Source organism: Nonomuraea sp. NPDC050383 (assembly GCF_044459125.1).
In the GTDB taxonomy this organism is placed as follows: Bacteria; Actinomycetota; Actinomycetes; order Streptosporangiales; family Streptosporangiaceae; genus Nonomuraea.
Genome location: NZ_JBITIP010000020.1, coordinates 57,116 through 113,700 on the forward strand (window position 1 = coordinate 57,116; position 56,585 = coordinate 113,700).

Annotated in this window: 53 protein-coding genes (2 of these 53 running past the window's edge); 25 read left to right on the top strand and 28 right to left on the bottom strand. The window is 72.4% G+C overall.

Annotated elements, in window-relative coordinates:
- The 4 genes from ACIBG4_RS35185 to ACIBG4_RS35200 form a co-directional block, all read left to right on the top strand.
- Window positions 1-381, top strand: partial view of an AfsR/SARP family transcriptional regulator gene (locus ACIBG4_RS35185; RefSeq protein WP_397205993.1) — the end only. The gene continues 2,907 nt to the left of window position 1, outside the view; only the last 381 of its 3,288 coding nucleotides appear in the window; its start codon lies off the left edge, out of view; it ends in the stop codon at window positions 379-381.
- 113 nt (window positions 382-494) lie between these two features.
- Window positions 495-2,159, top strand: a complete 1,665-nt coding sequence (gene ettA, locus ACIBG4_RS35190; RefSeq protein WP_397205995.1) for an energy-dependent translational throttle protein EttA — start codon at window positions 495-497, stop codon at window positions 2,157-2,159.
- Window positions 2,160-2,531: 372 nt separating this feature from the next.
- Complete coding sequence (locus tag ACIBG4_RS35195) at window positions 2,532-2,966, top strand: thioesterase family protein (RefSeq protein ID WP_310712217.1); 435 nt, start codon at window positions 2,532-2,534, stop codon at window positions 2,964-2,966.
- Window positions 2,967-2,970: 4 nt separating this feature from the next.
- The gene (locus tag ACIBG4_RS35200; RefSeq protein ID WP_397205997.1) at window positions 2,971-4,173 is read left to right on the top strand and encodes an MFS transporter; all 1,203 of its coding nucleotides are present in this window, start codon (window positions 2,971-2,973) and stop codon (window positions 4,171-4,173) included.
- Here the strand turns inward: ACIBG4_RS35200 and ACIBG4_RS35205 are convergent.
- The 4 genes from ACIBG4_RS35205 to ACIBG4_RS35220 form a co-directional block, all read right to left on the bottom strand.
- Complete coding sequence (locus ACIBG4_RS35205; protein WP_397205999.1) at window positions 4,166-5,689, bottom strand: alpha-amylase family glycosyl hydrolase; 1,524 nt, start codon at window positions 5,687-5,689, stop codon at window positions 4,166-4,168. The two genes, ACIBG4_RS35200 and ACIBG4_RS35205, sit on opposite strands and share 8 nt — an antisense overlap.
- Window positions 5,690-5,705: 16 nt before the next feature.
- Window positions 5,706-6,086, bottom strand: coding sequence for a globin (locus tag ACIBG4_RS35210; protein ID WP_310712221.1), 381 nt, complete (start codon window positions 6,084-6,086; stop codon window positions 5,706-5,708).
- Between the two features lie 9 nt (window positions 6,087-6,095).
- The gene (locus tag ACIBG4_RS35215; RefSeq protein ID WP_397206001.1) at window positions 6,096-7,046 is read right to left on the bottom strand and encodes a mechanosensitive ion channel family protein; all 951 of its coding nucleotides are present in this window, start codon (window positions 7,044-7,046) and stop codon (window positions 6,096-6,098) included.
- A gap of 443 nt (window positions 7,047-7,489) precedes the next feature.
- Window positions 7,490-7,774: a hypothetical protein gene (locus tag ACIBG4_RS35220; RefSeq protein ID WP_310712224.1), complete on the bottom strand. Its 285-nt coding sequence runs from the start codon at window positions 7,772-7,774 to the stop codon at window positions 7,490-7,492.
- Between the two features lie 273 nt (window positions 7,775-8,047).
- Between ACIBG4_RS35220 and ACIBG4_RS35225 the strand changes: the two genes are divergently transcribed.
- The 7 genes from ACIBG4_RS35225 to ACIBG4_RS35255 all read left to right on the top strand — a co-directional run bounded on the left by ACIBG4_RS35225 (window position 8,048) and on the right by ACIBG4_RS35255 (window position 15,848).
- Entirely contained in the window at window positions 8,048-9,607 is a 1,560-nt protein-coding gene (locus ACIBG4_RS35225) for an XRE family transcriptional regulator (RefSeq protein ID WP_397206003.1), read from the top strand.
- Window positions 9,604-10,092 carry a GNAT family N-acetyltransferase gene (locus ACIBG4_RS35230; protein ID WP_310712227.1) on the top strand — a complete coding sequence of 163 codons (489 nt, stop codon included), beginning with the start codon at window positions 9,604-9,606 and terminating at the stop codon, window positions 10,090-10,092. The genes ACIBG4_RS35225 and ACIBG4_RS35230 overlap by 4 nt, the downstream gene beginning before the upstream one ends.
- Window positions 10,093-10,298: 206 nt before the next feature.
- Window positions 10,299-11,633 (top strand): DMT family transporter, encoded by a 1,335-nt coding sequence (locus ACIBG4_RS35235; protein ID WP_397206005.1) that lies wholly within the window; start codon window positions 10,299-10,301, stop codon window positions 11,631-11,633.
- A gap of 276 nt (window positions 11,634-11,909) precedes the next feature.
- Entirely contained in the window at window positions 11,910-13,538 is a 1,629-nt protein-coding gene (locus ACIBG4_RS35240; protein ID WP_397206007.1) for a tetratricopeptide repeat protein, read from the top strand.
- Between the two features lie 188 nt (window positions 13,539-13,726).
- Window positions 13,727-14,500 (top strand): hypothetical protein, encoded by a 774-nt coding sequence (locus ACIBG4_RS35245; protein ID WP_397206009.1) that lies wholly within the window; start codon window positions 13,727-13,729, stop codon window positions 14,498-14,500.
- A 284-nt stretch (window positions 14,501-14,784) separates the two neighbouring features.
- The gene (locus tag ACIBG4_RS35250) at window positions 14,785-15,525 is read left to right on the top strand and encodes an MBL fold metallo-hydrolase (protein WP_397206011.1); all 741 of its coding nucleotides are present in this window, start codon (window positions 14,785-14,787) and stop codon (window positions 15,523-15,525) included.
- A 23-nt stretch (window positions 15,526-15,548) separates the two neighbouring features.
- Window positions 15,549-15,848: a GNAT family N-acetyltransferase gene (locus ACIBG4_RS35255; protein WP_397206013.1), complete on the top strand. Its 300-nt coding sequence runs from the start codon at window positions 15,549-15,551 to the stop codon at window positions 15,846-15,848.
- 61 nt (window positions 15,849-15,909) lie between these two features.
- Here ACIBG4_RS35255 and ACIBG4_RS35260 read toward each other — a convergent pair whose 3' ends face one another.
- On the bottom strand, window positions 15,910-16,482 hold the full coding sequence (locus tag ACIBG4_RS35260) for a TetR/AcrR family transcriptional regulator (RefSeq protein ID WP_310712234.1): 573 nt from the start codon (window positions 16,480-16,482) through the stop codon (window positions 15,910-15,912).
- A 75-nt stretch (window positions 16,483-16,557) separates the two neighbouring features.
- Here ACIBG4_RS35260 and ACIBG4_RS35265 point away from each other — a divergent pair, with 75 nt between their 5' ends.
- Entirely contained in the window at window positions 16,558-17,946 is a 1,389-nt protein-coding gene (locus ACIBG4_RS35265) for an MFS transporter (protein WP_397206015.1), read from the top strand.
- 55 nt (window positions 17,947-18,001) lie between these two features.
- Here the strand turns inward: ACIBG4_RS35265 and ACIBG4_RS35270 are convergent, their stop codons facing one another.
- Window positions 18,002-18,397 carry an ArsR/SmtB family transcription factor gene (locus ACIBG4_RS35270; RefSeq protein WP_397206017.1) on the bottom strand — a complete coding sequence of 132 codons (396 nt, stop codon included), beginning with the start codon at window positions 18,395-18,397 and terminating at the stop codon, window positions 18,002-18,004.
- 33 nt (window positions 18,398-18,430) lie between these two features.
- On the opposite strand from ACIBG4_RS35270, the gene ACIBG4_RS35275 reads away from it, so the two are divergent.
- Window positions 18,431-19,351: a TIGR03620 family F420-dependent LLM class oxidoreductase gene (locus ACIBG4_RS35275; RefSeq protein ID WP_397206019.1), complete on the top strand. Its 921-nt coding sequence runs from the start codon at window positions 18,431-18,433 to the stop codon at window positions 19,349-19,351.
- Window positions 19,352-19,425: 74 nt separating this feature from the next.
- Here the strand turns inward: ACIBG4_RS35275 and ACIBG4_RS35280 are convergent, their stop codons facing one another.
- A complete protein-coding gene (locus ACIBG4_RS35280; protein ID WP_310712237.1) occupies window positions 19,426-20,058 on the bottom strand; it encodes a DUF47 family protein in 633 nt (210 codons plus the stop codon).
- Between the two features lie 142 nt (window positions 20,059-20,200).
- The gene (locus ACIBG4_RS35285) at window positions 20,201-21,133 is read right to left on the bottom strand and encodes an anion permease (protein WP_397206021.1); all 933 of its coding nucleotides are present in this window, start codon (window positions 21,131-21,133) and stop codon (window positions 20,201-20,203) included.
- Window positions 21,134-21,470: 337 nt separating this feature from the next.
- On the opposite strand from ACIBG4_RS35285, the gene purU reads away from it, so the two are divergent.
- Window positions 21,471-22,322 (top strand): formyltetrahydrofolate deformylase, encoded by an 852-nt coding sequence (purU, locus tag ACIBG4_RS35290; RefSeq protein WP_397206023.1) that lies wholly within the window; start codon window positions 21,471-21,473, stop codon window positions 22,320-22,322.
- 183 nt (window positions 22,323-22,505) lie between these two features.
- Here the strand turns inward: purU and ACIBG4_RS35295 are convergent, their stop codons facing one another.
- The 4 genes from ACIBG4_RS35295 to ACIBG4_RS35310 form a co-directional block, all read right to left on the bottom strand.
- Window positions 22,506-23,888, bottom strand: coding sequence for an alpha/beta fold hydrolase (locus ACIBG4_RS35295; protein WP_397206025.1), 1,383 nt, complete (start codon window positions 23,886-23,888; stop codon window positions 22,506-22,508).
- Between the two features lie 162 nt (window positions 23,889-24,050).
- A complete protein-coding gene (locus ACIBG4_RS35300) occupies window positions 24,051-24,401 on the bottom strand; it encodes a VOC family protein (protein ID WP_397206027.1) in 351 nt (116 codons plus the stop codon).
- A gap of 4 nt (window positions 24,402-24,405) precedes the next feature.
- Window positions 24,406-25,197 carry a helix-turn-helix domain-containing protein gene (locus tag ACIBG4_RS35305; RefSeq protein WP_397206029.1) on the bottom strand — a complete coding sequence of 264 codons (792 nt, stop codon included), beginning with the start codon at window positions 25,195-25,197 and terminating at the stop codon, window positions 24,406-24,408.
- A 345-nt stretch (window positions 25,198-25,542) separates the two neighbouring features.
- The gene (locus ACIBG4_RS35310; RefSeq protein WP_397206031.1) at window positions 25,543-27,597 is read right to left on the bottom strand and encodes a prolyl oligopeptidase family protein; all 2,055 of its coding nucleotides are present in this window, start codon (window positions 27,595-27,597) and stop codon (window positions 25,543-25,545) included.
- A 282-nt stretch (window positions 27,598-27,879) separates the two neighbouring features.
- Between ACIBG4_RS35310 and ACIBG4_RS35315 the strand changes: the two genes are divergently transcribed.
- The 3 genes from ACIBG4_RS35315 (at window position 27,880) to ACIBG4_RS35325 (ending at window position 29,535) form a co-directional block, all read left to right on the top strand.
- Window positions 27,880-28,386: an HNH endonuclease gene (locus tag ACIBG4_RS35315; RefSeq protein WP_310712302.1), complete on the top strand. Its 507-nt coding sequence runs from the start codon at window positions 27,880-27,882 to the stop codon at window positions 28,384-28,386.
- Window positions 28,387-28,487: 101 nt separating this feature from the next.
- Window positions 28,488-29,294: a GNAT family N-acetyltransferase gene (locus ACIBG4_RS35320; protein ID WP_397206033.1), complete on the top strand. Its 807-nt coding sequence runs from the start codon at window positions 28,488-28,490 to the stop codon at window positions 29,292-29,294.
- A gap of 22 nt (window positions 29,295-29,316) precedes the next feature.
- Window positions 29,317-29,535, top strand: a complete 219-nt coding sequence (locus ACIBG4_RS35325) for a zinc ribbon domain-containing protein (protein ID WP_357624212.1) — start codon at window positions 29,317-29,319, stop codon at window positions 29,533-29,535.
- A gap of 13 nt (window positions 29,536-29,548) precedes the next feature.
- Here ACIBG4_RS35325 and ACIBG4_RS35330 read toward each other — a convergent pair whose 3' ends face one another.
- From ACIBG4_RS35330 to ilvD, 4 genes are all read right to left on the bottom strand, one after another.
- The gene (locus tag ACIBG4_RS35330) at window positions 29,549-31,138 is read right to left on the bottom strand and encodes a hydantoinase B/oxoprolinase family protein (RefSeq protein WP_397206035.1); all 1,590 of its coding nucleotides are present in this window, start codon (window positions 31,136-31,138) and stop codon (window positions 29,549-29,551) included.
- On the bottom strand, window positions 31,135-33,159 hold the full coding sequence (locus ACIBG4_RS35335; protein ID WP_397206037.1) for a hydantoinase/oxoprolinase family protein: 2,025 nt from the start codon (window positions 33,157-33,159) through the stop codon (window positions 31,135-31,137). The genes ACIBG4_RS35330 and ACIBG4_RS35335 overlap by 4 nt, the downstream gene beginning before the upstream one ends.
- A gap of 97 nt (window positions 33,160-33,256) precedes the next feature.
- Complete coding sequence (locus tag ACIBG4_RS35340; protein WP_355441424.1) at window positions 33,257-33,751, bottom strand: WYL domain-containing protein; 495 nt, start codon at window positions 33,749-33,751, stop codon at window positions 33,257-33,259.
- A 124-nt stretch (window positions 33,752-33,875) separates the two neighbouring features.
- The gene (ilvD, locus tag ACIBG4_RS35345; RefSeq protein ID WP_310712251.1) at window positions 33,876-35,714 is read right to left on the bottom strand and encodes a dihydroxy-acid dehydratase; all 1,839 of its coding nucleotides are present in this window, start codon (window positions 35,712-35,714) and stop codon (window positions 33,876-33,878) included.
- Between the two features lie 191 nt (window positions 35,715-35,905).
- Here ilvD and ACIBG4_RS35350 point away from each other — a divergent pair, with 191 nt between their 5' ends.
- From ACIBG4_RS35350 to ACIBG4_RS35360, 3 genes are read left to right on the top strand one after another with little or no spacing between them, the layout of a single operon-like run.
- Window positions 35,906-36,469 carry an ATP-binding cassette domain-containing protein gene (locus ACIBG4_RS35350; RefSeq protein ID WP_397206040.1) on the top strand — a complete coding sequence of 188 codons (564 nt, stop codon included), beginning with the start codon at window positions 35,906-35,908 and terminating at the stop codon, window positions 36,467-36,469.
- Window positions 36,470-36,477: 8 nt separating this feature from the next.
- The gene (locus ACIBG4_RS35355) at window positions 36,478-38,535 is read left to right on the top strand and encodes a YhgE/Pip family protein (protein ID WP_397206042.1); all 2,058 of its coding nucleotides are present in this window, start codon (window positions 36,478-36,480) and stop codon (window positions 38,533-38,535) included.
- Window positions 38,532-39,098: a TetR/AcrR family transcriptional regulator gene (locus ACIBG4_RS35360; protein ID WP_355441413.1), complete on the top strand. Its 567-nt coding sequence runs from the start codon at window positions 38,532-38,534 to the stop codon at window positions 39,096-39,098. The genes ACIBG4_RS35355 and ACIBG4_RS35360 overlap by 4 nt, the downstream gene beginning before the upstream one ends.
- A gap of 25 nt (window positions 39,099-39,123) precedes the next feature.
- Here the strand turns inward: ACIBG4_RS35360 and ACIBG4_RS35365 are convergent, their stop codons facing one another.
- From ACIBG4_RS35365 to pepN, 4 genes are all read right to left on the bottom strand, one after another.
- Complete coding sequence (locus ACIBG4_RS35365; RefSeq protein ID WP_397206044.1) at window positions 39,124-39,981, bottom strand: nuclease-related domain-containing protein; 858 nt, start codon at window positions 39,979-39,981, stop codon at window positions 39,124-39,126.
- Between the two features lie 194 nt (window positions 39,982-40,175).
- Entirely contained in the window at window positions 40,176-41,141 is a 966-nt protein-coding gene (locus ACIBG4_RS35370) for a hypothetical protein (protein WP_310712259.1), read from the bottom strand.
- A 126-nt stretch (window positions 41,142-41,267) separates the two neighbouring features.
- Window positions 41,268-42,557, bottom strand: a complete 1,290-nt coding sequence (locus ACIBG4_RS35375; RefSeq protein ID WP_397206048.1) for a serine/threonine-protein kinase — start codon at window positions 42,555-42,557, stop codon at window positions 41,268-41,270.
- Window positions 42,558-42,677: 120 nt separating this feature from the next.
- Window positions 42,678-45,248 (bottom strand): aminopeptidase N, encoded by a 2,571-nt coding sequence (pepN, locus tag ACIBG4_RS35380; RefSeq protein ID WP_397206050.1) that lies wholly within the window; start codon window positions 45,246-45,248, stop codon window positions 42,678-42,680.
- Window positions 45,249-45,335: 87 nt separating this feature from the next.
- Between pepN and ACIBG4_RS35385 the strand changes: the two genes are divergently transcribed.
- A complete protein-coding gene (locus ACIBG4_RS35385; RefSeq protein WP_397206052.1) occupies window positions 45,336-45,956 on the top strand; it encodes a disulfide bond formation protein DsbA in 621 nt (206 codons plus the stop codon).
- Window positions 45,957-46,093: 137 nt separating this feature from the next.
- Complete coding sequence (locus tag ACIBG4_RS35390; protein WP_397206054.1) at window positions 46,094-47,497, top strand: aldehyde dehydrogenase family protein; 1,404 nt, start codon at window positions 46,094-46,096, stop codon at window positions 47,495-47,497.
- On the opposite strand, the gene ACIBG4_RS35395 is transcribed toward ACIBG4_RS35390, so the two are convergent.
- A complete protein-coding gene (locus ACIBG4_RS35395) occupies window positions 47,498-48,226 on the bottom strand; it encodes an SDR family oxidoreductase (protein ID WP_397206056.1) in 729 nt (242 codons plus the stop codon). It abuts the gene before it with no gap.
- 9 nt (window positions 48,227-48,235) lie between these two features.
- Complete coding sequence (gene def, locus ACIBG4_RS35400) at window positions 48,236-48,721, bottom strand: peptide deformylase (RefSeq protein ID WP_397206058.1); 486 nt, start codon at window positions 48,719-48,721, stop codon at window positions 48,236-48,238.
- Between the two features lie 105 nt (window positions 48,722-48,826).
- Between def and ACIBG4_RS35405 the strand changes: the two genes are divergently transcribed.
- Window positions 48,827-49,294 carry a ribose-5-phosphate isomerase gene (locus ACIBG4_RS35405; RefSeq protein ID WP_310712269.1) on the top strand — a complete coding sequence of 156 codons (468 nt, stop codon included), beginning with the start codon at window positions 48,827-48,829 and terminating at the stop codon, window positions 49,292-49,294.
- Between the two features lie 5 nt (window positions 49,295-49,299).
- Here ACIBG4_RS35405 and ACIBG4_RS35410 read toward each other — a convergent pair whose 3' ends face one another.
- Together ACIBG4_RS35410 and ACIBG4_RS35415 are read right to left on the bottom strand one after the other, a co-directional pair.
- Window positions 49,300-49,446: a hypothetical protein gene (locus ACIBG4_RS35410; protein ID WP_310712270.1), complete on the bottom strand. Its 147-nt coding sequence runs from the start codon at window positions 49,444-49,446 to the stop codon at window positions 49,300-49,302.
- Between the two features lie 14 nt (window positions 49,447-49,460).
- Entirely contained in the window at window positions 49,461-50,693 is a 1,233-nt protein-coding gene (locus tag ACIBG4_RS35415) for a GNAT family N-acetyltransferase (protein WP_397206061.1), read from the bottom strand.
- A 118-nt stretch (window positions 50,694-50,811) separates the two neighbouring features.
- On the opposite strand from ACIBG4_RS35415, the gene ACIBG4_RS35420 reads away from it, so the two are divergent.
- Window positions 50,812-51,924: a PP2C family protein-serine/threonine phosphatase gene (locus tag ACIBG4_RS35420; protein WP_310712272.1), complete on the top strand. Its 1,113-nt coding sequence runs from the start codon at window positions 50,812-50,814 to the stop codon at window positions 51,922-51,924.
- A gap of 192 nt (window positions 51,925-52,116) precedes the next feature.
- On the opposite strand, the gene ACIBG4_RS35425 is transcribed toward ACIBG4_RS35420, so the two are convergent.
- Window positions 52,117-52,722 (bottom strand): response regulator transcription factor, encoded by a 606-nt coding sequence (locus tag ACIBG4_RS35425; RefSeq protein ID WP_310712273.1) that lies wholly within the window; start codon window positions 52,720-52,722, stop codon window positions 52,117-52,119.
- A gap of 173 nt (window positions 52,723-52,895) precedes the next feature.
- Between ACIBG4_RS35425 and ACIBG4_RS35430 the strand changes: the two genes are divergently transcribed.
- Window positions 52,896-54,200, top strand: a complete 1,305-nt coding sequence (locus tag ACIBG4_RS35430; RefSeq protein ID WP_397206064.1) for a M50 family metallopeptidase — start codon at window positions 52,896-52,898, stop codon at window positions 54,198-54,200.
- Here the strand turns inward: ACIBG4_RS35430 and ACIBG4_RS35435 are convergent.
- The 3 genes from ACIBG4_RS35435 to ACIBG4_RS35445 all read right to left on the bottom strand — a co-directional run.
- Window positions 54,161-55,399, bottom strand: coding sequence for a S8 family peptidase (locus ACIBG4_RS35435; protein ID WP_397206066.1), 1,239 nt, complete (start codon window positions 55,397-55,399; stop codon window positions 54,161-54,163). The genes ACIBG4_RS35430 and ACIBG4_RS35435 overlap by 40 nt on opposite strands.
- On the bottom strand, window positions 55,396-56,103 hold the full coding sequence (locus ACIBG4_RS35440; protein WP_397206068.1) for a hypothetical protein: 708 nt from the start codon (window positions 56,101-56,103) through the stop codon (window positions 55,396-55,398). Before ACIBG4_RS35440 ends, ACIBG4_RS35435 begins: the two co-directional genes overlap by 4 nt.
- Before the next feature lie 303 nt (window positions 56,104-56,406).
- A protein-coding gene (locus ACIBG4_RS35445; RefSeq protein WP_397206070.1) for a TetR/AcrR family transcriptional regulator crosses the window boundary here: on the bottom strand, window positions 56,407-56,585 show its 3' end. 478 nt of this gene lie beyond the right edge of the window; only the last 179 of its 657 coding nucleotides appear in the window; its start codon lies beyond the right edge, outside the window; it ends in the stop codon at window positions 56,407-56,409.

Here is a 56,585-nt window from a genome sequence, read left to right on the forward strand (position 1 = left end):
GGCTTCATCGCCGAGCTCCGCGGCGAAGCGGCCCAGGCCGTCGCCCACCACCTGCACGCTCTCGACGTCGCCCGCTCTCTCGCCGAGCCCCGTGCCCTCGCCCTGTCGCTGGAGGGCCTCGCGGGCGCGCTGTCCCGGCAGGAGCACACCGCGGCCTGCGCCGCGGTCCTGCTCGGCGCGGCTGACGCCGCCCGCCGCAGCGTGGGCGCACCGCTCCCACCCGCCGAACGCGGTGACGTCGACCGCATCACGGCGGCCGCGCGGGCCGTCCTGGGCGAGGAGGCTTTTGCGGAGAGATTCACGCACGGCACCCGGCTGACCGCCGACGAGGCCGTACGGATGGTGATCGACGGACCGTGCTCGTCCTGGGCGAGCTGTTGACGCAAGCCCGGCGGCGGCCTCCGGCGCCACAACCCCGTACCTCGGCCGTCTCTCCGGCTGTCTTCGGTGCCCGACCGGCGGAAGCCCGGTCGAGAGCCCCTAAGCTAGATGTCATGCCGGAGTACATCTACACGCTGCAGCGCGTGCGCAAGGCGCACGGCGACAAGGTTGTCCTTGACGACGTCACGCTGTCGTTCCTGCCCGGAGCCAAGATCGGTGTCCTGGGCCCGAACGGCACCGGTAAGTCGACGCTGCTCCGGATGATGGCCGGCCTGGAGCAGCCGTCCAACGGTGAGGCGCGGCTCATGCCGGGCTTCTCGGTCGGCATGCTCCAGCAGGAGCCCCCGCTGAACGAGGAGAAGACCGTCCTCGGCAACGTCCAGGAGGGCGTCGCCGAGACGATGGCGATGCTCGAGCGCTACAACGCGATCGCCGAGCAGATGGCCACCGACTACAGCGATGCGCTGCTGGACGAGATGGGCAAGCTGCAGGAGCAGCTGGAGCACCGCAACGCGTGGGACCTCGACAGCCAGCTCGAGCAGGCGATGGACGCGCTGCGCTGCCCGCCGCCGGACGCCGACGTGACCACGCTGTCCGGTGGTGAGCGCCGCCGCGTCGCGCTGTGCAAGCTGCTGCTGGAGGCCCCCGACCTGCTGCTGCTCGACGAGCCCACCAACCACCTCGACGCCGAGAGCGTGCAGTGGCTGGAGCAGCACCTGGAGAAGTACGCCGGCACCGTGCTGTCCGTCACCCACGACCGCTACTTCCTCGACAACGTGGCCGGCTGGATCCTCGAGCTCGACCGTGGCCGCGCCTACGCCTACGAGGGCAACTACTCCACCTACCTGGAGGCCAAGGCGCAGCGGCTCAAGGTCGAGGGCCAGAAGGACGTCAAGCGCAAGAAGCGCCTCGAGGACGAGCTGGAGTGGGTCCGCTCCAACCCGAAGGCCCGCCAGACCAAGTCCAAGGCCCGTCTCCAGCGCTACGAGGAGATGGCGGCCGAGGCCGACAAGCACCGCAAGCTCGACTTCGACGAGATCCAGATCCCGCCGGGCCCGCGCCTGGGCACCACCGTGATCAGGGCCGAGGACCTCACCAAGGGCTTCGAGGACCGGCTGCTCATGGAGAAGCTCTCGTTCGACCTGCCGCGCAACGGCATCGTCGGCGTCATCGGCCCCAACGGCGTCGGCAAGACCACGCTGTTCCGCATGATCACCGGCAGCGAGACGCCCGACAACGGCTCTCTCGTCGTGGGCGACACGGTCAAGATCTCCTACGCCGACCAGAGCAGGGGCGGCATCGACCCCAACAAGAACGTCTGGGAGGTCGTCTCCGACGGGCTCGACCACATCAAGGTCGGCAACGTCGAGATGCCGTCGCGCGCCTACATCGCCGCGTTCGGGTTCAAGGGCCCCGACCAGCAGAAGAAGGCCGGCGTCCTGTCGGGTGGCGAGCGCAACCGGCTCAACCTGGCGCTCACCCTCAAGCAGGGCGGCAACGTCCTGCTCCTCGACGAGCCCACCAACGACCTCGACACCGAGACTCTCTCGTCGCTGGAGAACGCGCTGCTCGACTTCCCGGGTTGCGCGGTCATCACCTCGCACGACCGGTGGTTCCTCGACCGCATCGCCACGCACATCCTGGCGTGGGAAGAGGGCTCCAACTGGTTCTGGTTCGAGGGCAACTTCGCCGACTACGAGAAGAACAAGGTCGAGCGGCTGGGCGCCGACGCGGCCCGCCCGCACCGGGTGACCTACCGCAAGCTCCACCGCGACTGATCCGGCGTCCACGGCTCAGGGCCCGGGCCTCACGGCTCAGGGCCCAGGCCGAGGGCCCAGGCTGAGGGCGCGGTCACGGGTCGGGACTCGCACGCGCCCCGCCTGCCGGGTCCAGCGGCACAGATACCTCGCGAGGTGCGCCAGGGTCTCCGGTCGCGCGGCTGCTCACCCGCTTCGTCCAGAACAGCCTCCGGCCGGTCGGCCCCGGACACCGACCGTGCCGCCGGTCCGTGCCGCCGGTCCGTGCCGCCGGTCCGTGCCGCCGGTCCGTGCCGCCGGTCCGTGCCGCCGGTCCCCGACCGGGCCGCCGGTCGGGCCGGGTGAGAAGGGCCGCGTGAGATGGGCCGCGTGGGGGCGGGTACGGTGGCGGGCGTGGTGCACGAATCGCTCGAAACCCTGACCCGGCGGCACGTCTTCCCCCGCATGGTGCGGTTCGCGGACATCGACTCGCTCGGCCACGTGAACAACGTCCGGTTCTTCGACTACCTGGAGGACGCCCGGCTCGGCATGTTCCACATCGACCCGTACCGGTCGGGTGACGCGCCGTTCAAGGGGCTGGTCATCGCCCGGCACGAGATCGACTACCGGCGGCCGTTGACGTTCAGGGCCGAGCCGGTGCGGGTGGAGACGTGGGTGACGGAGATCAAGCCGGTGCGGTTCACGCTGGCCTACGAGATCCGTGACGACGACGAGGTGTTCGTGACCGCGTCCTCGGTGGTCGTGGGCTACGACGTGGAGGCCGGCGCGCCCCGCAGGCTGACGCCGCAGGAGGTCGCCTACCTCGAACGCTTCAAGATCCCTGCCTAGCGGCGTGTCCCCTCCGAAGCGGGACCTGAGGCGCTGGGTGATGCTCGCCCTCGGCGTCAACGCGCATGCCAGCGTCACCCTGGGCCTGTTCGGGCTCCCCCTCGTCATGCCGGATCTGCAACGCTTCTTCGAGCTGCCCCTACCGCTGGCCGGCATCGTGGCGAACGCGCCGGGCATCGGCGTGCTGTTCGCCCTCGTCCCCTGGGGCGTGCTGGCCGACCGGCACGGCGAGCGGCTGGTGCTCGGCCTGGGCGTGGGACTGGCAGCGGTGTTCTTCGCCGCCGTCACGCTGGTCACCGGAGTCTGGGCGGTCGTCGGCCTGCTGGCGCTGGCGGGCGCCGCCGGGTCGGCCGCGATGGTGGGCGGCGGCCGGATCGTGCTGCGCTGGTTCCGCCCGCCGGAGCGCGGCGTCGCCATGGGCCTGCGGCAGGTGTCCTACACGCTCGGCATGGCCGTCGCCGCCTTCGTCCTGCCGCCCGTGTCGCGCGCGCACGGCATCCCGGGCGTGCTGGCGGTGTGCGCCGCCGTGAGCCTGCTGGCCGCCGTGCTGGCCGCCCTGTTCCTGGCCGAGCCGCCGCGCGACGGCCCCGGCTCGGGTCCCGCGCCGGCCGGCTCGCCGTACCGGCAGCCCGCCCTCTGGCGGGTCCACGCGACGAGCGCGCTGCAGGCGGTGCCGCAGATCGTGGTCAGCACGTACGGCGTGGCGTGCCTCGTCCACGTGTACGGCTGGGACGGCGTGCAGGCGGGACGGCTGTTCGGCGTGGCCGCGATCGGCGGCGCGGCGGTGCGCATCGCGGTGGGCCGCTGGTCCGATCGGACGGGCCTGCGGATGGCGCCGCTGCGCCTGCTGACGTTCGGCAGCCTGGCCGTGCTCGTCCTGCTGCTCGCGGGCACCTTCACCGGGTCGTGGCCCGGCCCGGTGATGCTGGCGCTGGCCGCGGTGATCACGGTGGCGGGCAACGGGCTGGCGTACCTCGCGGCCGGTGAGCTCGCCGGGCCCGGCGCGGCCGGGCGGGTGCTGGGCACCCACAACACCATCCAGAACGTCGTCGCGCTGGCCGTGACCCCGCTGGCCGGCCTGCTGATCACCGGGGCGGGCTACTGGGCGGGGTTCGCGGCGGGGCTGGTGTGCGCGCTGCTCTCGGTGCCGGTCATCCCGGTCCGGGGGGAACGCGGCGCGCACACCCTCTCCCCTGAAGTCAGGTGACGGGTGTGCCCAGCAGCCAGGCCGCCGTGTCCGGAGGAAGGACGTCACCCGCCAGGGAGCCGCTGGACAGCAGGACGCGCTCGTGCGGCGGCAGCCGTACGGCCTCCGTGCCGCAGTTGAGCACGCACACCAGCCGCCCCCGGCCGAAGAACAGCGCGTCCTCCGGGGAGTCCAGCCACTGGATGGTGTGCGGCATCTCCTCCACCAGCTCCCGGCGGCAGGCCAGCGCGGCCCGGTAGAACTCCAGGGTCGAGGCCGGGTCGCCGGCCTGGGCCTCCACGCTCAGCGCCCCGAACTCCGCCGGTTGCGGCAGCCACGGCCGTGTCTCGCCCGGGGAGAACCCGTGGGAGGGTCCCGTCACCGTCCACGGCAGCGGCACCCGGCAGCCGTCGCGCCCGGGCAGCTTTCCCTCCGACTGGAAGAAGACCGGGTCCTGCCGCGCCTCCGGGGGAAGATCCTTCACCTCGGGGAGTCCAAGTTCCTCCCCCTGGTAGAGATATGCCGACCCGGGAAGCGCCAACATGGCGAGCAATGCCGCTTTCGCCCTGAGGAGTCCGGTTCCGGGGTCGGCGGTCTCGTAGCGGGTGCGGTGCCGTACGACGTCGTGGTTGGACAGCACCCAGGTCGCGAACGGCACAGTCGCCAGCGTGTCGTCGATCACCTTCCGGAACGCCGTCGCCGACCACGGAGCCTGGAGCCAGGCGAAGTTGAAGCTCTGGTGCAGCTCGTCCGGCCGGACGTAGCGGGCCAGGTCCTCCGGGTCGTCCGTCCACACCTCGCCCACTGCCATGCGCTCGCCCGGGTAGCCGTCGAGCAGCTTGCGCCACGATCGGTACACGTCGTGCACCTCCGGCTGCCCCCACACCGGCGAGCGCGAGGTGAACGACTGGTCGTCCACCCCCGGAAGGTCCGGCAGCCCCTCCGCCTTGTACAGGCCCATCGCCACGTCGATGCGGAACCCGTCGACGCCCCGGTCCAGCCAGAACCTCAGGACGTCCAGGAACTCCTCGTGGACCTCCGGCTCGCGCCAGTTGAAGTCGGGCTGCTCCGGGGCGAACAGGTGGAGATACCACTGTCCGTCGGCCACCTGGGTCCACGCCGGCCCGCCGAAGGTGGACTGCCAGTTGTTCGGCCGGTCGCGGAAGACGTAGCGCTCACGCCGCTCGCCGCGCAGCGCCGCCTGGAACCACGGGTGTTGCGAGGAGCTGTGGTTGGGCACGATGTCGACGAGCACCCGCAGCCCGTGCTCGTGCGCGTCGGCCACCAGCACCTCGAAGTCCGCCAGCGACCCGAACAGCGGATCGACGCCCCGGTAGTCGGCCACGTCGTAGCCGCCGTCGGCCATGGGGGAGGGGTAGAAGGGCGTCAGCCAGATGGCGTCGACGCCCAGGCGCCGGAGGTACGGCAGGCGCTCCCGGATGCCGGCGAGGTCGCCGACGCCGTCACCCGAGGCGTCGGCGAAGCTGCGTACATAGATCTCGTAGACGACCGCGTCACGCCACCAAGGGATAGTCATGGGGCGGTCATGCCCGTTATGTGGGTGAGTTCACCAAGCTGTGCGCAGCGTAAACCAGGTAGTCCCAGAGGCGCTTCTCCTGCTCCTCCGGAAGCTCCAGCGAGTCGACGCCGTCGCGCATGTGCTTGAGCCAGGCGTCACGCTCGGCCTCGCCGATCACGAACGGCACGTGCCGCATGCGCAGACGCGGATGGCCGCGCTCCTGGCTGTAGGTGTTGGGGCCGCCCCAGTACTGGATCAGGAACCCCCGCAACCGCTCCTCCGCACCCGTCAGATCCTCTTCGGGGTAGAGGGGACGGAGCAGCGGGTCCTGGGCCACCCCCTCGTAGAAGCGATGCACCAGCCGCCGGAAAATCTCCTCGCCCCCGACGGCGTCGTAGAAGGAGGTCTCAGTCACGCTGCAAGCCTACGCGCCGGGCACCAGTGCGATGCCGGCGGTGTCCATCGCGTTCTTCACCTTGAGCCGCATCTCGCGGGCGACCTGCGCCTGCTTGGAGGGGAGCGTCTTGGCCGAGATGCGGAAGACGAGCATGCTGTCGGACAGCTGCTCCACGCCGAACACGTCGGGCCGCTCCACGATCACCGTCTCCCGGAACTCGGGGTCGTCCCACATCTCCTTGGCGATCCGCTCCAGCACGTCGCGCACCGCCGTCACGTCGCTGTCGTAGCCCACCGGGACGTCCACGTAGGCCCGCGACCAGCCCTGCGACTCGTTGCCGACCCGGGTGATGGTGCCGTTGCGCACGTACCAGACCCGGCCGTCGGCGTCGCGCAGCCGCGTGATGCGCAGCGTGACAGCCTCGACCGTGCCGACGGCGGCGCCCGCGTCGATCACGTCACCCACGCCGTACTGGTCCTCCAGCAGCATGAACATGCCGGCGATGAAGTCCTTGACCAGCTCCTGCGCGCCGAAGCCGATCGCCACGCCGAGGATGCCGACGCTGGTCAGCAGCGGCGCGATGGGGATGGTCAGCCGGTCGAGCACGGTGAGGGCGGCCGTGCCGAGGATGACGATCGAGGCGACGTGCCTCAGCACTGAACCCATGGTCTCGGCCCGCTGCTTGCGCCGCTCATGGAGCAGGACGTCGATGCTCTCCGAGCCGACGCCGTTCCGGCGGAACCGGGTCATGATCGAGCCGCCGGTCGCCGCCCGGGTGACCACGCGGGTGATGAGCCGGTGCGCGACGTTGCGGATGACGAACGCCAGGATGAGGATCAGCACGATCGTGATCAGGCTGGCGACCAGGGGCGCCCAGACCGCTCCGTCCAGCAACCCGACCATCCAGGAGCAGAGGAAGGTGTCACTGCTGCAGGTCGCCGCCATCTGCTGCCCCAGGCTGTCGAGGCTCGGCAGCACGGACGTCGGTGAGGGCGATGGCGTTGGGGTCGCCAGGAACACTGGGGGGATCCCCTTTCGAGAAGCGGTTCGGCCGGCGGATTGGACCGATTTCGATCCACAAGATACCGCCGACCGAACCGGCCGCCGTCACATCGCGCCGGGGAAGACGGGGTCGTCAGGCCCGGGGCCGCGGAGGGCGAGGCCTGACGCTCCGGTGACGGACGGCCCGGCAGGGACGAGCACCCGGAAGCAGGTCCCGTGCCGTTTCTCCGGAAGGCGTACCTTCCGGACACCCTCCGGTGTGACCCGGAGGGAGTCGGTGTGAAAACCGTGGAGCCGGCGGGACGGCCAAGGCTCCCGCGAACGGGAGACCTCCGCACCGGCCGCCCCGCCGGCTCCGTGAAGCCGCGATGGATGCGGTGAACCGCGGTGGCTGCGCTCCACGCGGGTCACCGCCTGTGTCATTCGCCCACCGCGGCGAGCACCCGAGCGACCTTCGTCGCCGCACCAGCCGGGTCGTCCGCCGCGTGCATCCGCTCTCCCCAGGACCAGCAGTACCACCAGTCCGGCAACTCGGAGACCGCCGTCGGCCGACAGGTGACGTTCTCGGACAGGCTGGTCGCGTTCGGGTTGATCACCCGGACGAACAGCCGGCCGGTCTGGGTGCGGACCACTCGTGCGAGCAAACCGCGAGCGCCGAGCTCCGCTACCAGACGCTCCAGGTGCTCGAAATCGTCGTCCCCCACCTTTCGTCCCTCCCTCGCTTTGTTGCTGGTGGGCCAAAGATGACTCAAGTCGGCGCGTTACGCAACGAGCACATCCCGATCACAGGGAGTCGCTATTCCCTCGTGGGTTGTAAGAAACAGTCCGCCGGAGGACGATCCTTAACCGTAAACTTCAAGAGGACGTTTTCTTCCCGTCCACAATGGTCCATAGTCTTCGGTAGGCGGAGTGCAACCCAGAGACTACGCTGAGTCGTCGGTCGTGGATCGTTCGGGACGTGTGTGAGAGGGGCCGGGATGTCCGGCAGGCAGCACAGGGAAACGGAGATAGCGCGGCGGACCAGAGCCAGGGGTCTCGCCGCCGGCCGCACCCCTGCCCAGATCGCCGAGGAGATCCATGAAGCCTGCGCGTCGCAGTTCGGCACGACGAAGATCAAGAGCCATCGTCTGTCGCACGGCATCGCCCTCGCCGACGTCATCGAGCAGGTGCGCGCCCTGTTCGAGTGCGACGCCAAGCCGCCGCCGGGCATCGGCGAGACCCTCCTGTCGGCGTACGAGAGCGGCCTGAAACGCCCCGGCCCCGAGTACCTCCACTACCTGTGCACCGTCTACCGCGTCGAGCCCTCGGCCCTCGGCTACGACGGCCCCTGCATCTGCGGCCACGGCCACCGGGCGCCCGGCGGCCCCGCCTTCGACGTCTCGGAGCGCGTCCCGGCCTCGGTGGAGGCGCGTGAGCAGCGGCCCGACCCGCCCGGTGAGGAGGAGTCGCCGCACGAGAGCCAGGAGGACGAGAACATCCTCCGTCGCGCCCTGCTCCACCTGCTCGGCGACAAGCCCTCCATGAAGCCCGAGGGACCGGTGCTCGGCGCCATCGACGGCATCAGGCGCCGCATGGACGAGACACTCGTCTGCGCCACGGTCTCGCCGGCCATGCTCGACCAGTGGGAAGAGGTCACGCAGGCCTTCGGCCGGCAGTACACGACCACCGCCCCGCTGCGCCTGCTGTGCGACGTGGTGCTGGAGCTGGGCGCGGTCCGCAACGCCATGAAGCATCGCCAGCCGATCGACCTGCAGGAGCGCCTGTGCCGCATGGTCGCGCAACTGGCCGGGCTGAGCGGCATGATCATGATCAACCTGGGTGACCACCGCCTGGCGCGCTCGTTCTTCCGCACCGGCCGCATCGCCGCCGACGAGACCGGCGACCGCGCGCTGCGCGCCTGGGTGACGGCCCGCGAGTCGCTCGTCCCGCTCTACTACGGCGACGCCCGCGAGGCGCTCAACCTCGCCAAGAAGAGCCGTGACCTGGCCGGTGCCACGCCGTGCGCCGCGCAGGCCATGGCCCCGGTCGTGGAGGCCCGCGCGCTGGCCATGCTCTCGGGCACCGACAGCAAGAAGGAGATCGTCGACCAGGCCAAGCGCGCGCTGGCCCGGGCCCGCAACGCCTTCAGCCACATCAAGGGCGACGAGCGCGAGGACATGGCGTTCGGCTACACCGAGCGTCAGCTCTACTTCTACCAGGGCGACGTGCTCACCAAGCTCGGCCAGACGCTGGAGGCCGAGGTGGTGCTGGAGCAGGCCCTCGACAAGTACCAGGACCACATCCTCGACCAGACGCTGATCAGGCTCGACCGGGCGCAGTGCCGCCTGATCGAGGGCGACGTCACCGAGGCGCTGGAGGTCGGCACCGAGGCCCTGCGCCTGCTCGGCCCGGAGTACCGCACCGACTTCATCATGCGCCCGGCGCTCGCCTTCGAGCAGGCGGTCATGCAGCGCGACCCCGGCCATCCGGGCCTGGTCGCCTACCGCGAACAGTTGCGCCCCGAGCCGGTCGCGGGCGAAGGAAAGGCCGGTGCATGAACCTGAAGATCCGTCGTTACCGCTGGTCCGACCTGGACACGATCCTGGCGCTGCACCAGATCTGCCTGGCCCAGGTCGGCCTGTTCCCCGGTGACGGGGTCTACTACGACGACGACTTCCCCCGCATCCAGGAGCTCTACCTGGTGTGCGGCGGCGACTTCCTGGTGGGCGAGACGGGCGGCCGGGTCGTCGCCATGGGCGGGCTGCGGCCCATCGACTCGGGCAAGGCCGAGATCTGCCGGCTGCGCGTCCACCCGGAGCTCCAGCGCCGCGGCTACGGTGCCGCGATGCTCACCGCCCTGGAGAAGCGGGCGGTCGAGCTGGGCTTCCACAGCGTCCGAGGCGACACCACCCTGCGGCAGGAGGCCGCCCTCGCGCTGTACGCGCGGCACGGGTGGCGCGAGATCTCCCGATCGCGCGTCGGCGACCTCATCGTGGTGTACGGCGAGAAGCGGCTCGTGCCCGCCGCCGTCCTCGACGCCTGATCCCCGGAAGCCCTCACCCCGCCTTGCCCCGTCTGCACCTGAGTCCTGTGGGCAAAGGGTGACGGGAGAAAAGGGGGATTCGATCACTCCTGCGGATATGGATGTACGAACCCCCGGGTGAGCCTCTTCCCTCCCGGTGGTAGAGGAGTATCCCCGACTGCTGCGAGTACATCCGCGGCTGCGTTTCGTAGTGAGATGCTTCCGCCATGACAGGCGTGGCCGCTCCCCGACCCCTCCTGGGAGCCGTGCTTCTGTTGTTCGTCAGCGCCGCATGGGGGTCGGCGTTCCCGCTGATGAAGGATCTCATTCTCCGGATGCCGGTAGAGGATCTGCTGGCCGAGCGTTACACGATCGCAGCAGTCACGCTCCTGGCCCTGCGCCCGGGCGCGCTACGGGGGCTGTCGTGGCGTACGTGGGGAAACGGGCTGGTCCTGGGCCTCATGTTCGGGGTCGGCCAGGTGGGGCAGGCTTTCGCGCTGGACAGCCTGCCCTCGGCCGTGTCGGGGTTCGCCGTCGGGTGCAGCGTGGTCCTCACGCCCATCCTGGCGCTGGTGCTGTTCAGGACGAGGATGCCGGGGCGGGTGTGGGCTGGGGTCGCGCTGGCGCTGGCGGGCATGACGGTGTTCACGCTGCTGCGCGGCGTCGGCGACCAGCCGATCTCGCTGCCGGCGCTCAGCGTGACGCTCGTCGCCGCGGCCCTGTACGCGGGGCACACGCTCCTCCTGGCGCACTTCTCGCGCACCCGCGAGGGCTTCAACGCCTACGCCCTGACCGTCATCCAGCTGGGCACCATCGGGCTCATGACAGGCGGCTACGCCGTGCATGACGGGCTGAGCCTCCCGGTGAGCCTTGCCGACTGGGGGGTGCTCGCCCATCTGGCGGTGGTGTCGTGCGCTCTGGGGTTCCTCGCCCGGTCGTACGGCCAGGCGCACGTGGCGGCCGTGCCCAGCGCGGTCCTCATGTCGTCGCAGCCGCTGTGGGTGGCGGCCATCGCGGTGATCTGGTTCCACGAGCCGGTGGACTGGAGCATGATCCTCGGTGGTGGGCTCATGGGCGCGGCGATGCTCCTGGCCGTACCGTCGCGTACGACGGCGCCCCTGCCTGCTGAGGTGTCCCCTCCCATGGCGCCCCTTCCGGTGGCGCCACCGCCGGTGGAGGAGCCGGCGGACGGTGCGCCGCGGCGCGTACAGCTGCTCGCCGTGTCCCGCCAGGCCTCGAAGAGGCTGGCCGACCTCAAGGTCAAACGGGAGGAGCCGGGTCAGCCGCGGGAGGCGCCCGTGCCGCAGGGGCCGTCCGTCGCGGGGGCGGCGTGCGGCGACAGCCCGGCGTGCCGGCTGCAGCTTCACCAGATCAAGGGCAGCGGCCAGCCGAGCCTCGACCGGCTGATCCAGCGGGCGACAGTCATCGTCCGCGCCCGCAACCTGCCCGGTCCCGGCTGCTGCCGGTCCGTCACGCTGTCGGGAGGTTGCCTGTGCGCGCTGATCGAGGAAGCCGAGCAGAACGGAGAGGTGACAAAGGTGTGCTGGTTTCAGCACGGCTGACCATCTGATAATCATCGAATAAACACGCCAGTCAGCTATTACTAGCTAACTTATGCGTCCTAAAACTTGATAATCGGTGCTGTGCCCGAATAATGGTGTATTAGTCCCAATGGAGGGGTAGAACACCATGAAGCGCATCATCGTGCATAAGCCGGGCTCAGCGCAGCTCACCGGAACCTCGAGCGTCATCCACAAGGGGTGACCGGGGGAGTTTCCCACCAGCGGGTACCGAGTGATCCGCCTGTCGAGCCGGGGGCCCTACGGCTGTTGATGCCGATGATCGACGGACACCGCCGGCCCCACGGCCCGTACACCGTCGCCTCCGCTCTGCTCCACCACCTCGTGCCGGAGGTGCTGGAACGTTCCCCAGAGCTGGTCGCCGCCCACGACATCGAGATCAGGGCGGCGGCCCCGGGCCTGCGTGACCTGGTCCCGGCCGGACGCGCGACGATCGACGCGAGCCTGCCCGACGACGAGCGCATCCTCGTGCCCGCGCCCCGCCGCACCCTGCGGCTGGCCAACGGGCTCACGGAGTTCGTCCGCGAGGCCGTGGCCCCGGGGCGCACCCTGATGGTGTGCAACGGCGCCGAGACCGACCCCACGGACGCCGAGCTGCTCGACGTCATGACCCGCCGCATCCCGCCCGAGGTGCTCACCGTCGTCGTGTACGAAGGCGGCCCCGCACCCGCCGACGACCCGCGCGGCCCCGGTGCGCTGTGGGACCTCGTGGACCGGTGCGTGCACGAGGGGTTCCTGCACGCCGTGGCCGAGGCCGGCCGGCGCGGGCTGGAGACGGCCGAGCCGGGCGGCGAGCTGTGGTGGCGCTTCGCGCAGCGCACCGCGACCGCGCTCGGCGGGCTCGGCCGCATCGATGAGGCGCGCGAGGTGTGGGCGTGGGCGCGCAGGTGCAGCCAGGATCCGGCGGTCCACGCCGCCTGCGCGTACGGGCTGGCGATGCTCGACGCCCGCGACCCCGACCCGGAGCGGCGCGACCTCGCCCGGGCCCGTGAGTGGGTCAACGAGGCCATCGCCATCTCCACCCTGCTGCGCGACCCGTTCGAGAGAGCCTTCAAGCTCGGCTTCGACCGCAACGGGCTGGCGCTGGTGGAGCTGCGGGAGGGACGGCCCGAGGCGGCGCTCGCGCTGGTGGAGTCGGCCATGGAGCTGGCCGGCGAGCTGGGGGAGCGGCATCCGCTGCATCGCATGGTGCTGCACGCCAACCGGGGCCGCCTGCTCGCGGCGCTCGGCCGTACCAAGGAGGCGCTGGACGACTACACCGCCGCCATCGCCCTCGACCCCGGCTTCCCCGACCACTACCTGGACCGGGGCAACCTGCTGGCCAAACTCGGCCTCCCGGACGAGGCGCTGGCCGACTACGAGAGCGCCATCCGGGCCGGGCCGCCGATGCCGGAGGCGTACTACAACCGCGCCGAGCTGCGGATCGCCCGCGACGACACGGACGGCGCCCTGGCCGACCTGGGTCACGTGCTGGAGCTCGATCCCGGCTACCTGGACGCGTACATCAACCGGGCAGGGCTGCTGGCCGCCCTCGAACGCGACGAGGAGGCGTGGGCGGACGTACGCGCCGGGCTGGCGCTGGCGCCCGGCGACGTGCACCTGCTCGTGGTGCTCGGGCAACTGGAGACGACCGCGGGACGGCTGGGGGACGCCCACGCGACGCTGGACGCCGCCGTCGCCGCGGCGCCGGGGCTCGCGGCGGCGTGGGGGAACCGGGGGGTGCTGCGGTTCGCGGAGGGGGACATCGAGGGAGCGGTGGACGACCTGTCCCGGGCGATCACCCTCGATCCCCAACCGGACCTGTACGCCAACCGCGCGGTGGCGCTGCGCTCGCTCGGTCGTACGGCGGAGGCCAGGACGGACGAGCAACGCGCGTCGATCCCGTGACCGCCACCATCACGCCGGAGGACTTCGGACCGCGGCGGGTTGAGACTACGGGGGCTGGGACCGCGGGGGCTGGGACTGCGGCGGGCTGAGACTGCGGGCGTTGGGGACTCCGGGGCTGGGACTGCGGTTGGACGCTCCGGGCCCCGGCCCGCTCGGGACCATGACCGGATAGGACTACGGTTGGACGCGTGGGCTTCGACGAGCTGCTCCGTGAACTCCAGCCGGGCGCCGGCGCGCAGGCCGCCGGCATCAGACGCGGCTACGGCGGGCCGCCTCCCCGCTCCGTGGCCCTCACCGCGGGCCCGGACCGGCTGCGCTGCGCGTCCCTGCTGAAACCCCTGTACGCGTGGGCGGCGGCCGGGCTGATCGGCGACCACGAGCGCTGGCGCCGCCACGCCGAGCCGGCCGTGGTCGTCTCCTCCAACTCCGACACCCTCGCCCTGTGGCTGTCCGTCGGCCCGCGCGCCGTCCTGGACGCGATCCACCGCCGCACAGGTGTCCGTTGGGCGCCGCCGAACGCGGATCCGTCGCGGTTCGGGTCCGTGGAGGTGTCGGCCGCCGAGGTCGCCGCCGCGTACGCGGAGCTGGCCCAGGCCGCTCTGGCGGGCGACCCGGTCGCGGGCGCGATCCTGGAGTGGATGCGCCTGGTGGGCGGCGAGCAGACGTTCGGCGCCCGGGAGGCGCTCGCGGCGCCGGAGGCGGCCGTCAAGTGCGGCTGGTACGGCGGGCTGGAGGAGACGTGCCTGCGCACCCACGCCGTGGCTGTCCTGACCCCGGGCGGCAACCGGGTGGTGGTCGTGGTGGGCCTGACCGCGCAGCCGTACACCGACGAGCTGGAACGCGACATCTACCAGGCCCGGGTGGCGGAGGGGCTGCCGGTGGAGGCGGAGCACGAGAAGGCGGGCGGCGCGCTGCTGCGCGGCCTGCTGCACACGACCCTCACCGAGCTCGGCGAAACCTGACCTTCCCGCCACCCGCGGCCTCTCGCGGGCGACTCCTCACGAACGGTCCCTCGCGGGCGACTCCTCACGAACGGTCCCTCGCGGGCGGCTCCTCGCGGGTGGCCACTCACCGGCAGCTCCCCTGTACGGCTGTGAGGGGACGGGCGGACGTCAGCTGGCGTGGCCGACGGGTCGGCGGGTAGCCGGATCGGCCGGGTGCCTGGGCAGTCCAGTGGCCCGGCCGGTCGGAGGTACGCGAGGATGTGCCCGTTCGAGGAAGATTTGGGTGGGTTCGGGAGGCATGTGTGAGGCTTACCGTGCTGGGCGGATGTGGGGCGTGGCCGGCGGCGGGCCAGGCGTGCAGCGGCTACCTGGTGGAGTACGACGGCTTCAGGGTGCTGATCGACCCCGGTTACGCGACCCTGCCCAGGCTGCTGGAGTCGGTGGCGGCCGAGGAGGTGGACGCGGTGCTGGTCAGCCACGGTCACCCCGACCACTGCTCCGACCTCAACCCGCTGCTGCGGGCCCGCGCCCTGGGCGACGCCCCACCGGCCGCGCTTCCTGTCCACGCGCCGCCCGGCGCGCTCGACGCCGTGCTGGCCCTGGACAACCCGCGCATGCTGGCCTCCAGTCACGTGCTGTACGAGCTGGCGCCGGGGGCGGCGGTGGAGCTCGGGCCCTTCCGGGTGGACACCTGGTCGCTGCCCCACCACGTCCCCAACGCCGGGCTGCGACTCACCGCGGGCGGCCGGACGCTGGCCTACACCGGCGACACCGGGCCCGCCGCCGAGCTGACCGAGCTGGCGCGGGACGCCGATCTGCTGCTGGCCGAAGCCACCTATCCGGAACGAGTGCCGGACGAGGACGCCCCGTACCTGTCGAGCGCCCTGGACGCGGGCCGTACGGCGTCACGGGCGGGAGCGGGTCGGCTGGTGCTCACCCACCTGTGGCCCGGCACCCGTCCGGAGCCGGCGCTGGAGGCGGCGGCCAAGGAGTACACCGGCGATCTCATGGTGGCCTCCGGCGGCCTCACGATCTCCTTCTGACCGCCACCTTCGCTCTGCCGAAGGTGTCACATCGTCACTCGTGGGCCGAAGACTTTGTCGCGGGCTTCGTCACCATGGCCACCCGGCGGCACTTCACCGGCCAGGTGGACGCCTACATCGGCGAACTCGTCGTCCGCGCCGGGGCGGAGCGCATCGGCGTCGGGCGTGCCCTGATGAATGCTGCCGAGTCCTGGGCACGCGCGCACGGTCTGCGGCGCGTCACGCTGGAGACCGGTGCGGCCGACGTCCGAGCCCGAAGCTTCCACCAAGGGCTGGGGTATGCGGAGGAGGAGGTGCGGCTGAGCAGGCCGGTATCTGATTGATGATCAGACGGCGTCAGCGGTCTCCCGCGATGCCGGCTTTGATCCTGATGCTCGGCAGGTCTCAGCCGCGTGCGGCGTAGCGCTCGATGGCGCTGATGAACATGTCCTCGGCCAGGGCGTAGAGCTGGTCGATCTCCTGCGTGGCGGCGGTGAAGCGGCCCCCCGCCTCGGAGGCGGCCAAACCCATGCCGACCGTGTCCAGCAGGCGTTGGAGCGGGCTGACGATCTCCTCCGGCACGCCGGCGTCCCGCAGCATCGCCTGGACGGCGTTGCGCGGGCGCCGGGCCTCGGGCGTGACCGTCGGGCGTGTGAACAGCAGCAGGAACAGCTCCGGGTGGCGCCGTGCCACCTCGCGGACGCCCGCGCCGAACGCGCGCAGCCGGTCCTGCCACGGCAACGCGGGATCGTCGTCCGGCATCTCCTGCAGGAGCCGTTCCACCAGGCCGTCCAGAAGCCCCTGCTTGTCGCCGACGTAGCGATAGAGCGCCATCGGGGTGACGCCGAGCCGGTCGGCGACCGCGCGCATGCTGACCGCGGGCAGGCCGCGCTCTTCGGCGAGTTCGAGGGTGGCGTCGAGCACCTCGTCACGGGTCAGCCCGCGGGTGCCGCGACCGCGCTGGGCCGGGGTCTTCACGGATCACAGTCTAACCGTTAATATACGGCGTATATCTACGCTGTATATTAACGAGCTTCACCGAGGAGGCCGGAGTTGCCCAGCACCGTCGTCCGCCGTCCCGGCCGGACCCTCGCCATGGCGGCGACCGCCGGCTACCTGCTCGTTCTGGACCTCACCGGGGTGAACGTCGCGCTGCCCGCCATGCAGGACGATCTCGGCGCGGGGCTGGGCGAGGTGCAGTGGGTCGTCGACGCCTACGCCCTGACGCTGGCCGTCCTGCTCCTGACCGCCGGCGCGCTGGCCGACCGGGTGGGCCGCCGCCGCCTCTTCCTGACCGGCCTCGGCGCGTTCACGGCCGCGTCCCTGGCGTGCGCCCTGGCACCTGGAGCGTTGGCGCTGGACCTCTTCCGGGCCGCGCAAGGCTGCGGGGCGGCGATCCTGTTCGGGACGGCCTCGCCTCTGCTGGCGGCCGCCTACTCACCGGGCCGCCGGCGCGACCGCGCCCTCGGCATGTTCGCGGCGGCCTCAGGGGCGGCCATCGCCACGGGGCCGCTGCTCGGCGGCGCGCTCACCGAGGTGTTCGGCTGGCGTGCGATCTTCTTCCTCAACGTGCCGGTCGGCGTGCTCGCCCTCGTCATCGCCCCACGGGTGCTGGCCGAGTCCCGCGATGCCCGGCCCCGCCCCCTCGATCCGGTCGCGACGGTGTGCCTGACCGCCGGGCTCGGGGGAGTCATGTGGGCGCTGATCGAGGGACCGCGCATCGGCTGGACGGCGCCCGGGACGATGATCTGTTTCGCCGTGGCCGCGGCGGCCACGGCCGTCCTGGCACTGCGCCGCGTCCCGGACCCCATGATCGACCTGTCGCTGCTGCGGGACCGGCTGTATGCGGCGAACACCATCGCCGCGCTGGCCTTCCACGCCGCCGGCGCCGGGGCCCTGGCCTACTTCTCGCTGTACGTCCAGGGGCCGATGGGCGCCCGCCCCGCCCAGGCGGGACTGTGGTTCCTCACCTTCAGCGTTCCGGCCCTGGCCGCGCCGGTGCTGCTCGGACGGATCATGCACCGGCTCCCCTCCGCCCGGCTGGTCGCGGCCGGACCGGCGCTGGCCGCCCTCTCCTCGCTCCTGCTGGCCGCCACCTACGAGTTGCACTCCTGGCCCGCGATGGTCCCCGGATTCGTGGTCGGCGGGACGAGCATCGGGATCGGCAACCTCGTCACCGGCCGAACGGCGCTGGCGTCGGCGCCCGCCGAACGCGCAGGCGTGGCCGCGGGCATCGCCAACACGGCCAAGCAGATCGGCATCGCCGCGGGCGTCGCCGTCCTCGGTGTCCCGTACCAGCTGGACGGCCTGGGCGCGATGCTCCTCACGGCGGCGGCCATCGGCGTCCTCGGCGCGATTCCGGCGCTCCACCTCATGGTCTCGCGCCGGCGGCGCCAGGCCACCCTGATGGTCGGTCGACAGCCCCCCGCCGGTGGCGTCTGACGGGTCACCCGCCTCCCAGGCTCCTCTCCAGGCCGCCGCCTCCCCCTCTGAGACGTCAGCCGTCCCCCTTCCCACCGCCGGTCTCGGGCGGCTCCTCGGCCAGGACGAGAGTGAGCAGGCCGGGGAAGCGGCCCTCGAACTCGTCGCGGCGCAGCCGGTTGAGGCGGCGCGCGCCCTCGTCGCGCTGCTCCAGCAGCCCGACGTTGCGCAGCACCGCGAAGTGGTGGCTGAGCGTCGACTTGGCCACGGGCAGATGGGTGAACGTGCCGCACGGACGGGTCCAGTCGGGCACCTCGGCCAGCTCGCGCACGATCCGGCGGCGAACCGGGTCGCCGAGCGCGTCGAGGGCCGCCTGGAGCGACACCTCCGCGGGTGAGGTGTGGGTCAGGCTTCTCGACCTGCTGGACGCTGGAATGTTCGACGACTGTCGAACATTGATGTAGTGTTCCATCTCGATCGAACATCCTAGTCCCCCGGAGGGCTCATGGACACCGGACACGTCGGCGTGTGGCACCCGCTGATCAACAAGGCGCCCGCCGGCGAGGTTCGCGCCGTCGCGGCGGAGATCGAACGACTCGGCTACGGGTCCGTCTGGCTCAACGAGGCGCCCGGGAGCAAGGAGCCACTGGCCAACGCCGGTGTCCTGCTGGCGGCCACCACGCGCCTGGCCGTGGGCACCGGCATCGCGAGCCTCTGGGCGCGCGACGCCACGGCCATGGCCGCCGGAGCCGCCACGCTGGGCGACGCCTTCCCCGGCCGCTTCCTGCTGGGCGTCGGGGTCAGCCACAGCACGGTCGCCGGACGACGGGGCCACGACTACGGCAAGCCCTTGACGACGATGCGCACCTACCTCGACGGCATGGACGAGGCCGCCCGCGACCTGCCCCCGGCCGGCGCGCCACGCGTCCTGGCCGCGCTGCGTCCCCGCATGCTGGAGCTCGCCCGTGACCGCGCCGACGGGGCGCACACCTACTTCGTGCCCCCGGAGCACACGGCCGCGGCCCGCGGGATTCTCGGCCCCGACCGGCTGCTCATCCCGGAGCAGGCCGTCGTCCTGGAGACCGACCCGGTTCGCGCCCGCGAGATCGCCCGCGCCCACATGGCCTACTACCTGAAGCTGCCCAACTACACCAACAACCTGCGCGAGCTCGGCTACACCGACGACGACCTCGCGGGAGGGGGCAGCGACCGGCTCGCCGACGCGATCGTGGCCTGGGGCGACGCCGCCGCCATCGCCGCCCGGGTCCGCGCCCATCTCGACGCGGGCGCCGACCACGTCGCCATCCAGCCCCTCGCCGCCGGCGCCCCCGACCTGGCCGACGTGCTCACGCAACTTCGCCGGCTCGCCCCGGCCCTGGGCATCGAGCCGGCAGCCAGCGCGCAGCCAACGGCGGTCGGGGTCTAGGCGGTCGCCGGAGCCCGAGCGAGGATCAGGGCTGACCGGCCGTTGGTCTCATCGGTGGTCGAGAGATTCCGGCGTCAGCGCTTCATGGCGCCGTCCGCGATGGCGTCCGCGGCCTCGCCGATCGCCATGCCGACGATCTCCAGTCGTCGCACGAGTTCACGCTGCTTGAGGGCGTCCGCGGTGATCTCACCGGAGAAGATGCGGGAGATCTCGTACTGGTACATCCGCCGGATCTGCCCGCCCATCTTCTTGGCCTCCAGGGCGTCGTGCACCACGGCCGAAGGGCGGGAGGCGAGGTCGCGCACCGCGTTCTCCAGCGCGTCGATCCCGGCGATCACCTGGTCGAGGAGGGGGCTGAAGCGGATCTGGTCCGGTACCCGGTACAGGTGCGACTCCCGTACGAAGTCGCGCAGCGAGTCCAGCACGTCGTCGATGGAGCGGGAGAGCCGGAACAGGTCCTCCCGGTCGATGGGGGTGACCAGGGCGGTGCGCAGTTCGTCGACCAGGCGGCGGCGCTCTTCGTCGCCGAGGTGCTCGATCGTGCGCATCTGCTCGTGCGCCCCGGTACGGCCGACCTCGCCGCCGATCATGGCCATGGCCAGCCAGGCGCCCTGCTTGGTCGCTTCCAACTGGCCGAGCAGGGCCTCCGTCAGCGCGCTGTCCATCCGGCCGGTCATGAGATCGCGGATGCGCCGAAGTCGCTTCATCACACTCCTTCCACGGCTCGCGCCGCATCAAGGCTTGTCAGGGGTTATGCCCGCGTGGGGATGGATGATCTGGTTGCGGATGGGCGGTGCAGATTCTTCGGGGCCCGGAGCACTGGAGTGCGATGTGAGAGCCGGCGCATGGTCAGGTCGAGGAGAGGATGAAGGCGACGCCGGCGGCCAGGAGGGCGCTGGCTGGAAGGGTGAGCAGCCAGGCGACGACGATCTTGACGGCGGCGTACCAGCGCACCCGGCCCCCGCCCGTGGCCACGCCGGCTCCGATGAGGCCGCCGGCCACCGACTGCGTCATGCTCACCGGCATGCCGAGCAGCGCGCAGGCGATCACGGCCGTGCCCGAGGCGAGCTCCGCCGAGACGCCGTGCAGCGGCCGGGAGGCGATGATCTCCTGGCCGAGCGTGCGGCCCGCCCGGGGCAGGCCGTACAGCGCGCCGAGTCCGAACAGGACCGCGACCAGCGACGTGTACGGCAGCGGCGCGCCCGAGAAGCCGAGTGCGATCATGAACACGGCGAGCATCTTCTGGCCGTCGTTGGCGGCGTAGGCGACGGTCTGGAGCAGGAACCCCGCCCAGTGCCAGCGCCCCAGCCCCCGCGTGCTGGACCAGCGCACCAGCAGCAGCGCGACCCCCCACGCCACCAGCCCGCCCACGAACGGCGCCGCCAGGCCGAAGGCCAGCACCAGCGCGACCGCCCCGGCCGAGACGGGCAGCCCCCAGCCGAGCCCGGCCCCGGTGAGGCCGCCGACGATGGCCAGGGTGAGGCTCGTCGGACGGCCCCTCGCGCTCAGCACGGTGACGACGGTGAGGGCGGAGAGCACGGCGACCGTCATCGCGGTCCGCCCGCCGGGTTCGTCGAACGTGGCCAGCCGGTGCACGAACGTCCGCGCCACCGCCTGGGTCGCCAGCGGCACCAGCGCCACCATGACGACGAGGGCCAGGATCCCGGTGGCGGGCCTCACCGTCGGCAGCTTGAGTCCCGTGGCGAGGAGGGCGCCTCCGTCGTTCATGCCGGTGACGAGCGCGAACAGGCAGGCCACTGCGACCAGTACGGCGAAGTCCAACGGTGAGCGTGCCTCCGTTCCGGCCGGCGCGCGCGACCGGCGTCGCAGGGCGCATACCCGTGATCGGCTCGACGATGGGGGAGCTTCCATTCTGCTGGAGAACGGGGTTCGATGGGACTACCCGGGCGGAGACCCTCTCCAGGGGCCTCTGCCCCGGGTCGGCGTGGCAGGTACGCTCGTTGGACGCACGCATCGAGCCGAGGGCCGAGTCCCAGATGCCGAACGGCCGGGTGGGCCGGCCGCCGGGCGGTAACCTGCCCAGGCCGGCAGCCGGGCAGGAATTCGCCCGGGTCGGCAGCGACCGCGCCTACCATTCCACGTCCGCGAAAGTAATGACATGAGCCCAGCCGAGTACGTCCTGACCCTGTCGTGCCCCGACCGGCCAGGGGTGGTGGCCGCCGTCTCCGGGCTGCTCGCCGGGCAGGGCTGCAACATCACCGAGAGCCAGCAGTTCGGCGACCGGGCCGCGCGCCGCTTCTTCATGCGCGTCCAGTTCACCTCCCCGCTGGCCGAGGACGAGGTCCGGGCCGCTTTCGCCGCGCTGGCGCCGGAGTTCGGCATGGAGTTCGAGCTGCGCGACATGGCCAGGAAGCCGCGCGTGCTCATCATGGTGAGCAAGTTCGACCACTGCCTGAACGACCTGCTCTACCGGGTTCGCAAGAAGACCTTGGACATCGAGGTCGTCGCCGTCGCCTCCAACCACCCCGACCTGCGCCCGCTCACCCAGTCGTACGGAGTCGACTACCACCACCTGCCGATCACGCCGGAGACCAAGCCCCGGCAGGAGGCCGAGGTGCTGGCCCTGGTGGAGCACTACCAGGTGGACCTCGTGGTGCTGGCCCGCTACATGCAGGTGCTGTCGGAGGACCTCTGCGCCAAGCTGGCGGGCAAGGCCATCAACATCCACCACTCGTTCCTGCCGTCGTTCAAGGGTGCCAAGCCGTACCACCAGGCGCACGCCCGGGGCGTGAAGCTGATCGGCGCGACCGCGCACTACGTCACGTCGCACCTGGACGAGGGGCCGATCATCGAGCAGGAGGTGGCCCGCGTCAACCACAGCCACTCGCCCGAGGACCTCGCCGCCATCGGGCGCGACGTGGAGTGCGTGGCGCTGGCCAGGGCCGTCCGCTGGCACGCCGAGCAGCGCGTCCTCCTCGACGGCCACAAGACCATCGTCTTCCCCCGCTGAGCCGTCCGCCCTGGGCGGGTCGCTGTCAGCGGGGGTGGTGTCGCTCGCCGGTGGTGGCGGCGGGTTCAGGTCATCCGAGTGAGCTGACCCGGCTCATCACGTTCGACATGGTCGATGAGGCACTGGCGCGCAGACGGACGCGACGCAGGTGCGAGTGCGGGAGCCGCCTTCGCGGGGGGCGGGTCAGCACGTCGTGTTCTCGGGTGGGAGGACCTTGTCGGTGAAGTAGCGGTTGATGTGGTCGCGAGCGCAGGTGTTCGTGCCGTACAGGGTGTGGCCGGGGCCGTCATGGTTGATCGTGACACTGCCGGCGACCTGGCCGATCGCTCTGGCGACCGCGTCCGATTCGCCCCAGGCGCCCGCGCCGAGCAGAGGCGGAAGGGTCTTGGGGAGCGGGGCGGGTGGGTTGGTGACGGGCGTCGGCCAGCCGATGCACTGCAGCACGCCGGTCGCTATGGTGCCGGCCGGGCCCGCGTTGGGGGCGACCTTCCGCAGACGGCTGATCGTCGCGTCGAGCTCCTTGCGGTCGGCGGCCCGAGGCCAGTCGGTGCACTCCGTCACGCCGGTGGCCTGGTCGGGGTAGCGGGCGCCTCTGGCGGGGAGGAAGGCGGAGGCGTCGCCGGCGCGAGCCTTGCGGATGGCCTGCGCCAGGCCCGGCCAGGCGGTCCGGCCCTGTCTGGCCGATGCGAAGGCGAAGGCTTGCAGGTCACTGCCCGTGTAGGCGACGTTCTTGGCGGCGGGGACGGGAACGCGGTCGGCTCTGGCCACGAGCGCTCGCCATGTGGCGGGGACGTCCTGGCAGGCGTTGGCGGCACACCAGTCGAAGAAGCGGGTCAGGAACCGCTCGCTGCCCTTCGCCATCTCCTCCAGCTCCCGGCTCCAGTCGGCGGCGCTGTGGTTCCAGGTGCCGTCGAGGACCATCGTGCGCACCTGGTCCGGGAAGAGGCGGGCGTAGGCCTGGCCGTAGAAGCCGGCGTAGGAGGCGCCGTAGTAGTTGAGCTTGGCGCCGCCGAGGGCCTTCCTGATGGCCTCCATGTCGCGGGCGTGGTCGGCGGAGCTCATGTTGGCGAAGAGCGTGGGATCCGCCTGGCGGCAGACCTCCGCCTGACCGCGGTTGGTGTCGGACAGCCGGCCGAAGTCGGCGTCGTCGCGCGGGAACGCGGGGAGCGGGATGCGGGTCCACATGCAGGGCAGGCCGGTGCTCAGGCCGCCGAACTGCGCGCCGTAGCCGCGGGTGTCCCACGTGACGATGTCCATGCGTTTACGCAGGTCGGTCCACCAGCCGGACTGCGCCTGGGTGATGGCGACGCCGGGCCCGCCCGGGCCGCCGTAGGCGATCAGGGCGACACCCTCCGAGGTGCCGGTGGAGGCGAGGCGGCCCAGCTTGAGGGTGATCTTGCGGCCGCCGGGGTCCTGCCAGTCGACGGGAACCTGAAGGTCGGCGCACCGCATGCCGACCTTGTCGTTGGGGCACGGGCTCCACTCGAGAGCCTCCGCCGCGTGCTGGGCGCGCATCCCGCTCCCGGCGGTCAGCAGGACCAGTGCCATCGCGATTGACTTCAGCATGCGGATCACGATGCTGGACGGGACGGGTGTGGCGCGTCGGACCACGGTCTGATATCCGGGGGCGTGAATCAGACCTGGGTTTGTCATCCCCCTCGGTTCCGGCGTTTCCGCCGTCTGCGGCCGGGTCGGCGGCGGCGGCCCGGCCGTGATGAGACGGCCTGGTCAGGGGCGGTAGGTGCCGAAGAACCACTGGTTGCCGTACGGGTCCTCGCAGGCGTACTCCCTGGACCCGTACGGCTGGTCGGTGAGCTCCATGGTGATGCGGGCGCCCGCGTCCCGTGAGCGGGCGAGGTGGGCGTCGGGGTCGGCCACGGCGATGTAGATCCCCGGGCCGCCGGTCCTGCCCCGGCCCAGCATGATCATGTCGTTCTCGACGAGGAGCTCGGCGTGACTGACCCCGCCCTGGTCGTCCTTGGACACCTCGTGCGCCCGGAAGCCGAACGCGGTGGTCAGGAAGTCGAGGGCGGCGGTGCAGTCCGGGTAGCGCACGAGCGCGTAAACGGTTCGTTCCACATGGTCAGTGTGCGCGGCGGGGCGCGCCGGGTCTTGGACGAATCTGACCGGGCGTCGTGCCGGCCAGCGCCCGGAACTCCCGGTTGAGGTGGGCTTGGTCGTAGAAGCCGCACGCGCCGGCGACGTCGGCGATGGGCGTGCCGGCCCTCAGCAGGGCAGCCGCCCGGCCGAACCGGATCACCCGCGCCGCCGTCTTGGGCGTGATCCCCACCTCGTCGTGGAAGCGCGCCACCAGGTGCCGGTGGCTCCAGCCGAGCGCCTCGGCCAGCGCCGAGACGCGCACCCGGCCGCCGGAGCGCACCAGCTTCGCCCACGCCCACGGCACCTGCGGGCCCAGCTCGGGTCCGGCCAGGATGCGCTCGCGCAGCAGCCGGTCGACCAGCGCCAGCCGGTCGTGCCACGACGGTGTCTCCGCCAGCCGGGTCAGTGTGGGCTCGGCCAGGGGACCCAGCACGTCGGTGACCGGGACCACGGTGTTGGCCAGGTGGCGCATGGGCAGGCCGTACAGACGTCTCGCGCCGAACGGGGTGAGGTGCACCTGCACACCGTCGGTCGTTCGGCTTGTCCGGGTCGTCGTGAAACGGTCGCCCGGCCCGGCCGCGAACGACGTGACGCGCACGCCGCCGACCTCCATCGCCGCTCCGAGCCCCAGGATCAGCACCGCGCCGGGGAAGGCCGCCTCGTTGCGCGTCAGCGGGTGTGCGGGGGTCTCGCGGTAGGCGGTCAGGCGTGTCACGTACGGGCGCAGCGCAGGGCTGACGACGGCGTCCACCATCACGAGCTCCGGCTCGGTCATCAGCTCTGCTCCGAAATCAGCCGCGGCACCGGCCCTGGCCTCGGCTCCGGCGTCGGCCTGGCGTGGGCGTCGGCTCTGGTCCCGGTCCCGGTCTCAGCCCCGGTCCCGGTCCCGGTTCTGGCATCTGCCTGGGCGGGCTCATATGGGCGACCATAGGCGGCGCCCCCGACGATTCTCGGCCCCGCGGACCTCCGGGGCAGCGACAGGAGGGACACGGGCAAGGCCGGGGCCGGCTCGCGTGCCGTCCCTGCCCGCCGTGCCCGAAAGGCCGGCGGGCACGGCGAGGCGGACCGGCGATGCGGTCAACAGGGCAGGCCCCATGATGGCGGGGGAGGGAGGCCGCCCCTACAACCCCGTGTGGTGGGCCAGGAAGGTGAGGGTGTCCGCCGACAGGTCCACCGTGCGGCTGATCGAGCGGGCCCCGTGCCCCACCTCCGTCTCGGTGCGCACCAGGATCGGCCGGTCCGACGACGTCGCGTGCTGGAGCGCCGCGCACATCTTCCACGCGTGCAGCGGGTGGACCCGCGTGTCCGACTGGAACACCGTGAACAGCACCGCCGGGTACGCCACGCCCTCGCGCACGTGGTGGTACGGCGAGTACGACCACAGCCACCGGAACTGCTCCGGGTCCTCGGCCGAGCCGTACTCGACGTTCCAGGTGGCCCCCAGCCCGAACAGCTCGTAGCGGACCATGTCCAGCAGCGGCGCCGAGCATGCCACGGCGGCGTACAGGTCGGGCCGCTGTGTCAGGGCGGCGCCGACGAGCAGGCCGCCGTTGGAGCCGCCGGAGATGGCGAGCTGCTCCCGCGTGGTGACACCGGTGGCGATGAGGTGCTCGGCCGCCGCGTGGAAGTCGTCGAACACGTTCTGCTTGTCGGCGAGCATGCCCGTGCGGTGCCAGTCCTCGCCCTCCTCGCCGCCGCCCCGCAGGTTGGCGATGGCGTACACGCCGCCCGCCTCCACCCAGGCCAGGATCGACGCGGAGTAGCCGGGCGTCATCGACAGGCCGAAGCCGCCGTAGCCGTACAGGATGGTGGGGCGCGGCCCTTCGGCGTCGACCGGCGCGATGACGAGCATCCGCACCTCGGTGCCGTCCTTGGACCGGTAGACCTCCTGGGAGGTGCGCACCGGCGGCACCTGGACCGCGCCGGGTGAGGCGGCCCAGAGCGTGGTCTCGCCGGTGCGGGCGTCGTAGCGCTGGATGGTCGGCGGGGTGATGTTGTCGGTGTAGCCGAACCACGCCTCGAAGCCGCCCTCGGGCCGCTCCGACAGGCCGCCGATCGAGCCGAGACCGGGAGTCGGCACCCCGCTGAGGCGCTCGCCCGTGGCCAGGTCGTGCACCGAGATCTCGCTGATGGCGTGACGCGTCCAGCTCACCAGCATGACCGGGCGTTCCAGGTCGTCGAGGATGGCGAAGTCGGACAGCACCGCCTCGGGGTCCTCGGGGATGAGATCGCGCCACCCCTCGGCGCCCGGCGTCGCGGGGTCGGTGACGCAGACGCGGGCGCGCGGCGCGTCGCGGTCGGTGTGGACGTACAGCTTGCCGTCGCGGCCGAACGTGAGCCCCGTCTGCGCGTCCACGCCTTCCTGTACGGCCACGAGCTTCGGCCGGTCCGGCGTCGAGGCGGTCAGGTCGGCCACCCACAGGTCGTTGCGCGGAGCGGTGCCCTCGTGCGCGGAGACCTGCAGCCAGTGCCCGTCGCGGGAGACGGAGACGCCGTAGTAGTTGGTCATCTTCAGGCCCTGGCCGAAGATCATGACGTCGTCCTCGGTGGACGTGCCGATCCGGTGCAGGTAGACGCGGCGGTGGAACTGCGACTCGTTCTCCGGCACCTCGGTGCTCGGCAGGCGGCGCACGTAGTAGAACGCCTCGCCGCCCGGCAGCCAGGCCACGGGGGAGTAGCGGCAGCGGTCGATCGGTCCCTCGACGCGGGAGCCGGTCGCGACGTCGATGATGTAGAGGACCGACTCTTCGTCGCCGCCCACCGAGATCTGGTACGCGAGCAGGCGCCCTTCCTTGTCGGGCTGGACGGCGTCGAGCGTGGTGAGCCCGGACGGGTCGATGGCCATGGGGTCGACCAGCGCCCGCTCGGTGCCGTCGGGCTCGGCGACGTAGTAGACCGCGTGCTCCTGGTCGGGGGTGCGGCGGCTGAAGAAGCAGCGCTCGCCGCGCCAGGCCGGCGTGCCCACGGAGCCGGACCGCAGCAGCTCGCCGATGCGCTCCCGGAAGCGCTGCTGCCCGATCTCCCGCTTGAACAGATCGGCCTGAGCGAGCAGCCAGCCCTGCGTCTCGGGGCTGTCCGGATCCTCCAGCCAGCGGTACGGGTCGGGCACGGGCGTCTCGTGCAGGACGTCGACGGTGTCCTCACGGCGCGCGGTGGGATACGGCTCTCGCGTCATGCCCGAACCTTACTGCGAACGAACGCGCGTAAAGCCCGGGTGATACGGGCATAAAACGTACCGTGCGTCCCTCCGGTCATTCCGGGCTGGGGGTTATGGGGTGGCGGGGACCACGCGGGAAACGCCAAACTGGGTGACAGGACGGTGCCGTGGTGCTCATCCGCTGGACCGTCCGGCGGAGGTCCACGTGACGGAAGCATCGATGCCCCAGGAGGGGCCGACAGCCGGGACATGCCACGGCATGTCCCCTTTGATACGCGCGCGGCGGGATGAGGCCCGATGATGCGCCAGGTCCTGCTGCTGAATGCCACCTACGAACCACTCACGACTCTTTCCCTGCACCGCGCCATCGTGCTGGTGCTGCGGGAGAAGGCCGACGTCGTGCACCGCGACGGGCGGGGCGCGGTCCTGCGCTCGGCCAGTCGCACGCTCGACGTGCCTTCCGTGATCCGGCTCCGAAGATATGTCCGCATCCCCTACCGGTCGCGCATCCCCCTCACCCGGGCCGCGCTCATGCGCCGCGACGACTACCGCTGCGCCTACTGCGGCCAGCGGGCCGAGACCATCGACCACGTGATCCCCCGCTCGCGCGGTGGGGCCCACACGTGGGAGAACTGCGTGGCCTCGTGCACGACGTGCAACCATCGCAAGGCCGACAAGTACCTGGAGGAGCTGGGGTGGTCGCTGCGCGTCACCCCGGCGGTGCCGCGGGGCGCCCACTGGAGGCTGATCGGCGCCTCGCTGGTCGGTGACCCGCAATGGGCGCCCTACCTCGAAGAGGCCGCCTAGCGCCGGACGACGGGCCCGCACCGAAGAGGTGCGGGCCCGTCGTTCGCCCACCCGCGACAACTTCTTTGTGCCGTTTCACAGGCGGATGGCAGGATCCCGGCATGTGGACCTTCACGGCGGACGTCGCCGAATACGCCGCGGCCGCCGAGCCGTTCCTGCTGGCCGATCCCGTGCGCAACACGGTCCCGCTGACCGTGCTGGCCGACATCCGTGAGGGGATGCCGGCGCAGGGCGCGGTTTTCGGCTGGTGGACGTCCGGGGGCGAGGTGCGCGGCGCCGCGTTCCGCACGCCACCCCGGGCGCTGGTGCTCGCCGACATGCCGGTCGAGGCGGGGATCTCCCTGATGCGGGAGAAGATCGGCGACGTTCCCGCCATCGTGGGGCCGCGCCGGCTCGCCGAGGCGGCCTGCGAGGCGCTCGGCCGGCCCGGTGACGTGCGCGCCGAGCGCCTCTACCGGCTCGGCGGGCTCACCGTCCCGGGGACGCCGGGGCGGGGCCGGACGGCCACGGCCGGGGACCTCCCGCTGATGGTGGCGTGGCTGGACGCGTTCGGCGCCGAGGTGGGCATGGACAGCGGCGATCCGGTCGAGGCGGCCACGCGGCGGCTGGCCCGCGGGGATCTCGTGGTGTGGGAGGAAGACGGCGTGCCCGTCTCGATGGCGGGGGTGTCGCCCGGAGTGGGCGGGATATGCCGCATCGGACCTGTCTACACGCCTCCGGCCTGCCGGGGACGCGGTTACGGCTCGGCCGTCACCGCCTTCGCCAGCCGCCGGGCGCTGGACGAGCGGTGCGACGAGGTGGTCCTGTTCACCGACCTGGCCAACCCGACGAGCAACGCCGTCTACCAGGCCATCGGCTACGAGCCGGTCGCGGACTACGCGCACGTGAGGTTCGGCGGATCCGCCTGATCCGTCGTCGTACCCTGTGCTCATGCCACGTTACGACTTCCGCTGCCGCGCGTGCGGCTCCACGTTCGAGGTGTCCCGTCCCATGTCCGCCTCCGGCGACCCGGCGCCCTGCCCGGAGGGCCACGACGACACGGTCAAGCTGCTGTCGATGGTGGCCATGACCGGCGGCGCCGCCGCCCCCCGTCCGGCCGCCGGTGGAGGCGGGGGCGGCGGCTGCTGCGGAGGCGGCTGCTGCTCCTGATCCCCAGGCTGCTCTAGCCGATCGTGGGCGCGGTGGGCGGGCCGTACCCGCCGCCGCCCCCCGACTCGCAGCGCAGCACGTCACCCACGCCGACCGGCAGGGCGTTGACCTTGAGCATCTGACGCTCGCCCGCGGTGCCCGGGTTGAGGGTGACGCGCGGCGGAGCGCCCGCCTCGCCGCCCGCCAGCCCCCACGCCGGGGTGACCGACCGCTCGAACCACAGGGACAGCGAGGTGCCGGAGCAGAACTCGTACTCGCGGACCACACCGTCGCCGCCCCGCCACCGGCCCGCGCCGCCGCTGCCCGGCCGTACCTCGTAACGGGTGACGCGGACCGGGAACAGCGTCTCCAGCACCTCGATCGGCATGTCGCGCAGCGAGCCGTTGACGTTGTTGATCAGGCACGTCTCGCCGTCGCCGCCCTCCCAGGCGCCCCAGCCGCCGACCGTGGCCTCCTGCGAGACGTAGAGCTTGCCGGTGCGCGGGTCGGTGCCGGTGAACTGCACGATCATGGAGTCGCCGTACGACGCCGCGGCGACCCGTTCCGGCAGGGCCGGTGCCAGGGCCTTGACCACGAGGTCGATGAGCAGCCCGAGGTGCGAGTAGTAGTACTGGCACGCGGCGGGGGAGCGGGCGGCCAGCATGGAGCCGGGCCGGGTCTGCACCGACAGCGGCCGGAACGAGCCGCCGTTGAGCGGCACGTCCCCCGACACGAGCAGCTTGTAGCCCACCCGCACCGCCGCGACGGCCTGCGCGGCGCCGCAGTTGACCGGGCCGAGCGCCTGGTCGGCGCAGTCGGTCAGGTCCACGCTCATCGACTCGCCCGACACCGTGACGGTGACGTTCACCGGCAGGGGCGTCGCGAGGTCGATGCCGTCGTTGTCGAGGTACCCGCCCGCCCGGTACACCCCGTCGGGGATGGCGGCGATCGCGGCCCGCTCCATCCGCTCGGTCTGGGCGAAGATCTCGTCCCGGGCGGCCATGACCGTGTCGAGGCCCCACCGGCTGACGATCTCGGCCAGCCGCCGCCGGCCCATCATGACGCAGCTCACCTGGGCGCGCAGGTCGCCGAGCGTGGCGTGCGGGAAGCGGACGTTGGCGCCGATGACCTCGTGCAGGTCGGCGCACGGCCGGCCGTCCTCGTACACCTTGACCGGGCCGAGCCGCAGCCCCTCCTGGAAGATCGAGGTGGAGTCCATGGAGCCGCCCGGGTCCTTGGAGCCGACGTCCAGCCAGTGGGCCCGCGACGCGGCGAACCCCACCAGCGCCCCCTCCACGAAGATCGGCCCGTACACGGTCACGTCGTTGAGGTGCGTGCCGCCGATGTAGGAGTCGTTGAGCACCCACACGTCGCCCTCGCGCCACACCTCCGGCCCGTGGCGGCGCTCGGTCTCGCGGGTGCACACCTCCAGGTTGCCCAGGAAGATCGGCAGGCCCGACGACTGGCCGAGCACGTTGTGGTCGCGGTCGAGCAGCGCGACCGCGCAGTCCTTGGCCTCGTAGATGACGGGCGTGTAGGAGCTGCGGATGAGCGTCGTGTTCATGTCCTCCGCCGCCTGGACGAGCGCGCAGCGGATGATCTCCGTGGTCACGGGGTCGATCACTGGTCCACCTTCACGATGAGGAAGCCGTTGTCGTCGACCGTGGCCAGGCACCCGGGCGGGACGACCGTGGTCGCGGTCTCCTCCACCACGATGGCCGGCCCGGCCAGCTCTCCGCCGAGGTGCGCGCGGCGCAGCACCGGCGTGGTGTGCACGGCGCCGTCGAACACCACGTCCCGTACGGCCGGCGCCGCCTCCGCGGGGACGTCGGGGGCGCCGGCGGCGGCGCGCGGGAAGGACCCGAGGCCGGTGCTGCGCACCATGACGAACTCCACCGGGGCCTCGGGGGTGGCGTGGCCGTAGCGGCTGGTGTGGGCCTCGGCGAAGCGGGCGGCGACCTCCCGGAGGAAGCCCGGCCCGGCCGGCTCGCCCGCCTCCCGCAGCGGGATCGTCAGCGTGTAGTCCTGGCCCTCGTAGCGCATGTCGACGGCGTGCTCGACCCTGCGCCGCTCCGCCGGCACGCCCTGCTCGGCCAGGGCCTCCAGCGCCCGCGCCTCCAGGCCGGTGAGCAGCTCCGCCAGCTCGGCTCCGTCGAGGGCGTCCTGCGGCCGGAAGTACGGGTGCGTCAGGTCGCGCCGGACCTCGGCCTCCAGCATGCCCCACGCGGAGAACGCGCCGGGGAAGCGCGGGATGACGACCTCCGAGATGCCCAGCTCGCGGGCGATGAACACCGCGTGCATCGCGCCGGCCCCGCCGAAGGCCACCAGCGAGAACTCCCGCGGCTCCACCCCGTGCTCGACGGTGAGGGTCCGGATGACCTGGGCCATCTTCGCGTTGGCCACGGCGCACACCCCCTCGGCCAGCTCCAGGGGGTCGAGGGCGAGCTCCTCGGCGAGCGTGGCGACGGCCGCTCCGGCCGCCTCCACGTCGAGCTCCATGAGGCCGCCCGCGAACCACGCCGGGTCCACCCGGCCCAGCACCACGTTCGCGTCGGTGACGGTGGGCCGCGTGCCGCCGCGGCCGTAGCAGGCGGGGCCGGGCATCGCGCCGGCGGACTCGGGGCCCACGCGCAGCGCCCCCGCCTCCGCGTACGCGATGGAGCCGCCGCCCGCGCCGATCGTGTGCAGGTTGACGACGGGCATCAGCACCGGGTGGCCCTCGATGCGCGCCTCGGCGCTCACGTCCGGGCGGCCGTCGACCACCAGCGACACGTCGAACGAGGTGCCGCCCATGTCCACGCAGATGACGTTGCCGCGGCCGAGGAGCCTGGCCACCGCGACGCCGCCCATGGTGCCGCCCACGGGCCCGGAAAGGAGCGTCTGCAACGGCCTGCGCATGGCGTAGGCGGCGTTGACCAGGCCGCCGGAGGACTGCATGACGTGGACGGGCACGCCCGGCCCGCGCTCGGCGAAGCGCCGCTCGACCTCGGCCAGGTAGCGGCGGACGACCGGGCCGGTGTACGCCTCCAGAACGGCGGAGGAGGTGCGCTCGTACTCGCGCCACTCGCGCGCCACCTCGTGCGACAGCACGACGAGGACGTCGTCGCCCAGCTCCTCCCGCAGGATCTCCCCGGCGCGCACCTCGTGGCGCGGGTCGGCGTACGAGAACAGCAGGCACACCGCGACCGCGTCGAACCCCTCCTCGCGCACCCGCCGGGCCGCCCGCCGCACGCCCTCCTCGTCCAGCGGGACGAGCTCCTCGCCCCGCCAGTCGAGCCGGCCGGCCACCTCGGCCACGTCCTCGCGGGGGACCAGCGGGGCGGGCTTGCGGTAGCGCAGGTCGAACATCCGGTCACGGTTGCCGCGGGCGATGTGGTAGACGTCCCCGGCGCCGGCGCTCGCCAGCAGCAGCACGCGCGCGCCCTTGCGCTCCAGCAGGGCGTTGAGCCCCTGGGTGGTGCCGTGCACGAAGTACGAGATCTCGGCGGGGTCGTCGACGACCCGGGCGAGGGCGGTGAACACGCCCTCGGCGAGGTCGTGGGGCGTGGTGGACGCCTTCGACGCCACGACTGACCCGGTCGTCTCGTCGTAGCGGACGACGTCGGTGAAGGTGCCTCCGATGTCCATGGCGACGCGATAGCTCATGCCGTGAACGGTATGCGGTCGGCGGGGCGCGGGCATGTGCGGGCCGCGCGGCGGAGCGCGGCCCGCGGTGCGTCGCGCCGGACGGGCTTTACGGGCGCTACGCGGCCCTGGCGCGCTTGCGGCGCTGGAACGGCAGGAACCGGTCGGCCAGGTGGGGGCGGGACGGGGTCAGCGTCGGCTCGACCGCCAGGATGCGGTCGAAGCGGAACGCCCGGATGGCCCGGCGCATCCGGCACACCCCGACGAGGTACCAGTACTCCCGGTGGACCAGGCACGTCACCGGCTCCACGTCACGGACGGTGACGTGCCCGGCGGCGTCGCAGTAGTGGAGCCGGATCATCATCCGGCTGGTGATGGCGTCGGCGATGAGACGGGCCCGGGAGGCGACCTCCACGGGCAGGGGGTCGGTGAGCGTCGACAGTGTGGCGGCGATGACGTCGTCGTCGAGCTCCAGATGCTCCAGAGCGTGCTGCAGGCCGCGCCTGGCGGTGGCGGCCTGGGGGCCCGTGCCGAGGTGGGCCAGGGAGAGGGCGAGGGCGGCGATCTCGGCGGTCGTCAGCGGGCGGGTGGTGGGCTTCACGACTCTAGCCATACCCCTACGATACGGAGCGCCACCGACAATTTTCGAAAGCGTGTGCGCAAGCAAGGGAACACTGACCCCCGCGGACAGCGCCGCCCGGCGCCCCTCGACGGGGAGCCGGGCGGTGCGCCGGGTGTCAGCGGGAGAGCTGGGTGAGGTCGCGCGAGGCGCCGGTCGAGGCGGACGTGGTCATCGCCGCGTACGCCTGGAGCGCCACGCTGACGGGCCGCTCGCGGTCGCGCGGGCGGTAGCCGCCGAGGTCGGCCAGCAGCCGCTCGCGCCGCGCCGCCAGCTCGGCCTCCGGCACCCGCAGCTCCAGCGCGCGCGACGGGATGTCGATGTCGATGATGTCGCCGTCCTCGACCAGGGCGATCGCGCCGCCCTCGGCGGCCTCCGGCGAGGCGTGGCCGATCGACAGCCCGGACGTGCCGCCGGAGAAGCGCCCGTCGGTCACGAGCGCGCACGCCTTGCCCAGGCCCCTGCCCTTGAGGAACGAGGTCGGGTAGAGCATCTCCTGCATGCCCGGGCCGCCCTTCGGGCCCTCGTAGCGGATGACCACCACGTCGCCCTCCTTCACCCGCCCGCCGAGGATGCCCTCGACCGCCTGCTCCTGCGACTCGAACACGACCGCCGGCCCGCTGAACTTCCAGATCGACTCGTCGACGCCGGCGGTCTTGACCACCGCCCCGTCACGGGCGATGTTGCCGTAGAGCACGGCCAGGCCGCCGTCGGCGGAGTAGGCGTGCTCGAGGTCGCGCACGCAGCCCTCGGCGCGGTCGAGGTCGAGGTCGTCCCAGCGGTTGTCCTGGGAGTACGGCTTGACCGTGCGGACGTTGCCGGGCGCGGCGTGCCACAGCTCGACGGCCTCCGGCAGCACCTGGGGCGAGAGCGGGTCCCACTGGGCCAGCATCGAGCCGAGGGTGCCGCCGTTGACCGTCGGCACGTCGCGGTGGAGCAGCCCGGCGCGGTCGAGCTCGCCCAGGATGGCGGGGATGCCGCCGGCGCGGTGGACGTCCTCGACGTGGTACTTGTTCGTCGCGGGCGCCACCTTGCACAGGCAGGGCACGCGCAGCGAGATCTCGTTGATCTCCTTGAGGCCGAAGTCGACGCCCGCCTCGCGGGCCGCGGCCAGGATGTGCAGGATCGTGTTGGTCGAGCCGCCCATGGCCACGTCGAGCGTCATCGCGTTCTCGAACGCGTCGCGCGTGCCGATCGAACGCGGCAGCACCGACTCGTCGTCGTCCTCGTAGTAGCGGCGGGTGATCTCGACGAGCCGCCGGCCGGCGTCCTCGAACAGCTTCTTGCGCGACCGGTGGGTGGCCAGGATCGTGCCGTTGCCGGGCAGCCCCAGGCCCATGGCCTCGACCAGGCAGTTCATCGAGTTGGCGGTGAACATGCCGGAGCAGGACCCGCAGGTCGGGCAGGCCGCCTCCTCCATCTCCAGCAGCGTGGCGTCGGAGACGGAGTCGTCGGCGGCGGCGACCATGGGGTCGACCAGGTCGAGCTTGCGGCCGGGCGTCTTGCCCGCCTCCATGGGGCCGCCCGAGACGAAGACCGTCGGGATGTTCAGCCGGAACGCGGCCAGCAGCATGCCAGGCGTGATCTTGTCGCAGTTGGAGACGCAGATCAGCGCGTCGGCGCAGTGGGCGTTGACCATGTACTCGACGGCGTCGGCGATCAGCTCCCGCGAGGGCAGGGAGTAGAGCATGCCGCCGTGGCCCATGGCGATGCCGTCGTCGACGGCGATCGTGTTGAACTCACGCGGGATCGCCCCGGCCTCGCGGATCGCGGCGGAGACCACGTCGCCGACCTCGCGCAGGTGCACGTGCCCCGGCACGAACTGGGTGAAGCTGTTGGCCACGGCGATGATGGGCTTGCCGAAGTCGCTGCCCGCTACACCGGTGGCGCGGAGCAGGGCGCGCGCGCCGACCATGTTCCTGCCGTGGGTGACCGTACGAGACCTGAGGGCGGGCATAGTGCTTCTCCCATCGCTTTCCAGTCTTCACATGGTACGGCCCGCCGCCCGGTGGCTGAGACAGGGTGTCCACCAGTCGGACGCTTCGCTCCCGTTCCGTGGGACGCCGGTATCGAACCCCCCAAATCCATCAAAAGTCGGCGTAAGCTACCTTTGTACTGACTGGTCAGTTCAAAGGGAGGGAAGCCGCCGTGATCGTCGCCAAGGGCCTGTCCGTGGAGGAGGCTTACGCCGGGGTCTCCCTGGAGGCCGGACCCGGCACGCTCACCGTCGTCGCCGGCCCCGCCGGCAGCGGCCGCACCAGCCTGCTCCTCACGCTGGCCGGGCGGATGAAGCCCACGGCGGGCACCCTTGCCGTGGCGGGCCACGTCAAACCTCGCGCCATCCGCAAGGTCGCCGCGCTGGCCCTCGTGGACGGGGTGACCGACCTCGACAGGGCGCTGACCGTCGGGGAGCACCTGCGCGAGCGCGGGCGCGGGCCGTACCCGAAGGTGCTGGGACAGGCCGGACTGCGGCTCGGCGACGCCGGCGAGCAGACGCTCGTGCGCGAGCTGGACCGCGAGGGCCAGGTGCGGCTCGGTGTCGCGCTGGCGCTGCTCGACGACCCGAAGGTGATCGTCGCCGACAACGTCGACGCCGGCCTGCCGCCCGACCGGCAGGAGGCGCTCTGGACCCTGCTCGACGGCCTGGACCGCACCGTCGTCGCCTCGTGCGTGCACCCGCCCACCCGCTACGACCACCTCGTGGAGCTGTGATGAGAGGCATGCTGCGGTCGAGACTGCCCAGGCTGGCGCTGGCGGCGGTCGTCGTGCTGCCCCTGCTGTACGCGGGGCTGTACCTGTGGTCGTTCTGGGACCCGCAGGGCAACCTGGACCGCGTGCCCGTCGCGCTGGTCATGGAGGACCGGCCCGCGACGGCCGGCGGCAAGACCCTGCACGCCGGCCAGGACCTGGCCGACGAGCTGCGGGAGCGCCACGTCTTCAACTGGCACGAGGCGACCCCCCGGCAGGCCGCCGACGGCGTCAGGGACGGCAGCTACTACCTGTCCTTGACCGTCCCCGCCGACTTCAGCTCCCGGCTGGCCTCGCCCGCCGACGACACGGGCACGCCCGAGCCCGCCCAGCTCGGCGTCCGCGTCGACACGGGACGCAGCTACATCGTCGGCAGCATCTCCGACGCCGTGTTCAACGAGGTGCGGGCCGCCGCCGAGCGCACCGCCGTGCACGGCTACTTCGACCGGGTCTTCATCTCCATCGGCGACATCCACGACAAGACCACCGAGGCCGCCGACGGCGCCGACCGGCTCCACGACGGCACGGTCAAGGCCGGCGACGGCGTCTCCAAGCTCAACGACGGCCTCGGCACCGCCGAGAGCGGCGCCCGGCAGCTCTCCTCCGGCCTCGACACCGCGGGCAGCGCCACCGCCCGCCTGCGCGACGGCTCCGCGCAGGTCACAGACGGCATCACCCAGGCCCAGCGCGGCATCGGGCAGCTGCGCGGCGGCCTGACCAAGCTGCGCAGCCAGGGCACCGCCCCGCTGCGGCAGGGCGCGCGGGAGGCCTCGGCCAAGGTCCGCGCCCAGACCCGCACCGTCGACCAGATCGCCGACAAGTACGTCCCCCTCCTCAACGAGTGGGGCCCGCAGGTGGCCAGTGCCGCCGAGCGGGTCGCCGACCAGGCCGACCGGCTCCAGGACCCCGAGGCCGCCGAGCTGGCCGCCGGCGCCCGGGAGCTGGCGGCCAGCGCCCGCAGGATCGCTCAGGTGGCCCCGCAGCTCGGCCCGCGCGTGAACGAGGTCAGGCGGCAGGTCGACCAGCTCGACGCCGGCCTGGCCAAGCTCGCCGCCGGCGCCGCCAAGATCGACAGCAGTGTGGGCAAGGCGGGCCGGGGCGCCGACGAGCTCTACCGGGGCGCCACCAAGCTGCGCGCCGGGTCCGCCCAGGTCACCGGCGGACTCACCCAGCTCGACGGCGGCCTGACCCGGCTCGGCGACGGCGCCGACCGGCTCTCCACGGGCGTGGACCGGCTGCACGACGGCGCCGGCCAGGTCGACAAGGGCCTGTCGCGGCTCGCCAAGGGCTCCAAGGACCTGGCCGACGGCCTCGGCGACGGCGCCAAGCAGATCCCCGACTACGACGCCCAGGAGCGCGACGCCCGCGCCGACATGATGAGCGACCCCGTGCACCTGGACAAGGACGTGGACAACGAGGTGCCCAACTACGGCACCGGCTTCGCCCCGTTCTTCCTGCCCCTGGCCCTCTGGGTCGGTGCGATGATCGCGTACATGGTGCTCAAGCCCCTCAACCAGCGGCGCCTGGCCGGCACGTCGGGCGCGCTGCGGATCGCGCTGTCCGGGTGGTTCCCGGCGGTCGCGCTCGGCGCCGCGCAGGTCGGCGTGCTCGCGGCCGTGCTGCGGTTCGGCCTCGGCCTCCAGGCCGCGAACTGGGCCGGCGTGGTCGGCCTGCTCCTGCTGGCCGCCGCGGCCTTCCTCGCGGTCGTGCAGGCGGTCAACGCGCTGCTCGGCCCGCCCGGCCGGATCGTGGCCCTGGCGCTGCTGATGCTCCAGCTCACCTCGGCGGCCGGCACGTACCCGATCGAGACGTCGCCCGGCTTCTTCCAGACCATCTCGCCGTGGCTGCCGATGAGCTGGGTCGTCGCGGCGCTGCGCCGGCTGATCAGCGGCGGCGACCCGACCGTGGTCTGGCAGGCCTGCGGCGTGCTGGCCGCCTTCCTCGTGCTGGGCATCGCGCTCACCACCCTCGCCGTGCAGCGCGGCCGCACATGGACGGTCAAGCGGCTGCACCCGGAGCTGGCGCTGTGAGCCGGCAGGACACCCGGTCGAAGGTGTTCGCGGCCGCCATCGAGCTGATGGCCGAGCAGGGCTACACCGCCACGACCGTCGAGGCCATCGCCGAGCGGGCCGGGGTGGCCAAGGGCACCGTGTTCTACAACTTCGGCAGCAAGGAGGGGCTGTTCGGCGCGCTGCTGGAGCACTCGATCGGCCGGCTGGCCGAGGCCCTGGCGGCGGCCGACACCGGCGGGACCGCCCTGGAGGCGCTCGACTCCGTCGTCCTGGGCCAGCTGCGCTTCTTCGAGGAGCACGGCCCGCTCGCGCGGGTGCTGCTGGCCGAGATGTGGCGGACCGCCTGGCAGGAGGCGGTGGCGCAGCTGCGCGAGCAGGCGCTCGGCGTGTACGCGGGCGTGCTGCGCCGGGCCGCCGCCGCCGGCGAGGTCAGGGCCGACCTCGACGTGGAGACCGCCGCCACCGCCGTCTTCGGCATGGTGCTGACGGTCTCCATCGAACGGCGGGCGCTCTACCCCGACCGGCCCGTGGAGCGGACCCACGCCACCCTGGCCGAGCTGCTGCACGGCCGGATCAGATGACGGCCCGCCGCGCCACGGGGCGGGGTCAGTCCTCGCCGTAGCGGGCCGGCAGCACCTCGGCCGCGATCTCGTACAGGCGCTCGATCTCGGCGTCGGTCAGCGCGCGCTCGCGCTTGGTGATCCACTTGCGGGCCCGGCCGCCCTCGTAGACGTCCACCCCGCGGATCGTCATGATCTTCCAGGGCACCGCGGGGCCGTAGATCGCCAGGGACGGCACGACCTGCACCTCGCGGCCGTACACCTTGCTGATCAGCTCGCTGGCCGCCGACGCCTCCATCTTCGCCTCGGCGATGCGGGCCTTCTTGTCGAACGGGCCGTGGTAGAGCTTCTTGCCCATCTGCACGCGGACGGGCAGCTGCTTGTCCCACTTCTCCGAGTCGACCGCGTACACGCCGGTCGGCCCGACGACGAGGTGGTCGATCTGCGCCTCGGTGCCGGGGATCGCCCTCGCGTGCAGGGTGCGGTAGCCGTTGCGCTCCAGCTTGCGCAGCTGGGCCTCGGTGCGCCGCTCCGCGACGGAGGCGCGCCGCCACGCCGGCACGGTCGAGCTCGACCGGGCACGGTAGACCGCGTCGGCGATCGCCGCGATGACGCCCGCCGTCACGCCCAGCCGCCAGTCGGCGAGCAGGAAGCCCGCGACCAGCGCCACGGCGACCGCCAGCAGCGCGCGGTTGCGGAGCGAGCGGTAGCGGGGCTGCTGGATCAGGCCGCGCAGGGAGGCGCGGACCACGGGGACGGAAGCGGGCACGGACGCGGCCGCCGATCGCTCGGCGCCGCTCTGCCCGGCGGCGGCCGGGTCGGCGTCGGTCTCGGTCTCTGGTCGGTCGCTCACCCAGATGGGCGAGGCGCTGTGACCGTCTTCTCGCTGGTGGTCGGAGTCCACGCGATTCACCGTAGCCCGTGGAGATCGTCGATTCCTAGTGTTGGTCCGTCCATAGTTTTATGGCTCAGGTCACCGTGTCCCGCGCCGGATTTCCGGGTATCTATTACGTTCCTCGCCAGAGATCCCTGGTGGGCGTAACGTGGGATACTTTCACGAGCTATCCGACTCGCCGGGGTGCCGAGGCTGGGACGTCGTCAGACGGCGTCGTCGGGCAGGCGGTCGAGCAGGGCGACGACGTGCTCGCTCACCCCCGCCATCAGCGTCGAGGGCGCGATCGCCGCGTCCGCGATCGCCGAGAACAGCGACGGCAGCCCCGGCAGCGGGAACCCGTCGTCCTTCGAGGCGGCTGCGCCGATCGCGTTCTTGTCCAGGGCGGCGCGGCTGCGCTCCCACGCCTCCAGCACCTCCTCGGGCGACGGCACGCCGAACCCGTGGCCGACCGGCGCCGCGTGGCGCAGCCGTACCAGCGGGGTCTCGGCGAAGGCCAGCGCGGTGCGGGCCCGCAGACCGAGGTCGGCGCGCGGCTCCGGCGGGATCCAGTGCATCGCCGTGCACGGGTTGCGGCAGGTGGAGACGCACACCGCCAGTGCGCCGGCCACCTGGCTGTGCTGCCGGTCGAAGTAGGCGCGCCAGCCCTCGGCGGGCTCGACCGCGACCCGGAGCGTCCGGTTGGTGGCCGACTGCTCGGACTTGGTGTGGTCGCAGTCGCGGTCGCCGATCACGCCGAAGCGGCTGCCCGGGGCGCTCAGGCCGTCCGGCCAGCGCACCGGGTCGCCCGCGTGACCGAGCTGCGGCTCGAACGCCAGGAGCGGCAGGTACTCGCTGGCGATGTGCACGGCGGCGATCATCGGGCTCAGCTCGCGGCGCCGCCAGCGGATCGCGATGACCTCCAGCAGCAGCCCGTACGCGGGCCGCAGCGACTCCAGCGCCCCCCTCGGCTGCTCGCGGGGCGTCTGCGGCATGTGGCACGCCCGGGCCTGCCGCCTCAGCTCCGCGGGCACGGCCCTGGCCTCCGCCGCGAAGTCCTCGGCGTCGAGGGAGAGCAGCCGCTGCCCGAACTCGCACACATCCGCCACCTCGGCCGACGGGGCGAGCGCCCCGAGGTCGGCGAACGCGTGGCGGCGGGCGAGGGTGACGAGCAGGTCGCGCGTGGACTTCACGTGGTCACTCTCTCACGGGGCCGACCCGTCCTCCGGCAAAGCGGGGCGCCTCGCCCGTTTCGCGTCAAGCAGATCATCGCCGGCCTTTCCCGCCGATGCCCGCAGACCCCGGACCCTTCAGGCAGGTCAGGGACAGGGGGCGCGGATGCACTGGATGTCGCCGGGCTCCCTGGTGGCCGACGGCTCGGGAGTCGGCTCCTGCGGGTCGGCCGTCGTCGGCTCCTGGGTGGGCTCGGGCTCGCGCGTGGTGGGCGGCGGCGTCGTCGTGGGCGGGGTCGTGCTGGGGGTCGCCGTGGGCGTGGGCGCCGTCGGCGTGACCGTGGGGGTGGCGGGCGTGGGCGTGCCGCTCGGCCGCACGCTGACGCCGGTCTTGGGCGGGGGCGCGGACGGGTGGCGCGTCACGGGCGGGTCGGCCGCGGTCGTCGTCCGGCTCGTCGTGGCGGCCGGCGTCGGGCTCGTGATCGGGTCGGCGGCGCTCTGGTCGCGGGTCCAGACGGACCCGGCGACGGCCACGCTGACCGTGACGGCCGCGGCCACCGACGCCAGCGCGCTCAGCAGCCCGCGCCGCCGGCGCGAGGAGAGCCGTGCGCCCGGCTCGGCCAGCGCCCGCCGCGCCGCGCCGGCCAGCTCGGCGGCCGACGGCCAGCGCATGTCGGGCGCCTTCTCCAGCGCCCGCTGGACCACCTGCCGTGGCCCCGCGGGAATCTCCGGCGGCAGCGCCGGGACGGGCGCGTGGAGGTGCTTGTAGATGATCTGCACGGGCGTGTCGCCCTCGTACGGCAGCCGCCCGGTCAGGCACTCGTACGCCACCACGCCCAGGGCGTAGACGTCGACCGCGGGGGTGACGCCGCTCGCGGTGGCCAGCTCGGGGGCGCAGTAGGCGGCCGAGCCCAGCATCGCGCCGGTGGCGGTGAGCTGACCGGCCGAGACGGAGTGCGCGATGCCGAAGTCGGTGAGCGCGACCCGTCCGTCGGGCCTGATCATCAGGTTGGCCGGCTTGACGTCACGGTGCACGATGCCCTGCGCGTGCGCGGCGCCCAGCGCGTCGGCCACCTCGGCCACCAGCCGCATGGTCTCGGCCGGGTCGAGGGCCCGGCGCCGCAGGATCCGGTCGAGCGACTCGCCCTCGACGTACTCCATCACCAGGAAGCTCATCCGCCGCCCGGCGACCTCGCACGTGCCGTAGTCGTAGACGTCGACCACGCCGGGATGCCGCAGCGTGGCCATGGCGCGGGCCTCGTTCTGGAACCGCCGGGCGAACGCCGGGTTCTCGGCCAGCGCGGGCATCATCACCTTGACGGCGACGGTGCGGCCGAGAACCGTGTCGGCGGCGCGCCAGACCTCGCCCATGCCGCCACCGCCGACGCGGTCGGCCAGCACGTAGCGGTCGTTGAGCGTGGTCCCGGAGCCGAGCACGCCTTCGAGGCTAACACCGGCAGGCCCATGACCAGGCCGGAATCCGCCACGGGCGGCCCACCGCGGCGGGAAAGGCCGAGGGCCCCGGCACGGGGCACGGGACCCTCGCGACACCGGTCGCTACGCCGCGGACTCCGCGTCCTTGGCCCGGTTGCGCAGCGCGCGGCTGACGCCGTCAGCCCCTTCGAGGATCAGCCGGCGCAGCGCCTGCGGCGGCTGGTGCTCGGCGAGGTAGCGCTCGGCCGCCTCCACCGTCTCCGGCTCGATGAGCAGCGACGGGAAGCACCCGACCGCGAACGTCGACGCCTGGTCGAAGGTCCACTCCTTGTAGATCCGCCCGACCTCGGCGAAGTACTTGTCGCGGTACGGCTCCAGCAGCTCGACGTGCTGCGGGTCCTGCAACCCGGTGATCGTGGTGCGGGCGATGTGGTTGGCCAGCCCGCCGCTCACGACGGCCGCCCAGGCCGCCGCCTTGGCCTCGGCCGTCGGCACGGCCGCCCGGCACAGCGCCGCGGACCGCTCGCCGGTGGCGGTCGGGTCGCGCCGCAGCTCGGCCTCGATGTCCGCCTCGCCGAGCACGCCGCCCGACACCAGCGCGTGGACGAGCGTCCAGCGCAGGTCGGTGTCCACGGTCAGGCCCGCGGGCACCGCCGACCCGTCGAGGATGCCGCTGAGCAGCGCGAGGTCGCCCTCGGAGGTGGCCACCGGCGCGAACGCCTGCAGGAACGCGAGCTGGTGGTCAGAGCCCGGCTCGGCGCCCTCCAGCAGCGACCGGAGCTCGGTGGCCAGAAGAGCCAGGCCCTCCTGCCGCCAGGCCGGGTCGGCGTACTGCTGCACGGCCATCCGTGCCTGCCGCAGCACGGCCTGCAGGACCGTGATGTCCTTGACCGTGCCCACGCCCGACACCACGAGCCGGACGTAGTCGCGGGTGGACAGCTCGCCGTCGCGCGTCATGTCCCAGGCCGCCGACCAGCACAGCGCGCGGGGCAGCGACTCGGTGAAGCGGGCGATGCCGCCGTCGACCAGCGTGCGCAGCGACCGCTCGTCCAGGCGGATCTTGGCGTACGTCAGGTCGTCGTCGTTGACGAGGACCAGGTCGGGCTGCTCCTCGCCGGCCAGCTCGGGAACGGCCGTGCGAGCGCCCACGACGTCGAGCTCGACCCGCTTGACCCGGGTGAGCACGTCGCCGTCCAGCTTGTACAGACCGATCGCGACGCGGTGCGAGCGCAGCGTCGGGTAGTCGGCCGGGGCCTCCTGGAGCACCTCGAAGCTGTCGAAGCGGCCGTCGTCGGTCAGCGTGAAGGAGGGGCGCAGGGTGTTGACCCAGGCCGTCTCCAGCCACTCCTTCGACCAGGACGACAGGTCACGGCCGGAGGTCCGCTCCAGGGCGTTGAGCAGGTCCTTCAGCTCGGTGTTGCCCCAGGCGTGCTCGTTGAAGTAGTCACGCACGCCGGCCAGGAAGTTGTCCAGCCCCACGTACGCGACGAGCTGCTTGAGCACCGAGGCGCCCTTGGCGTACGTGATGCCGTCGAAGTTGACCTCGACCGCCTGCATGTCGGGGATGTCGGCGGAGATGGGGTGGGTGGAGGGGAGCTGGTCCTGGCGGTAGGCCCAGGACTTCTCCACGTTCGCGAACGTCGTCCACGCCCCCCCGCCCCAGCGCGTCGCCTCGGCCTGCGCGAGCACGGACATGTACGTGGCGAACGACTCGTTCAGCCACAGGTCGTCCCACCAGCGCATGGTGACGAGGTCGCCGAACCACATGTGCGCCATCTCGTGCAGGATCGTCTCGGCGCGCCGCTCGACCACCGCGTCGGTGACCCGGGAGCGGAAGACGTAGTCCTCCAGGAAGGTGACGCAGCCGGCGTTCTCCATCGCGCCGGCGTTGAACTCCGGCACGAAGAGCTGGTCGTACTTGCCGAACGGGTAGCGGACGCCGAACACCTTGTGGAAGAAGTCGAAGCCCTGCCGGGTGACCTCCAGGATGTTGTCGGCGTCGAGGTGCTCCGCGAGCGAGGCGCGGCAGTAGATGCCGAGCGGGATGCCGTCGTGCTCGGAGGTCACCTTGTGGTACGGACCGGCCACGAGCGCGGTGATGTACGTGGACATGACCGGCGTGGGCGGGAACTCCCACCGCTTGGCGGGCTGGGCGGCGCCGTGCTTGCCGCCCTCCGGGGCCAGGTCCTCGACGCTGGAGGCGGCGGCGTTGGAGACGACCTCCCAGTCGGCCGGCGCGAGCACGGTGAGCTGGAAGGTGGCCTTGAGGTCGGGCTGGTCGAAGCAGGCGTACATGCGGTGCGCGTCGGCCGTCTCGAACTGGCTGTGCAGGTAGACCTTCTGGTCCACCGGGTCGACGAAGCGGTGCAGGCCCTCGCCGGTCCGCATGTAGGCGCAGTCGGCGTCGACGCGCAGCTCGTTGGTCCCGGCCAGGGAGGGCAGCGGGAAGCGGCCCTTGTCGGCGTCGTAGGCGGAGACGTCGAGGTCCTCGCCGTTGAGCGTGACGCGGCGCACCCGCGCGCCGTGCAGGTCGATGAAGGTGGACGCGCCGGGCTGCGTGCCGGCGAAGCGGACAGTGGTGACGCTCTCGAACCGCTCGTCCCCCTCGGTCAGGTCGAGGGCGACCTCGTATGACTCGACATTCAGCAGCCGGGCGCGCTCGCGAGCCTCGTCCCGAGTCAGGTTGCCTGCCAAGTTGTGCTCCTTTTCACCACTCCGTCGGGGTAGTCGGCATCCTGTCACGTGGAATAGGAGACCGACGTTCCCAGGTTATGGCCATACATGACTACGAGGACTCCCGCCGATCTGTGGTTCGACCCCTCCTGCCCCTTCGCCTGGGCGACCTCGCGTTGGCTGATCGAGGTGGAACAGGTTCGCCCCATCGAGCCGCGCTGGCGCCTCATGAGCCTGAAACTGCTCAACCAGGACAAGGACGTCCCCCAGGAGTACAAGGAGCGCACCGTGCGGGCCATGGGGCTCGTCCGGGTCATCGCCGCCGCCCAGCAGAAGTACGGCGACCAGGTGACCGGCCCGCTCTACACCGAGTTCGGCACCCGCCTGCACAACGAGGGCAGGTCCAAGCGGCCGGAGCTCTACCGTGAGATCGCGGAGGAGTCCCTGGCGGCGGTCGGCCTGGACACCGAGGTGGTCGCCGCCATGGAGTCCGAGGAGTTCGACGACGCCATCGCCGCCTCCCACGAGGAGGGCATCGGCCTCGTCGGCGAGGACGTCGGCACCCCGATCATCCGCGTCGGCGCCAACGCCTTCTTCGGCCCCGTCATCACCCGCGTCCCGCGCGGCGAGGAGGCCGGCCGGCTGTGGGACGGCGTGCTCCTGGTGACGGCGTTCGAGGACTTCTTCGAGCTCAAGCGCACCCGCACGAGGTCGCCCCGCTTCGACTGACCCGCTCCGGCTGACGCGCCTCCGCCGGTGCCCGGGGCGATGTCCTTCCCTCCGGGGTACAGTCCCGTACCTTCCTGACGAACCCCAGTCATGCGCACGCCCTCGCCAAGTCGGGGGCGGCGCGCGAGTATGGGGCCATGCGCAAGCTGTACATCGGCGGTGCCTGGACCGCGTCGGTCTCGGGTGAGGCGATCGACGTCGTCAACCCGGCCACAGAGGAGATCATCGGCCGGGTGCCGGCGGGCGCGCCGGCCGACGTGGAGGCCGCGGTGCTGGCCGCGCGCGCAGCCTTTGCCGCCTGGTCGGGCGCCGATCCCGCGGAGCGCGCCAAGCTCCTCGCCGCCGCGGCCGAGCTGCTCGAACGGCGCGCCCGCGAGGTCGCCCATGTCATCGCGACCGACATGGGGGCGCCGCTGCGGTTCGCGCTCAAGGTGCAGACGCTGATGCCCGCCGGGGTGCTCGCCTCCTACGCCCGGCTGGCCGAGAGTCATCCGCGCGAGACGCGCACCGGCAACTCCCTGGTGCTCAGGGAGCCGGTCGGCGTGGTCGCCGCGATCACCCCGTGGAACTACCCGCTGCACCAGGTCGTCTGCAAGGTCGCGCCGGCGCTGGCCGCGGGCTGCACGGTCGTGCTCAAGCCGAGCGAGGTGGCGCCGCTCGCCGCGTACGCGCTGGCCGAGATCCTCGACGAGGTGGGCCTGCCGGCCGGGGTGTTCAACCTGGTCAGCGGGCGCGGGCCCGTGGTGGGGGAGGCCATGGCGGCCCACCCCGAGGTGGACATGGTGTCCTTCACCGGCTCGACCGCCGCCGGCCGCAGGGTCGCGGCGCTGGCGGCCGAGGGCGTCAAACGCGTCGCGCTGGAGCTGGGCGGCAAGTCCGCCAACGTCATCCTGCCCGACGCCGACCTGGTCACGGCCGTCAAATCCGGCGTCGCCAACTGCTTCGTCAACTCCGGCCAGACCTGCTCCGCCTGGACCCGCATGATCGTCCATCGCGACCAGTACGACGAGGCGGTGGGCCTGGCCGTCGAGGCGGCCCGCTCGTACACCGTCGGCGACCCGCTCGACGACGCCACCCGCCTCGGCCCGCTCGTCTCGGCCGTCCAGCGCGACCGCGTCATCCGCTACATCAACCGGGGCCAGGAGGAGGGTGCCCGGCTGGTCACGGGCGGCACGGAGCGGCCCCTGCCGCGCGGCTACTACGTGGAGCCCACCGTCTTCGCCGGGGTCGAGCCGGGCATGGCCATCGAGCAGGAGGAGATCTTCGGCCCGGTGCTGTCGATCGTCCCGTACACCACCGAGGAGCAGGCCGTCCGCATCGCCGACGGCACCCGCTACGGCCTGTCGGGCGCCGTCTGGGCGGGCACGGAGGAACGCGCCCTGGCCGTGGCCCGCCGCCTGCGCACCGGCCAGGTCATGATCAACGGTGGCCGCTTCAACCCCTCGGCCCCGTTCGGCGGCTACAAGCAGTCGGGCATCGGCCGGGAGCTGGGCGAGGCCGGCCTGGAGGAGTACCTGGAACTCAAGTCCCTCCAGCTGTGACTAGAGGATCATGCCGCCGGTCGCCAGGAGGTTCTGGCCGGTGATCCAGCCGCTGTCCGGGCCGGCGAGGAACGCCACGACCGAGGCGATGTCCTCGGGCCGTCCCAGCCGTCCCAGCGCCGTGAGCGCCGTCGCCCGCTCCAGCGCCTCCGGGGGGTTGCTGGAGCGCAGCATGTCGGTGTCCGTGGCGCCGGGCGAGACGGTGTTGGCGGTGATGCCGCGGGGGCCCAGCTCGCGCGCCGCCACCTTGGCGAACTGCTCGACCGCCGCCTTGCTGGCCGCGTAGAGGCCGATGCCGGGGGCTGGGATCGCGGTGTTGAGGGTGGAGATGGTGATGATCCGGCCGCCGTCGCGCATGACCCGGGACGCCCACTGGATGGCCAGGAAGGTGGCGCGGGCGTTGACGGCGAACACCCGCTCGTACGTCTCCTCCGGCACCTCCGCGATGGTCCCCAGCCCGCCCTCGGCCGCGTTGGAGACGATGACGTCCACGCCGGGCAGCAGCTTCTCCGCCTCGGCGAACAGCCTCTCCAGCTCCTCCTTGACGCCCTGGTCGGCCTGTACGGCATGCGCCCCGGTCTCGTCGGCGACCCGTGCCGCCGTCTCCGCGCTGCCGAGGTAGCTGAAGACCACCTCTGCTCCGTCGGCGCGCAGCCGCTCCACGATCGCCCTGCCGATGCCCCGGGACCCGCCCGTGACCAGTGCGCCCTTGCCCGCGAGTACGCTCATGCCGTCAATCTACGCCTTGAGAATGATCTTGCGCGCCTCGTTCTTGGGGAGCCGGTCGACGTACAGCCTGCCGTCGAGGTGGTCGGTCTCGTGCTGGAAGCACCGGGCCAGCGAGCCCCGGGCCTTGACGCGCAGCGGGCGGCCGAGCCGGTCGAGGCCCTCGACCGTCACCCCGGCGGCCCGGGCGACCGGCGCGTAGATGGGCGTCCCGGTCCTCCGGTCGGGCACCGACAGGCAGCCCTCCTCGTCGAGGATCTCCTCGGGGTCGTCGACGGTCAGCACCGGGTTGATCACGTGCCCCTTGCGCCCGCTGATGTCGTAGACGAACAGCTGCCGCGACACGCCGATCTGCGGGCCGGCCAGGCCGACGCCGTCCACCGCGTACATCGCCTGGAACATCTCGTCGATCAGGCGGCGCAGCTCCCGGTCGAAGCCCTCGACGGGCTCGGCGGCCGTACGCAGGACCGGGTCGCCGATCACGCGGATCTCACGCATGGATGCTCAACTTCCGTAAGGGGCGGTCTTGGTTAGCAGTCCTTACTGTAGCGAGCCGCCGCGCCGACCACAGCTCCTCGCGCGGTGCTGTGGAAGACTGGACGGGTGCGTGTCTACATCGGTGCCGACCATGCCGGCTATGAGCTCAAGAACCATCTCGTGTCCTGGCTGAAGGACCACGGCCACGAGGTGACCGACTGCGGTCCCTTCGTCCTCGACGCCGAGGACGACTATCCGGCGTTCTGCCTGCGGGCGGCCGAGGGCGTGGCGGGCGACCCGGCGAGCCTCGGCGTGGTCATCGGCGGATCGGGCAACGGTGAGCAGATCGCCGCCAACAAGGTGCGCGGCATCCGCGCCGCGCTCGCCTGGAACGAGGAGACGGCCCGGCTCGCCCGCGAGCACAACGACGCCAACGTCGTCAGCGTCGGCGCCCGCATGCACTCCACGGAGGAGGCGACCAGGTTCGTGGAGGTGTTCCTGGCCACGCCGTTCTCCGGCGCCGAGCGGCACAGCCGCCGCATCGCCCAGGTCGAGAGCTACGAGACGATCGGCCAGCTCCCCTCGCTGCCGTAGCCTCCCTACGTCCTGCGCCGGGGCTCGCGCCTCGGCATCTCGTCACGCAGGGGCCGCCTGTCGGCGGCCTCCTGCTGCTCCTTCGACGGCCGCGACACGTCGCGGGCCCGCATCGCCGTCACCGCCGTGATCTGCATGCTCTGCAGTGCCATGCGCCGAGCCTACGTCAGAAGGTCAGCCCCGCCCACGGCTTCGGGCTCCACGCCATGGCCGCGGCCAGCTCCCGCACCGCGCCCGGCGTGTGCTCGCGCAGCAGCCCGGCGTCGAGCTGGGCCGTCAGGAGCCCGTCGCCCAGGTAGGCCGAGCCCAGCGCGGCGACCGGCAGCGACACGTCCGGCTCCTCCTCCACCGGCTTGCACTCCGCGCCCGCCGGGTCGGCGGTGAGCCGCCAGCGCCCCGCGTTCCACGGGCACACCTCGTCCTCGACCTCCACGACCAGGTCGACGGGTGCCGCGTAGGAGCGGGCGACGAGCGCCTTCTCCACCTCGACCACGCGTACCCACAGCTCGTCGTGCCAGCGGGCGCGCAGCTGGCGCGGATTGGCGAGCAGCGCGATGAGCGGGTCGTCCAGCGGTCTCGTGCCCGCGTCGACGCGCGTGACCAGGTCGCGGTCGAGCACACCCCGCCACAGCAGCGCGTACGCGGCCGGGTCGGCGGCGAACAGCTCCACCAGCAGCAGCTCGCCGCCGGCCATCCCGTCGTCGTCCCACGACGGCTTGATCCGGAACAGCGCGTACCCGCGCACCCCCTCGTCGTCCTCGACCACGATCGAGCGCAGCGGCCCGGCGCCCCGCTGGTCGGCCTCGCTGTCGGCCAGCACGTTGTCCCAGGTCTCCTTCCGGCGCGCGTACAGTCCCGGCCGCCTGGTCACGACGGAGGCGAACAGCCGCTCGTAGTCGGCGCGGCGCTCCTGCGGCTTCGCGACCCGCATCCGCAGCGACGGGTCCTGCGGCGCCCCCGGGACGAAGGCCGCGTCGTGGGTGCTGATGCGGAACGCCTGCTGAACGGCGGCCCTGCCGTACCCGAAACGGCCGTAGATCGACGCCTCGGAGGCGTACAGGGCCGCGACGCTCTCGCCGCGCTCGCGCACGTCGGCGAGCTGGCGGCGCATCAGGGAGGACAGGATGCCGCTTCGGCGGTGCGAGGGCAGCACGCTGACGGCGGTGACGCCCGCGACGGGCAGCTGCCGCCCGCCGGGGACCGTCATGGTGAGGCTGTAGGCGCCCGCGAGACCCACGACGGCGTCGCCGTCGAAGGCGGCCAGCGTGCGGTCGAACTCCGTCTCGGCCTTGTACCGCTCCTTCTGGGAGGGGGTGGGGCTCCAGCCGAACGCCTCCTCCAGCACTGCGGTGGCCGCGCTCCACTCGGATTCGCCGATCGGGCGGATGGGATAGGTCATCCGTCAACCGTAGGAGCGCGTGAAGGCCGCCGGCCACCCAATATCCCCGCATCATGATCTAGGCGTTGGTCAAGTGGGCTGCCCAAACGTGTGCCAGACCGATACAGTCAGGCGCATCATGAGTTCCCGACCGGCGCCGCTGATCCCGCCACGGCTCCGCGCGCTCCTGGTGCGGGTGCCGCTGCTGGTGCCCGCCGTCCGGCTCCTTCGGCGGGCCCTGACCCGTGACCGCAACCTGCTGGTCACGCTGGTCATGCTGACGCTCGTCGTCGGCCTGCTGGCGGCGCGCGTGTCGACCGAGTGGTTCTCGCCGTCGCTGCTCATCCTCATCACGCTCGTGGGCGGCCTCCAGCTCCGGCTGGCCAGCCTGGCCAAGCTGCTGGGCGCCGTGGCGGTGGCCCTGGGCTACATCGCGCTCACCCTGGGCGTGGGCCGGATCGGGCTCGGGCTCATGGTGACGATCGGGTTCACGACCGTCCTGGCCGTGCTCATGGCGCGCACCCGAGGCAAGCTCGGCGTGCAGGGGCTGCGCGGCGACGCGATGCTGCTGGAGCTGCGCGACCGGCTGCGCAGCCAGGGCGAGCTGCCGCCGCTGCCCAAGGACTGGGGCGGCAGGGTCGTGCTCAAGCAGGCGGGCGGCTCCTCCTTCGGCGGCGACTTCCTGGTCTCCATGCGCGACGGCGACAAGGTGGACATCGCGCTGGTCGACGTGTCCGGCAAGGGCGTCGACGCGGGCACCAGGGCGCTGCTGCTGTCCGGCACCTTCGGCGGGCTGCTCGGCTCGGTCGGCGACTTCCTGCCGGCCTGCAACACCTACCTGCACCGCCAGCGCGGCGACGAGGGCTTCGTGACCGCCGTGCACGTACGCCTGGACCTGGCGACCGGCGACTACACGATCACCTCGGCCGGGCACCCGCCCGTGGTGAAGTTCGACGCGGGCACCGGCAACTGGCAGGTCTCCTCGGCCAAGGGCGTGGTCCTCGGCGTGGTGCCCGACCTGCACTGCGAGCCCGACAGCGGCACCCTGCGCAAGGGCGACGCGCTCATGTTCTTCACCGACGGCCTGATCGAGCAGCCGGGGCGCGACATCGACGCGGGCCTGGACAAGCTGCTCGGCGAGGCGGAGCGGCTGCACGCGTCGGGCTTCCACGACGGTGCGCGGGTGCTGGTCAACGCCATGGCGTCCGGGCACAACGACGACTGCGCGCTGGTGCTCATCTGGCGTCCCTGAACGCCGGGCCATGACGAACCACACGGGCGATTGGTGAAGACCGTCACTGGCCGAGGGATCTCCGCCCTGAGATCGTCGTACTTGCTTGCCCATGAGCCCGGGCCCCGGGGGAGCGGCGCGGCTTCTTCCGGGGTCCGGATCCCCGGCGGTTCCAGGGTGCGGACTCCACGGGCGGACGGGTGCCGCGCGCGGTCAGAGCCAGCCGGAGTCGCCGGCGATGCGGATGGCGTCGACGCGGTTGCGGGCCCCCGTCTTGCACATGATCCGCGACAGGTGGTTGCGCACGGTGCCGACCGACAGGCAGAGCTGGTCGGCGATCTCCGCCGAGCGGGCCCCGCCGGCCGCGACGCGCAGCACGTCCATCTCGCGCCGGGTCAGCGGGTTGGCGGCCGACTGGAGGGCGGCGGCGGCGAGCTCGGAGTCGACCGCGCGGCGGCCCGCCGCGACCTGCCGCAGCCCGTCGGCCAGCCGCTCCGGCGCGACGTCCAGACTCATGAACCCGAGCGCGTGCGCCGCGAACGCCCGGCGCACCTGACCGGGATTGGGCTGCGCGGACAGCACCAGCGCCCGGCAGCCGGGCGCCTTGTCGTGCAGCGCGGCCAGCACCGGCAGACCTCCCGCGCCGGGCAGGTCCAGGTCGACGACCGCCGTGTCGGCCCCGGACGCCAGCGCCGCCGGAACCACGTCCTCGGCGCCGCCGACCTCGGCCACGACCCGCATCCCGGGCTCGGCGCCGAGCGCGGCGACCAGGCCGCGCCGTACCAGTGGCAGGTGCTCGGCGACCAGGATCCGGATCAAGGCACTCCCATCGTCATTTCCCAGGGTGATCGTGTGATCGCGTACTGTCAACGAAGTCTCTCGGTTCGCCAAAGGGGGCGCAAGCCAAACAGATGTGCAGAGCCAGCCAGGTGTGGAGAGTTCGACTAGTCTTGGGGACTCGGGACCTTCCGTTTACCTGGAGAGCTGCCTAGATGAACTGGCTGTTCCTGGCCGGGATCGCCGTCTTCCTCATCGGACTGATGGCCTCCATCGCGCTGCACGAGATAGGCCACCTCGTGCCGGCCAAGATTTTCGGCGTCCGGGTGACCCAGTACATGGTCGGCTTCGGCACGACCGCCTGGTCGATCCGGCGGGGCGAGACCGAGTACGGCTTCAAGTGGATCCCGCTCGGCGGCTACATCCGCATGATCGGCATGCTGCCGCCGCGGCCCGGAGACGCCCCGGGCAAGCTCCGCGGCACCTCCACCGGACCGTTTCAGGGCCTCATCGAGACCGCCCGCGAGGCGGCCATGGAGGAGGTGCGGCCGGGCGACGAGGACCGGGTCTTCTACCGCAAGAAGTGGTGGCAGAAGGTCATCATCATGTCCGGCGGACCGGCGATGAACTTCGTGCTGTCGTTCATCCTGTTCTCGATCCTGCTCGTCGGCATCGGCGTGCCCACCGCGGCCCCGATCGTCTCCCCGCAGACCAACACCTGCGTCATCCCGGTCACCGAGAAGCGCACCGAGTGCCGTCCCACCGACCAGCCCACCCCCGCCGCCAAGGCCGGGCTCAAGCCGGGCGACAGGATCGTTTCCCTCGGCGGCCAGAAGATCGCCACCTGGGACGACGCCACCCGCATCATCCGCGCGCACGGCGCCGGCACCGTGGGGCTGGGCATCGTGCGCGACGGCAGGCCGATGACCCTGTCCGTCACGCTCATCGCGCAGGACCGGCCGTCGCCGACCGACCCGAACAAGGTCGACAAGAACGTCGGCTTCCTCGGCGTGCTGCCCAGCCAGGTCATGGAGAAGCAGAGCTTCGGCATGGTCGCCGGCTACATGGGCGAGCTGACCGTCCGGGTCGCCGGGTCGCTGCTCAACCTCCCGGAGAAGATGGTCGGCGTCTGGCACGCCGCCTTCTCCGGCCAGGAGCGCGACCCCGAGGGCCCCGTCGGCGTCGTGGGCGCCGGGCGGATGGGCGGCGAGATCCTCTCCTCGGACATGACCACCGAGCAGAAGGTCTACAACCTGGTGAGCCTGCTGGCCGGGTTCAACCTCGCGATCGGCATGTTCAACCTCATCCCGCTGCTGCCGCTCGACGGCGGCCACATCGCGGGCGGCCTGTGGGAGGGCCTCAAGCGGGCCTTCGCCCGCATCACCCGCCGGCCGGAGCCCGCGTACGTGGACATCGCCAAGGTGCTGCCGCTCACGTACGCGCTGGCCCTCGTGATGATCGTCATGGCGGGGCTGCTGGTCTACGCGGACCTGTTCAACCCGCTCAAACTCACCGGCTGACCCGCCGTCCGGGCCCCGCGGGGTCGCGGGCGGCGGAACAGGAAGAACGCGCCTGCCACGCACAGCAGGCCCACGCCGACGGCGCCGCCGCCCACCAGGATCTCCGTCTGGTCGATCGGCGGGTGGGCGATGGGCGCGCCGACCGGCCCGTTCCCGAAGTACTTCTTCCCCTCGTACGGCACGGCCGTGGTCTTCACCGGCGCCGCCGAGGACGCGGCCCTCACCGCGGCGCCCGCGTCCACCAGCCCGAACCCGAGGTAGGCGGTGTAGCCGGCCGGCGGCCTCCGCGCCGTCCTCACCAGGAGGTCGCGGACCTGCCGGGGCGTCAGCCCGGGATTGGCCGACAGCATCAGCGCGGCGGTGCCCGCCACCAGCGCGCACGCCGGCGAGGTGCCGTCGCCCGACTCGTAGCCGCCCGTGTTTCTCGCGGCGTAGATGTCGACGCCGGGAGCGGCGATCGTGTTGTACGTGTGCACCTGCGAGAACTTCGCCCGGATGCCCTCCGGCGCCATCGCCGCCACCGCGATCACGCCGGGGTAGCCGGCCGGGTACGACATGGTGTTGTTCGCGTCCACGTCCAGGGGGTCGTCCGAGCCGCCGTTGCCGGCACTGGCCACCAGGACCACGCCCTTGCCGACGGCGTAGTCGACGGCCGCGGCCGTGTCCTCCTCGTAGCCGCCCCAGCCCCACTCGGCGGTGCCCAGCGACATGGAGACGACCCGGGCGCCGTGGTCGACGGCGTAGCGGATGCCCTTGGCCAGGGCGCTGCCGGCCCGCTCGCTCTCCTCGTCCGCGCCGGCCCGGCCGGCCTTGGCCGCCGCCTCCGCCCGCTTGCGGGCCGGGTCCTCGCGGTCCCAGATCACCCGTACGGACAGCACCCGCGAGCCCGGAGCCACGCGCAGCACGCTGGAGGCCATGGCCGTGCCGTGCTCCCCCCAGTAGCTCTTCCCGGGACGGGCGCCGCCGCCGATGAAGTCGGGGCCGCCGCTCACCCGGCCCTTGAACTCCGGATGGCTCCGCATCACGCCCGTGTCCAGGACCGCGACGGTGACACCCTTGCCCTGGGCCACGCGCTGGGCGGCCGGCACCCGCATGGCCGACTGCTCCCAGCCGTGCGGCGCCTCGGCCAGGCCCGGCGCCGCCGTGCCGGCCACCAGAGCCGCGGTCAGGGCGGCCGCGCCCGCCATTCTGCCGATCATGGGCCCACCTTCGGGATCTGGCTGTTCAACCGGGCGGCCAGGCTGTCGGCCAGCCCCCTGGCCGTGGAGGCCCAGGCCGAGCGGTCGGCCTTCTGCTCCAGTGGCCTGTTGCCCCACGGAGCGGGCAGCTTGCCGGCGCGGCGGCCGTCCGCGGGGCCCGCGGTGACCGCCACGAACAGCGGTGTGTAGAGGTCCATGACGCTCCGGCCGCCGTCGCCCGCGCGCGCGGCGTCCTTCCACTGCGTGCCGGGGGCGGCCAGGGCGCGCACCACGCGGTCCTGCCCGTCCTGAGCGTCGCGGACGTGGTCTTCGAGGTCCTCCTTGGCGGAGAGGTCACGGAAGGTCACGATCGCGACGGTCGCCGCCGTGCCGCCGGAGTCGTCGACGTACGTGGCCCGCATGGCCGCCACGCAGCCCCGCTGGGTGGCGAGCGTGGCCAGGGAGCCGGACAGCGCCGCCTTGCACGAGGTGCCGGAGGAGAGCGCGACCCTCGTCCAGCCGTGCTCGGTGCCGGGGTCGTCCTGCTTCTTGTCAGGGTCCTGCCGGCCGATCGTGGCGGGGAAGAGCTTGTCGGCGGGAAGGTTGCGCCACAGCTCCATGGAGAACTGCTTGTTGCGGATCTGCTGCTTGCTGTTCGAGACGGCGTGCCAGATGAGCCCGCCGCCGCCGAGCGCCGACAGCAACCCGAACCCGGCGACGAGCACCCCTGCGATGATCCGGCCCGCCCCTCGCCTGCGCGGCCCGGGCGCCGGTTGCCCGCCGTGCGGAGGCACGGGTGGATGGGGGCCGCCGCTGACGTACGGTGCCTGGGGCGGGTAGGGTCCGTGCGGCCCCGGCTGCTGATGGGGCGGCCCGTAGGGATGCCCGCCGGGCGGCTGGGGGGCGGGAAACCCCGGCCCTGGACGGGGCGGGGGGTATGTCATCGTCTCTCCCGTCGTTCATCACTTGCGGCATATGACCTTATAGGTCACCTCAGACATCGACTGTCACGACGGCGGCCGACGCGATCATCCCCCAGGCTCGGAGCCGCTGGTCCCCGGCGTGCCGCCCAGGCGCATCACGTGGCCGGTGATGTGGTCGCGGGCGGCGGCGACGGCGCGGGCCACCAGTGTGTCCACGTCCCGGCGCGGGCGGGCGCCCGACAGGAGCAGGGTCGCGTAGCCGTGCGTGGTGGCCAGGTGCACGT

Bases quoted from the DNA above. Each gene is read 5' to 3' on its own strand.
- ettA (WP_397205995.1), top strand. From the start codon at position 495: ATGCCGGAGTACATCTACACGCTGCAGCGCGTGCGCAAGGCGCACGGC.
- ACIBG4_RS35205 (WP_397205999.1), bottom strand. From the start codon at position 5,689: ATGACTATCCCTTGGTGGCGTGACGCGGTCGTCTACGAGATCTATGTA.
- ACIBG4_RS35225 (WP_397206003.1), top strand. From the start codon at position 8,048: ATGTCCGGCAGGCAGCACAGGGAAACGGAGATAGCGCGGCGGACCAGA.
- ACIBG4_RS35230 (WP_310712227.1), top strand. From the start codon at position 9,604: ATGAACCTGAAGATCCGTCGTTACCGCTGGTCCGACCTGGACACGATC.
- ACIBG4_RS35235 (WP_397206005.1), top strand. From the start codon at position 10,299: ATGACAGGCGTGGCCGCTCCCCGACCCCTCCTGGGAGCCGTGCTTCTG.
- ACIBG4_RS35240 (WP_397206007.1), top strand. From the start codon at position 11,910: ATGATCGACGGACACCGCCGGCCCCACGGCCCGTACACCGTCGCCTCC.
- ACIBG4_RS35270 (WP_397206017.1), bottom strand. From the start codon at position 18,397: ATGGAACACTACATCAATGTTCGACAGTCGTCGAACATTCCAGCGTCC.
- ACIBG4_RS35275 (WP_397206019.1), top strand. From the start codon at position 18,431: ATGGACACCGGACACGTCGGCGTGTGGCACCCGCTGATCAACAAGGCG.
- ACIBG4_RS35280 (WP_310712237.1), bottom strand. From the start codon at position 20,058: ATGAAGCGACTTCGGCGCATCCGCGATCTCATGACCGGCCGGATGGAC.
- purU (WP_397206023.1), top strand. From the start codon at position 21,471: ATGAGCCCAGCCGAGTACGTCCTGACCCTGTCGTGCCCCGACCGGCCA.
- ACIBG4_RS35295 (WP_397206025.1), bottom strand. From the start codon at position 23,888: ATGCTGAAGTCAATCGCGATGGCACTGGTCCTGCTGACCGCCGGGAGC.
- ACIBG4_RS35305 (WP_397206029.1), bottom strand. From the start codon at position 25,197: ATGACCGAGCCGGAGCTCGTGATGGTGGACGCCGTCGTCAGCCCTGCG.
- ACIBG4_RS35310 (WP_397206031.1), bottom strand. From the start codon at position 27,597: ATGACGCGAGAGCCGTATCCCACCGCGCGCCGTGAGGACACCGTCGAC.
- ACIBG4_RS35315 (WP_310712302.1), top strand. From the start codon at position 27,880: ATGCGCCAGGTCCTGCTGCTGAATGCCACCTACGAACCACTCACGACT.
- ACIBG4_RS35320 (WP_397206033.1), top strand. From the start codon at position 28,488: ATGTGGACCTTCACGGCGGACGTCGCCGAATACGCCGCGGCCGCCGAG.
- ACIBG4_RS35325 (WP_357624212.1), top strand. From the start codon at position 29,317: ATGCCACGTTACGACTTCCGCTGCCGCGCGTGCGGCTCCACGTTCGAG.
- ACIBG4_RS35335 (WP_397206037.1), bottom strand. From the start codon at position 33,159: ATGAGCTATCGCGTCGCCATGGACATCGGAGGCACCTTCACCGACGTC.
- ACIBG4_RS35340 (WP_355441424.1), bottom strand. From the start codon at position 33,751: ATGGCTAGAGTCGTGAAGCCCACCACCCGCCCGCTGACGACCGCCGAG.
- ilvD (WP_310712251.1), bottom strand. From the start codon at position 35,714: ATGCCCGCCCTCAGGTCTCGTACGGTCACCCACGGCAGGAACATGGTC.
- ACIBG4_RS35355 (WP_397206042.1), top strand. From the start codon at position 36,478: ATGCTGCGGTCGAGACTGCCCAGGCTGGCGCTGGCGGCGGTCGTCGTG.
- ACIBG4_RS35385 (WP_397206052.1), top strand. From the start codon at position 45,336: ATGACTACGAGGACTCCCGCCGATCTGTGGTTCGACCCCTCCTGCCCC.
- ACIBG4_RS35390 (WP_397206054.1), top strand. From the start codon at position 46,094: ATGCGCAAGCTGTACATCGGCGGTGCCTGGACCGCGTCGGTCTCGGGT.
- ACIBG4_RS35395 (WP_397206056.1), bottom strand. From the start codon at position 48,226: ATGAGCGTACTCGCGGGCAAGGGCGCACTGGTCACGGGCGGGTCCCGG.
- def (WP_397206058.1), bottom strand. From the start codon at position 48,721: ATGCGTGAGATCCGCGTGATCGGCGACCCGGTCCTGCGTACGGCCGCC.
- ACIBG4_RS35410 (WP_310712270.1), bottom strand. From the start codon at position 49,446: ATGGCACTGCAGAGCATGCAGATCACGGCGGTGACGGCGATGCGGGCC.
- ACIBG4_RS35415 (WP_397206061.1), bottom strand. From the start codon at position 50,693: ATGACCTATCCCATCCGCCCGATCGGCGAATCCGAGTGGAGCGCGGCC.
- ACIBG4_RS35420 (WP_310712272.1), top strand. From the start codon at position 50,812: ATGAGTTCCCGACCGGCGCCGCTGATCCCGCCACGGCTCCGCGCGCTC.
- ACIBG4_RS35430 (WP_397206064.1), top strand. From the start codon at position 52,896: ATGAACTGGCTGTTCCTGGCCGGGATCGCCGTCTTCCTCATCGGACTG.
- ACIBG4_RS35435 (WP_397206066.1), bottom strand. From the start codon at position 55,399: ATGATCGGCAGAATGGCGGGCGCGGCCGCCCTGACCGCGGCTCTGGTG.